The sequence below is a fragment of the Labrys miyagiensis genome, from assembly GCF_030160835.1.
Taxonomy (GTDB): domain Bacteria; phylum Pseudomonadota; class Alphaproteobacteria; order Rhizobiales; family Labraceae; genus Labrys; species Labrys miyagiensis.
Genome location: NZ_BSPC01000026.1, coordinates 1 through 57,671 on the forward strand (window position 1 = coordinate 1; position 57,671 = coordinate 57,671).

Genomic DNA, 57,671 nt, shown 5'->3' on the forward strand with positions numbered 1-57,671 from the left:
CCATCGCCGACAGCAGCCGAAATCCGAAATCTCCATAGCCATCGACCTGTGGCCCGCGGGTTCCTTCCTCGGGGACTTTCGTACGCCTGCCGGCGCCCGAAACTCTTCACGAAAGCTGCAGGTCTGCTTCCCCGCAGTGATGGCGGAAAAGCCGCCATTCTGTCTATGAACCGTGTCAGAGGTTGGACCAGCTGGACAAATATCCAAAAGCTGTCTTCTGTTCATCTCCTAAACTGAGGCTCAAGCTTGCTATGATGGGTCAAGTGGCAATGCTTCGGCAAGAGAAGGCCGTGAGTGACGTTCAGGCGCCGGATCGGCGCCGGAGGTATGGAGGGGCTGGTGAGTAGAAGTAATCGTCGAGGTCCGAAGCCTAGGGAGATTGCAGACCTTGTGCGTGATACCCTTGGACGACGAAACGATGCTGGCCGATCTCATCGCCAACGACGGCGAGCTGCTGCCCGAGATGCGGCTGTCCGATTGCTTGCGGCAACAGCTGAACCTGTCCCAGGCTGCTCAGAACTCAGAGAAGCTGCGCCGGATCCTGAAGGCGGTGAGGCGGTTCGAGTATCTCGACTTCGCGGTCCGTAGGACGCGGGGAGGGCACATGGCGATGCAGGCCGCCGTCGTCCTGAACGAGCATATTCCTACCGGCTGGCACCAGGATCTGCTGCAGGCCCTGAAAGCTGTGAAGGAGGCGATTGCGAAATGGCAAGCGGCTTGATTTCGATAACGGAAGCTGATACTTCCGTTATCCCAGGGTGAAGACGAATGCCCGGGGCGAGAGCTGCCGGGCTTTTTGATGCCCAGTGCATTTGGTGCCGCCGGATGTCACCGACCTTCCTGCCGCTTGGCCTTGACGATTGCAAAGTTCCGCAGGCTGGTCAGATTGTAATCGCTGCCGGTTTCTCGGCAATAGACGATGTATTCCGCGCTGAAGACGGGTTGCTCTTTCACGATATGGAGCATGCCCTCGTGCCGGACCTTTTCGGACCAGTGCAGGTATTCCCAGTGTTTGAATTCCTCGGGTAGCTGCTTAGGCATCAGTTGATAAAAGCTGGGATAGTCGTGCTGAGAAAGCACAGGAAGCGGTTCGGTCTGCATCGGGGTAATCCTGGTTGGCGATATGCAGCAAAGCTACCGATCGCTGAGAGATTCCCTGAGTGACATTTGCTTCATGTTTATCGCGAGTTCGTGAGCAGCAGCTCGGCTTTGTATCGGGACCTAGGCCTGATCGGGTTCTTTGAAGGACGCAGTTACCATTTCGGCGAGAGTAAGCCCTTCGGGATTGCTGCCGGCGATCTTTGACAAGTGAGCTTCGATTTTCTCCGCTGCCCTAGCAATGATCCCGAGCTGCGCCGCAGTGTATTCGGCTGCATGAGCCATTCTGAGAGCGGCATCAATTTCGATCCCTGCTCCGCTGGTGCTCGCCGGGATTGGCACAAACGGGGCGCCATAGTAGGCCGTAAGTTTCTCGTCTGACATTCCTGACTCCCGTCGTTGGTGATCGCGGGAGGAAGCTAGCACATGCGCCCTGCGCCCGCTGGGATCAGCGAAACATAAGGCGCCGAAACAGTAATCGGGCCCCATGCACTAAGGCGGCGCCAATTCCGGCGCCAGCGAGTAGCGCCAAGGTACCCTCGATAGGATGCTCGCGGTTCCAAGGGCCGCCGTTAAACCTCAATATGAGGTACCCCACGGCAAACATGAGCACCCCTGTAACGCTCAATCGCAAGACCTTCGACCAGGTCATCGCCGCACCGCTCACTGAGTTGCCCAGACCAAATCATACCCACAATTTCGATAGCCGGGGAAGTCCTGACGGCCACGCCGATCGGCCGAACAACGAAAAGATGAGATGCGGTCCCCGGCGAGGGCGGTGAGACTCACTTCATACCGGTTCAATCTCGTCGAGATCGGCAAATTGCTTCGCGAGTGGCGAAATTCTCAGCGGCGAAACACTCTTCGAGCTACCTTTAGCAGGCCGAAGGCAACTGCCCCGCCAGCGAGTATTGTCAACGTGCCCAAGAGGGGATGCTCGCGGTTCCAACCGCTCTCGCCAAACCTCAATATCAGGTACATCGCGACCAGCCCCGTCACCCAACCGGCGAACAATCGCAAGAACCTCGACCAGTACATCGCCGCTCCTTGGGCCCCAGATTGCATCATACCGATATTTCCACCTAACCAGCAGGCGCCCCATCAACCGGGTGAACTTCGATGACTCCAGACGAGATCAAACGCAAGGCAGGCGCTCGGGTGATTGCCGATGGGGTGGCGCGCGGGCGATGAGATGTGCGGTTGGTTCGCCGACCATATCCCACAGAGCAGATCGGCTTCCCTCGCCCGGTTTCTCCAGGAGGCTCGGTCCCTCCCGCGGCAGGCCAATTTTGCCCTGAGACAATCCGTGAACAATGTTATCCAGTACGGCCTTTGCACCAGAAACTCGTTCGCGATATGTCTTGTCGCACCTTGTTTGAAATCAAAGGGTTGAAGTGTCGGAGTCCGAACTCACACCCAATGAAATAAAACTGATGCTCTAGGGTCCCCAGCGGTCCGGTTTAAGGCTGGTGAACGCCGGGGGTGTGGCCATACTTTTAAATAATCTGAAGTGTTGCAGATTTGTAACAGCAAAAAATGACTTTTCGTGGGAGTAATCTTCCTTAGAGGGGAAGGTGGGGTGTCAATTCCATGATTCGTTCGGCGATTTATGCTCTTGTCTTGTTGGCAAGCACCTCCGCGGTCGCTGCGGATTTGGCAATGCAGCCGACCGAACCGGTTTCTCCAAGTATATCTGCGTTTTCGTGGACCGGCTTTTATGCTGGTGCCAACATAGGCGGAACATGGGCCGACTATAAGAATAGGCTTTATACTCCTGGAGGAGGATTTCCTTTCTTTATTACTCGGGATGCGCGGGCTATCTCTGCGGCCGGAACTGGAAGTTCTAATAGTTCTGGCGTAATTGGTGGATTGCAAGCTGGTTATAACTACCAATGGAACAGCTGGGTATTCGGTGTGGAAGCCGATATCAGCGCAACGAGCCTTGATACAAGTCGGCGAAACCGTTTCACGACGCCTGGGGCCGGTGCAGGTACCCACTCTATTAGCGAGCAAACGCCGTGGCTCGCAACGGTCCGTCCGCGCGTTGGTTATTCATTCGGTCAAATCATGCTCTACGCGACCGGTGGTTTAGCAATAGTGCAGGCGAAAGTTAAAGAAACGACCAGTATTCCAGTCGGAATATCTCAATCCGGACCTGATCTCTTTTCTCAGAGCGATGTTATTGCTGGATGGACTGCTGGAGGTGGAGTCGAGTATGCTTTTGACAACCATTGGTCAATCAAGGCGGAATACCTCTACGTAGGCCTCAATTACTCGGACATTTCTCAGGCGAAGTCACCATTCTTTGGGAACAACACGTTGATCCCTTATCGGCATAGCTTTGATGATCATATCAATATTGCTCGTGTCGGAGTGAATTATCGGTTCTGATGGTTCGTGCGGCACCAACGGGCATCGAGATGTCCGCAGCAGGTTTCGAGTCCTGTCCGCTTGATCAACACTCAGCCCAGTAAAGACCAAGGCGGCAAGCGATCGTCCGAATTCCAATCGACAGCCGGGGAAGTCCTGCCGGCCACGCCGATGGGTCGAACAGCGGAAGGTGAGATGCCGACCTTGCAGGGATGATCGCCCTTAACGTCGCTTCAATCTCACCAGGATCGGCAAATCGCTCAGCTCAAGTTTGAGCAGTCCAATTAGATCAACAGGTTGCTCTCGGGATCATTGTTTGGGTGCTGCTGGCACTGTAATCGGCGCCGAGGTAATGGAAATCGCGCCCTTGATGTTATCTATCGCCTTTTGGTAGGCCATGGCTTCTGGCTTGTCGTTGGTGGGGTTTTTCAGATCCGCATCGGCAGGACACGGAAGCGCCGAAACATAGCCTGTCCATTTATTCAGTGATGCGACAGTTCCGCTCAAGTTCGCGTTGACCTTTTCCCTATCAGAGGTGAGAGCTGCGACTTGATCCTGCAGCTTGGTGTTCCCTGTACCGAGCGCCACGACTCGATCTCGGAGGCTGGCGTTAGTTGATTGAATAGTGGTCGTTTCTTTCTGGGACAGAATACCTAAAAGCATTATAAGAAGAGAAAACACCATAAAGACATATACTGGCATGGTGTTGCGGCGATCTTGCCTAAGCAAATAATAAGACAAGATAGCCGAAATGCCGCCTAAGCCGGTGACGCCGTAATTCAACGCCGGTAATAAGTCCATTGTGTCCCCCCTTGGCTTATATCGGCCCCCGCGCCCAATCGTAGATCATCTCAAATACATTGTGACGTTGCCGTGATCCTTGGAGGCAACGACAGGTTGGATTCTCATATCCAGAAGGCGCCCCATCAACCGGGCGGTCCCCAATGGCTGACGACAGTAACGAAGCGCCGGAGAGCGGCGCCAAGCACCCGGGCGGCCGCCCGACGAAGTACGATCCGGCCTTCGCCAAGCAGGCCGCCAAGCTCTGCAAGTTGGGCGCAACGGACGCTGAGCTGGCGGATTTCTTCGAGGTCAGCATTCGCACTGTGGAGCGGTGGCGTGGCGAGCATCCCGAGTTTTGCCGGGCTGTAAAGGTCGCCAAGGCCGTTGCTGATCAACGAGTCGAGCGCAGCCTCTACCAGCGAGCCATCGGCTACAGCCACGACGCTGTGAAGATCACGCAGAACGGCGGCGACGTCATCACGAAGGAATATCGGGAGATCTACCCGCCCGACACCGCGGCTTGCATCTTTTGGCTGAAGAATCGCGACAAGGACCGCTGGCGCGACAAGCAGGAGGTCGAACACGGCGTCACCGGCGAAGTAGCGGAATCACGGTGACAGTGCATTTAATTTGACACCGAATTACATGCACTTTCACCGTAATTTCGTAATGAGTACTGCTCATCGCGGCAATACATTCGGCAACATCCGACGAATCATGTGATCCACGCTAAATTTCCTCGGCGGATACTCAATAGGGCGCTACTCCGGTACCCGTTTCCGCTTGAACCGGGCAAGCCATGTCCTTGCAATATGAAGAGATCAAAGCACCACGTTTCCGTACTGAAACCGTCGATGGTTACGACCAGATCATAGTTCCGCCTCAACGCAACGCCTTTGTCATGCTGTTCTTGCTGGTCTGGCTTTGTGGCTGGACAATCGGTGGCGCCACGGCGATGCACAATCTCTTGTCGCGCCCATTCCAGCCTTTCCTGGCTTTCTGGCTCTGCGGATGGCTGCTTGGCGAAGGTTTTGTCCTCGTCAGCCTGGGCTGGATGTCGACGGGGGCGGAAATCCTCCGCTCGGTCGGCTCCGATTTGGAGGTCAGCTACTGCATGCTGGGTTTCACGCGAAGCAAGCTCTATCGCGGCACGGCGATCAGCGACCTGTCAGCCAGTGCTTCTCCGGTTTTCAGCCTTAATGGCCGCTACGGCCAGATGTCGCTCCCCTTTCTGGGTGGCAACAAGACCGGAAGCGTGAAGTTCACCTATGGTGCGCGAGCCATCTATTTGGCAGTGGGGTTGGATGAGGCTGAAGGGCAACTCATCGTCGAGCGTCTGAGCAAGAAGCTGCCCGCGACGGTGCGGACAGCGAGTTCGGCGGAGGTTGCGAGAGGGTCGGGATTTTAGGCGCGCTGCGCGAGGTAGTGTGGAAGGAGCCATTGCCGCGTATTCAATACGCGGAAGGCGCCTCTCGAAAAAAGCCGCCCCCGTCCTACCCCCAGAACGCCGGCCCGTCCTGCGACAGCCTTCCACCAATCCGCACCGGCGCGATCTGCACCGCCAGAATTACGGTGACAGTGCACCATGTGACGTATCCGATCGGCAAGTTGCGCGCCTCGATAAGCTACTTTAATCCGATCACCATCGAATCCGGGCCAACAAGTGGTTCGACCCACGTTTTTGAAAATCCGACTTCGCGCATCCAAGCCTGACAGTCCTCCCCTGTATAGTCGAATCCACCGCTAGTTTCGATCAGCATATTCAAGCTCATCATGAGACCGAAAGCATTTTCACGACGATTATCATCGATGATAGCGTCATAAACGACGACTGCGCCGCCTTTCGAAAGAGCATCAAATGCCTTGCCGAGGAGCATCTTTTTCTGGGCAAGGTCCCAATCATGGAGGATGTGACCCATGACGATGACATCGACTTTCGGCAGAGGGTCCTCGAAGAAGTTTCCTCCTTGAAACCGCACGCGATCTTCCACCCCGCGCTGAGCAATAAATTCCTCAAAGACTGGCTTCACCGGGGGAAGGTCGAAGCCGATGCCGGTAAGGTGGGGATGGGCGCGGGCGAGAGTGGCGGGTACCATGCCCTGAGCTGCCCCAAGATCCATGAAGGTCTTGTAGTCTCTCCAAGGAAAGTTGCTGGCAATGGCGTGGGCCGCACCCGCACTTACTCCGCTCATCGCGCGCAGAAACCCACGCAACTGATTCGGATCGGCATACAACGCCTCAAAGATGTTCTCTCCTCCACCCTTACTCTCGTTCTGCAATTCACCGGTGCGCACGGCCTCTGTGAGCGATCCCCAGAAGCCATAGAGCCGGGCATTCGCCATCTCCAGGATACCGCCGATATAGGTTGGCTTGGCTCGATCGAGAAACAGGTCCGTGTCCGCAGTGTTACTGTAAATACCGTTCTCGCGCTCCAGCAACTTGAGTGCCACCAGCGCGTCGAGGAAGTCGCGGGCTGATCGCTGATGCAGCGCAAGTTTTTTTTGAAGTGTCGGCAAGTCGGCGGGTGCATCGGCCAAAGTACTAAACACGCCTAGTTCAACAGCACTTAAGAGCGTTTTGGATGCCCAAAAGCCCATACCAACGTGCATAATATATTCTGGTGTCGCTGTGCTCACGAATTGATCCCCGAATTGACTGGCACTGCTCATGCAGCCGAGTGAACATTTCGCCCTTGGTTTCGGCGGGATACGCTGAGATGGTCGCAGGGGCTCGCTACGGTGTCATTTCAAATAACCGCAAAACGATTGCGATCATAGTACTCAGCTCGGTAGACGCCATTGGCGCAGATGAAGGGTCTTGGGGTCCGCTCCTGGCGCGAAGCTGCCGTCAGTGCCCTGTGGAGCGTGCGCTGCGTCTAACGCCCCTATGCATCTATTCCCAATGCCCCGCCCCGTCCTACCCCCAAAAACCCGGCCCATCCTGCGACAGCCTTCCACCAATCCGCACCGGGGCGATCCTCACAGCCAGCCCCGTCCGGTCGTCCGTCTCCACCGCCAGCCCCGACAGCGTCGCCTCGCCCGTCGCGGGCTCGAAGCGGTTGCCGGGCGTCTTCTGGATGAAGCGGCGGATCGGCTCTTCCTTGTCCATGCCGAGCACGCTGTCATAGTCGCCGCACATGCCGGCGTCGGACATATAGGCGGTGCCATGGCTGAGGATCTGGTGGTCGGCGGTGGGCACATGCGTGTGCGTGCCGACGACGAGGCTGGCGCGCCCGTCGGCGAAATGGCCGAGGGCCTGCTTCTCGCTGGTGGCCTCGGCGTGCACATCGACCACCACCGCATCGGCGCCGAGGCCCAGCGGACAGGCGGCGAGCTCGCGTTCCAGCGCGGCGAAGGGATCGTCCAGCGCGTCCATATAGATGCGGCCCATCACCTGGATGACGAGCAGGTGCGCGCCGGCCTTGGTCTCGACCAAAGTGGCGCCGCGTCCCGGTGTGCCCTTGGGATAATTGGCGGGCCGGATCAGGCGGGGCGCCCGCTCGATGAAGACGAGGGCTTCGCGCTGGTCGAAGGAATGGTTGCCGAGCGTCACCACATCGGCGCCGGCATTCACCACATCGTCGAAGATCGCTTCGGTGAGGCCGAAGCCGCCGGCGGCGTTCTCGCCATTGATGATGACGGCGTCGAGCTTCCAGTCCTCGCGCAGGCCCGGCAGGCGCTCGATCACGGCGTTGCGGCCGGTGCGTCCGACGATGTCGCCCAAAAACAGGATGCGCATCTCAACGCCCCGACACGGTTATGATTTCATTTTCGGTGGCGATGGCGTCGAGCGGCACGTCATGGTGCTCGGCCTGCAGAAACTCGACTTCCTGGCAGGCGAAGGCATAACCAAGCGTGAAAACGGGATGGATCGCCCGCAACTGGGGAATGGTGCGGTCGTAAAAGCCCGCGCCATAACCGATGCGGTAGCCGCGCCGGTCGAAAGCGACGGGCGGCACCAGCAGCACCTGGGGATGCACTTCCTCGGCCTCGGGCGAGGGCTCGGGGATGTTGTGGCGTCCCACCACCAAGGGATCGCCGGGGGCCCAGGCGCGGAAGGTGAGGGGCTGGCCATATTTCGGCGTTGTCGGCAAAGCGAGCTTGCGGCCGGCATGGTGCAGGCGCTCGGCGATTTCGCCGGGATGGATCTCGTCGCGAAAGGCTTCGTAAAGACCGACGACGCCGCTGGTGTATTTCAGGCGGCTCAAGGCGTGATGCGCGGCTCTCGCCGTCGCTGCCTGGCGCTGATGGCCGCGGATCTCGGCACGCGCCGCCATCGCCTTCTGGCGCAGATGGGTCTTGTGATCGCTGGAAGTCATTAGACGCACGAAAAAGGAAGGAGCGGGCCACCTCGGCCGTTGGACGGTTCGATCCCGGGCGCCTACTAATGTAGGTGGGCGCCGTAATGCCCAAGCCCACGGGCAAGGACAGTGACAGCTCCCTTGGGAGTCGTATGGCCCCGGGGATACAGTTGTCCTGACGAACCAGGCAGCACCGCGGAGAGATAATAAGGATGGGGAGGGGGTTGCGCTAGTGGGGGACGAGAAGAATCCTGGGAGCGCGGACATCCTGTCCGCGCTCCCAGTCACACCCCCGTCTTCGACAGGGAGTCGACGAGCTTCTCCACCCGCTGGGCCGCATCCTGGAGGGCCTGGGTGACGCGCATCTGGGTCTGCTGCTCGCGCTGCAGGGCGCCGTCGCGGGTCTGGCGCAGATCCTCGAGGTCCTGCTGGAGGGCGGCGGCGCGGCGCTGCATCTCGGCCAGTTCGTCGGCGACCATGATGCCGGCCATCACGGCAAGCCGCATGTCGCCGATTTCGCCGAAGGAAGAGCGCAAGGCATCGATCTTGGCATCGAGCTGCCGGCCGAGGCCCAGCAAATGCTCTTCCTGCCCTTCGTCGCAAGCCATGCGATAGGCGCGTCCCGCAATGGTGACGGATACATGGGCCATAACTTAGCGGTCCTGCGGCTCAAGCACGTGACGAATTGAGTCCATCGCCTGGTCAAGCCGACGCGACACATCGCGATTGGCCGTCTCCAGGGTGGAGAAACGAGCGTAGCTCGCGTCAAGTTCCATGGCGAGACGGCTGCGATCTTCCGAGAGGGCCTGCACTTCGATACGGTGCCCGGCGATAGTACGATCAAGTTCTGCACGATGCTCGGCTACTTCTTCAAGCTGGGCTAAAGCAGTATTGAGACGGTGCAAGGCAGTATCCACAGACAAGGGCGTACTCACTCTTTTTCGCTATGACAGCCCGGGTTCGAATCATCAAAAGGCTGACTTTGGCTCCAAAGTATAAAGCTAACGCAGAACGATCCGGCAGCCAAGGCCGGGCGCGCTCCCCTGATTCTCACAATAGCACCATTCTGTGGCGCTGACGGTAGGGCTTCCGACGAATTTCGTGCAAAAACCCGGCAATCATTGACAGTCGGGGATGAGGTGCTAAGAACCCGACGCCCTTTTCGCCAATTTCCGGCGGATTTCACCAGGAAACTTTCCATGGCACTCAGCGAAATGCAGAACCGCTTGGCCAACGCCATCCGTGGCCTGGCGATCGACGGCGTGGAGGCGGCCAAATCGGGCCATCCCGGCATGCCGCTCGGTATGGCTGACGTCGCCACTGTTCTGTTCACGCGCTTCATGAAATTTGATGCCGCCGAGCCCCATTGGGCGGACCGCGATCGTTTCATCCTGTCGGCCGGCCATGGCTCGATGCTGTTGTATTCGCTGCTTTATTTGACCGGCGTCCCCGGCATGACGGTCGAGGAGCTGAAGCATTTCCGCCAGCTTGGCCACAAGACCCCCGGGCATCCCGAGAATTTCCACACCGTCGGCATCGAGACCACCACCGGCCCGCTCGGCCAGGGCATCTCCACCGCCGTCGGTTTCGCTTTCGCCGAGAAGATGCTGGCCGCCCAGTTCGGCAAGAAGGTCGTCGACCACTATACTTACGTCATCGCCTCCGACGGTGACCTGATGGAGGGCGTGAGCCAGGAAGCCATCGCGCTGGCCGGCCACTACAAGCTCAACAAGATGATCGTGATGTGGGACAACAACGGCATCTCCATCGACGGCCCGCTGACGCTTTCGGACTCGGTCGACCAGGTCAAGCGCTTCCAGGCCGCCGGCTGGCGCGCCGTGCATGTCGACGGCCATGACCAGGATGCCATCACTGCCGCCATCGAGGCGGCGCAGAAGTCCTCCAAGCCCACTTTGATCGCCTGCAAGACCACCATCGGCTTCGGCTCCCCGCATCGCGCCGGCACCTCCAAGGCCCATGGCGAGCCGCTCGGTCCGGAAGAAGCCAAGCTCACCAAGGAAAATCTCGGCATCACAGGCGCTCCTTTCGAGGTGCCCGCCGACATCCTCAAGGCCTGGCGCGAAGCCGGTTCCAGGGGTGTTGCCGTCCGCGCGGCATGGGAAGAGCGCTTCGCCACCCTGTCCGAGCGCAAGCAGGCCGAGTTCAAGCGCCGCATGGGCCATGAGCGCCCGGCCAAGCTCGGCAAGGCCATCCTCGCCCACAAGAAGGCCCTGGCCGCCACCCCCACCGCCATGGCCACGCGCAAATCCTCCGAGGCAGCGCTCAACGCCATCGTCGAGGTGATGCCCGAACTCGTGCTCGGCTCGGCCGACCTGACGCCCTCCAACAACACCAAGGCCAAGGGCCTGGTCGAGATCACGCCGAAGGATTTCAAGGGCCGCTATATCCATTGGGGCATCCGCGAGCACGGCATGGCCGCGGCGATGAACGGCCTCTATCTGCATGGCGGTTTCGTGCCGGCCGGCGGCACCTTCTTCATCTTCACCGACTATGCCCGCCCCGCCATCCGCCTCGCCGCGCTGATGGGCACCTCGCCGGTCTATGTGATGACGCATGACTCGATCGGCCTCGGCGAAGACGGCCCGACCCACCAGCCTGTCGAGCATCTGGCCGCCTGCCGCGCCATCCCGAACATGCGCGTGTTCCGTCCCTGCGACGCCATCGAGACGGCCGAGTGCTGGCAACTCGCGCTCGAGCGCACCAACGGTCCGACCATCCTGGCGCTGACCCGCCAGAACCTGCCGCTGCTGCGCGAGGCCACGCCGGCGAACCTCTGCGCCCAGGGCGCCTATGAACTGGCCGGCACCGGCGGCGGCAAGGCCGCGGTGACGCTGTTCGCCTCGGGCTCGGAAGTCGAGATCGCCATGAACGCCCGCGCCATCCTCAACCAGCGCGGCGTACCCACCCGCGTGGTTTCGGTGCCCTCGCTCGAACTGCTCCTGGCCCAGCCCGACGATGTGAAGGCCAGGATCATCGGCGACACGCCGGTGAAGGTCGCGGTGGAAGCCGCGGTGCGCTTCGGCTGGGATGCGGTGATCGGACCCAGTGGCGGCTTTGTCGGCATGACCGGCTTCGGCGCTTCCGGCCCGATCAAGGATCTGTACAACCACTTCGGCATCACGGCCGAGGCCGTGGCCGAGACCGCCCTGCGCCGCCATAACGGTTGACGCAGGTCCACGGGCACTTCCCGGTCGTACCGATCTGGAAAGTGCTTCTCTTTTTGCTTGATGCATTTCCCATGCGAGAACGGGTAATCAGGCTGCTGGGAAATGCCGGGACGCCAAATTCGAAGGTAGAGAAAAAAGGAAAAGTCGGATGACAGTTCGTGTCGCCATCAACGGCTTCGGCCGCATCGGCCGCAACATCCTGCGCGCCGTGGTCGAAGGCAAGCGCAAGGATATCGAGATCGTTGCGATCAACGATCTCGGGCCGGTGGAAACCAATGCCCATCTGCTGCGCTATGACTCCATCCACGGCAGGTTCCCGGCTGAGGTGAAGATCGAAGGCGATTCGATCATCGTCCAGGGCCAGAAGATCAAGGTCACCGCGATCAAGGATCCCTCCCAGCTGCCGCATGGCCAGCTCGGCGTCGACATTGCCATGGAATGCACGGGCATCTTCACCGCCCGCGACAAGGCCGCCGCCCACCTGACCGCCGGCGCAAAGCGCGTCATGGTCTCCGCCCCCGCGGATGGCGCCGATCTGACGGTCGTCTACGGCGTCAACCACGACCAGCTCACCAAGGATCACATGGTGATCTCGAACGCCTCCTGCACCACCAACTGCCTGGCGCCGGTCGCCAAGGTGCTGCACGAGGCCTTCGGCATCGAGCGTGGCTTCATGACCACGATCCATTCCTACACCAACGACCAGCCCTCGCTCGATCAGATGCACAAGGACCTCTACCGCGCCCGCGCGGCCTCCCTGTCGATGATCCCGACCTCGACCGGCGCCGCCAAGGCCGTCGGCCTGGTGCTGCCCGACCTCAAGGGCAAGCTCGACGGCACCTCGATCCGCGTGCCGACGCCCAACGTCTCGGTGGTCGATCTCAAGATCAACACCCGCAAGCGCACCAGCGTCGAGAAGGTCAACGAAGCCATCATCAAGGCCACCAAGCGTGGTTCGCTGAAGGGCGTGCTGGCCTATACGGACGAGCCGCTGGTCAGCCGCGACTTCAACCACAACCCATACTCCTCGATCTTCGCGCTCGACCAGACCAAGGTCATCGACGAGAAGTTCGTGCGCGTGCTGAGCTGGTACGACAATGAATGGGGCTTCTCGAACCGCATGGCCGACACGGCGGTGCATTTCGCCAGCCTGATCTGAGCTTAACGCTTGAACTGAATTGGAAACGGCGCCTTGGGAAACCGGGGCGCCGTTTTCGTCTGATTATGTCGTCATGCCAGAATTCAGAACGTCGGTATCGGTGGTCATCGCGGCCCTTGATCTGCCCTAGCAGATCATTTGTTCATCCGCTAACTGCCAGGACTTTAGCAAAAATCCGCCAACCAAAATCACCTTCCGCGCTGGCACCGCGACCGCGCTTGGTCTATTGCTCGCCCGTTGATGAACGAAGCGGGCGCTGTTCAAACTGCGCCGAAAAATGGATGGACAAGGACAGGCATGAGCGCTTTTCGCACCCTTGATGGTCTCAACGTCGAGAACAAGCGCGTTCTGGTGCGCGTCGATCTCAATGTCCCGATGGACAACGGCGCCGTCACCGATGCCACCCGCATCGAGCGCGTGATCCCCACCATCCTCGAACTCTCGCGCGCCAGGGCGAAGGTGATCCTGCTGGCGCATTTCGGCCGTCCCAAGGGCGTCGACCCGAAAGAAAGCCTGAAGCCCGTGGCGGCCAAGCTCGCCGAGATCGCCAAGCGCCCTGTCGCCTTTGCCGATGACTGCATCGGCGAGGTGGCGGAGAAAGCCGTGGCCGCGATGCAACCCGGCGACATCCTCTGCCTGGAGAACACCCGCTTTCACAAGGGCGAGGAGAAGAACGATCCCGACTTCGTCAAGGCGCTGGCCGCCAATGGCGATATCTGGGTGAACGATGCCTTCTCGGCCGCCCATCGCGCCCACGCCTCCACCGAAGGCCTCGGCCATCTCCTGCCGGCCTATGCCGGCCGCGCTATGCAGGCCGAGATCGAGGCGCTCTCGCACGCGCTCGATCAGCCCAGGCGCCCAGTCGTTGCCGTGGTCGGGGGCGCCAAGGTCTCGACCAAGCTCGAACTCCTCGGCAATCTCGTGGCCAAGGTCGATGCCCTGATCATCGGCGGCGGCATGGCCAACACTTTCCTCTACGCCCAGGGCGTCGGCATCGGCAAATCGCTGGCCGAGCGCGACCTCGCCGATACCGCCCGCTCCATCCTGGAGAAGGCGGAGAAGGCCAATTGCGCCATCATCCTGCCCGTCGACGCCGTGGTGGCCTATCACTTCGCCGCCGATACGCCGAGCCATGCCTATGGCCTGGAATCGATCCCGCATGACGGCATGATCCTCGATGCCGGCCCGCAGTCGATCGAGCGCATCAAGGGCGCCATCGACGAGGCGGAGACGCTGGTATGGAACGGCCCGCTCGGCGCCTTCGAGCTGCGTCCCTTCGACCATGGCACGGTGGAAGCCGCCAAGCATGTCGCCAAGCGCACCAAGGCGGGCAAGCTGCTCTCCGTTGCCGGTGGCGGCGACACGGTGGCCGCACTCAACCATGCCAAGGTCGCCGAGCAGTTCTCCTATGTCTCGACTGCCGGCGGTGCCTTCCTCGAATGGATGGAAGGCAAGCCTCTGCCGGGCGTCGAGATCCTGCGCGCCTGAGCGCCGCTTGCCGCATCTTTGCCGGAAATGCCGGTGACCTTGACCGGCATGCCGATTTCGCGCCGGCTTGTGATGAAGAGACCAATGAGTGTTTACTTGTAAACGCGCTTTGCTCTAGGAAGCAGCATGGCCGATAGTCCGCCTCGCCCGCCCGTCCAGATCTATCTGGTCACCCCCGCCGTCGACGACGTGGCGGGGTTCCTGCCTGCGCTCAAGGCGGCGCTGGGGGCAGGGGAGGTCGCCTGCGTGCTGTTCACGCCCGTGGCCGGCGACGACCAGAGCGCCAAGAAGCTGATCAAGGAGATCGCGCCGACGGTACAGGGCGCCGGCGCTGCCCTGCTGGTCAGTGGCTGGACGGCCGTGGTGGCGCGCGCCGGCGCCGATGGCGTGCATCTCAGCGACGGGCGCAAGGGCCTCGCTGACGCGCTGGAGAGCTTCAAGCCCGAACGCATTGTCGGGGCCGGGGGCATCCGTTCCAAGGACGACGCCATGACGGTCGCCGAGTCGGGTGTCGATTATGTGATGTTCGGCGAGCCCAATCGCGATGGCCGCCTGCCGCCGCTCGAAGGCGTGGTGGAGCGCACGAGCTGGTGGGCCGAGCTGTTCGAGGTGCCCTGCGTCGCCTTCGCGCCGGATCTTGCCGCCGTGCCGGTGCTCGCCGATGCCGGCGCCGATTTCATCGCCTTGGGCAATGCCGTCTGGGACCACGACAAGGGCCCGGCCGAGGCTGTCGCCCTGGTCGACCGGGTGCTGAAACAAAGGGACCACGCATGAAGGGGCGCGTTGCCGCTGCTGTCCTCGCGCTGGCGCTGCCGGCTGTCCTCGCCTGTGTGCACGAGGCCGCGTTCGCGCAGCAGGCGCCAGCGCCGCCGGCGGATCAGGCAAAGCCTGCCGACATGGCCAAGCCAGCTGCCGACAGCGCCAAGCCTGTCGACGCTTCAAAGCCCGCCGACACGGCCAAGCCAACAGACGCTGCGCCCGCCGATGCAGCCAAACCCGCCGATGCAGCCAAGCCGGCTGACGCTCCAGCACCCGCGGATGCTCCCAAGCCCGTGGACGCCGCCACGCCAGCCCAGGCGCCGGCTGTCGACGGTTCCAAGCCGGTCGACGCCTCCAAGCCAGCCGGTGCCGCCAATCCGGCCGCGACGACACAGCCCGCGGACACCGCCTCGCCCGCCGGTGGGCCGACGCCGCTCGACTTGCTGCCCAGGACCGGGACGCTCCCGACCAACGTCGTCCCTTCGCCTGATGATGCCAAGCCTGCGGAGACCCTGCTCCGGTCGGCTGTATCACTCCCGGACGGCGACGATCTCAAGCCTGTCGAAGGGGCGCCCCCGCCGGATCTGGCCTATGGCGCCTTCCAGCGCGGCTTCTACTTCAAGGCCTTCGACGAGGCGACCAAGCGCGTGAGCGCCGCGCAGGACCCGGCGGCGATGACGCTGATCGCCCAGCTCTATGCCGGCGGTCTCGGTGTGCCGCAGGACAAGCTCAAGGCGGCGCAATGGTATTCGGAAGCCGCCGAGCGCGGCGACCGCAACGCCATCTTCTCCTATGGCATGATCAAGCTCCTGGGCGACGGCGTGCCGAAGGACGAGGCGGGCGGCATGCTGCTGCTCAACCGCGCGGCCGGGATGATGGTGCCGGAGGCCTCGTACAATCTCGGCATCATCGCGCTCAAGCCCAGCAACGGGCCGCCGGACTATGCCACCGCCTATAAGCGCTTCAGCGAGGCGGCCATCGCCAACAACGGCGATGCGCTCTATTCCCTCGGCATCCTGACCAAGGAAGGCAAGGGCGTGCCGGCCGATCCCAAGAAGGCCGCGGACTTCTTCCAGGCCGCCGCCAATGCCGGCGATCTCGATGGCATGGTGGAATATGGCATCGCCCTCTTCAATGGCGACGGCGTGCAGGAGGACCAGGAACTCGCCGGCGACTGGTTCGAGCGCGCCGCCGAGCGCGGGTCCCCGATCGCCCGCAACCGCCTGGCGCGCATGTATGCGGCCGGTGTCGGCCTCGCGCCCAATCCGATCCTGGCGTGCATGTGGAACATCCTCGCCAAGGCGGCCGGACTGGAGGACAAGCAGCTCGACGAGTTCATGAACCGCCAGACGCCGGAGGTGCAGGCGGCGGCCATGGAGGGCGCGCGCTATCACGGCCTGTGAGGGTGGGCGCTGACGTCCTCCCGCAACTGGACTTCTGGCCTATAGGGGCGGCCACACTACCGTCATTGCGAGCGCAGCGAAGCAATCCAGGGGCAACGGACACGGCCCCTCGGCCCCTGGATTGCTTCGCTGCGCTCGCAATGACGGCCTCTTCCCACACCCTGTCCGCGCGCCGCGCCTTTTTCGCGGCTGGCCTCACTTTCCCGTTCAATCCCCCGCCGTTTTCCATTAGACAGGCCTCCTCCAATTCATGCCCTCCCGCGTGCTTTGTCGCGCGCCCGTTATTTGAAAGTTCCGTGATGCTGCGTTCACCGTTGATGAATGTGATGGTTGCTGCCGTGCTCAAGGCCGGCAAGGGTCTCAAGCGCGATTTCGGCGAGCTCGAGAACCTGCAGGTTTCCACCAAGGGGCCCGGCGACTTCGTTTCCATTGCCGACAAGAAGGCGGAGCGCACCCTGCACCAGGAACTGGAGAAGGCCCGTCCCGGCTATGGCTTCGTGATGGAGGAATCGGGCGTCATCGAAGGGGCCGACAAGACGCATCGCTGGCATATCGATCCGCTCGACGGCACCACCAACTTCCTGCACGGCCTGCCCTTCTTCGCCACGTCAGTAGCGTTGGAGCGCGAGGGCGTGCTGGTAGCCGGCGTCGTCTACAATCCGGCCACCGAGGATTTGTTCGTCGCCGAGCGCGGCAAGGGCGCCTTCCACAATGACCGCCGCATGCGCGTCTCCGGCCGCCGCCTGATGGAGGATTCGCTCGTGGGCATGGGGCTGATGCATCTCGGCCATGGCCACCAGGGCGCCAATATCGCCGATCTCGGTGCCGTGCTCGGCCATGTCGCCGGCGGCCGCAATCTCGGTTCGATCGCCATGGAGCTTGCTTATGTCGCCTCCGGCCGCCTCGACGGCCTCGCCTCGCGCTGGCTGAAATCCTGGGACCTCGCCGCCGGCATCGTGCTGGTGCGGGAAGCCGGCGGCTTCGTCTCCGACTTCCGGGGCGGCGATACCATGCTGGAGACCGGCGACATCGTTGCCGGCAACGAGGCCATCCACAAGGGCCTGCTCGGCGCCCTCGCCAAGGCCTGACGAAGCGGTTGTCCACAAAGCGGGGCGGGGAAAAGATTTCCGGCCCCAAACGCTTGACAGTCCCGGCCCGGCGTTTCATAACCCGCGCCATTCCGGTTCATCCGGGCCCTGTGGCGGGGTAGCTCAGCTGGTTAGAGCAGCGGAATCATAATCCGCGTGTCGGTGGTTCGAGTCCACTCCTCGCTACCATTTCTTTATTCGCCGGACTTCGTCGGCCTTCGGAATCTCCAAGAACGCCCGTGATAGCGGCTCTTCGAGCTTCGCCATGCTTCGCGTGCATTCACTTGCACCCGCAAAAATTGGCGGCTTGAACGTTCACAACAGACAGGTAGCCGCGCTGCCGTGGAGAGCCCCGTTTTCCGAACCAATGCCGCAGGCTCGCTCCTTTCATCGGACCACCATCCGCGCTAGAGCCGTTACCCCTGTAACCGGTCGTCTCCCGCTGTCAGAGGTCTGGACCGCTCCGCGGATATTTCTGCCTTGAGAGCCCCTTCAATAGGATGGAGCGAAGATGGCAGGACTGAACCTGATCGGCTTAATCGTCATCTGCTTGTTCACTGTCGCGGGTCGGGCTCTCTGGCGTGCCCACAAACGAGATTGAACATGGGTAGGCCCAACCCCATGCCGCACCATCGCAGTCACTGCGACCTTAGGCTGGCGTGGCGCCGCCATACCCTCCGGGCTATTGCGGCGCTACCCGCTGGGACCAGCCAGGATGTCTGCACCCAACCGCGGCTGCCTGTTGGAGCGTTTTACTTTCAGATCGAATCGCGAAGAATCGCAAAATGCTTTTGATAACAGTAAGTTAATTTAGAAATCAGCTCCTGCCTGAACGCATTTTGCTCTAGAGCTCGCCGAGAGATTATCACGATAATCCTGCCGGTCGCCTAATCGCTGAGCTTGGATGCCCTAGTGTTATGAAGCTTGGAAAACCAAGCTGCGCTTTTTGCGAACGTAAACATTACCTTGCACAGGAACATTCCCGCTGAGCGTATAGACCCTGGCGTTTCCGGTGAATTCGCCAGCTTGAAGGACTACTCCCTTGTCATAACGGGGGCCACCTGAAGAACACTGGCACATATCAATATCGACCTTGGATATGCCGTTTTGCACATTGACGGAGTTGACGCGGTCGACAATCGCAACATGGCTGTTGTCTGCCCATTCAAGAACGTTGAGTACGGCGATTTCATCTGGCTTGTTGACTGGAATCTCGAACTCTCTGCTCCACTGCCCGTTCGCAATGCCCATGTAGAATTCCCAAACGCCGGTCCACCTTAGATAATTGGAGACAAAACCGATGCACTCATTGCCAAAATAATTTCCATGCATCATGCGCTGGATGGCATTTTCCAACCGCCACAGCGACAGCACTGGCAGACCGAGTTGCCGATAGGGCAGATCGAGATCATTCCACGGTGCAAAGTAGAAAGAATAGATCGCCTTCAGCGAAACATTGTTGCTATCGCGCAGCTGCTCCTGGTTGTCCCACAGCCAATTCCAGAGTCGGACGTAGCATTCGTAAAAGCCCTGGCCCTTGCGCATTATTCTCCATTCTTCTTGAGAATATTTCATGCCCTCGCAGGACGCCTCGAATGCTGTTTTCCCGTTATCGGTGTCTTTAATACCTGTAGCCGTCAGTGCGTCGAACAGGATCGGACCTTTGCACTCGGGCCTGTGAATTCCCATATAGGTGTCTAGGGCAACCATGCCGGCATTGGTTCGGAAACCTGGATTTCTGAGGAAATCGACGAATTCGTTCGGACGCTTGCTCACTGTGACCATTGAAACACCTGCTCCAAGACCATCCTGTATCATTGGCAAGACGTTGCCCTTTCCCAATGTATCGCGGTCTCCCAGCGACTGCATCATTCATCGAGGGGCGGCTGTGACGGGCTCAAATGTTGGGGCAAAAGTTAAGGCGAAAGCTGTCATCGCCGGCCGACACATTAAATTTTCATATTTTTCAAGACGCGTATGGCGGAGTGCGACCCCGCCATACTGGCACAATGAGGCTTCTCGGCGCATTCGCTGCAATGGCTGCAGACGGAACCGATCCTGAGCAAACCTTACCTCGTCCAGGCGCCGGTACGGCTCTCCATAAACGAAAAGACCCGACATGAGCCGGGTCTCCTCGATGCGTGGCACAGCGCCCCCTAGGGCTGTCCGTATCAGATTACATCTTGTGGGGAGGCGCCACGTAATGATGCACCACATGATGATGATGATGCACCACGTGATGATAGTGATGATGGTAATGGTGAACCGGCTTTTTGGGAGTCGCCGTCGCTGCCTGCGGGGCGCTGACGGTGGCCATCAAGCCAAACGTGGCGAGCGCCATTGCGATAATGAAGTTCCTCACGGGTGTTTCCTTTTTGTTACGAGACGAAGACGAGTCGAGTAACGGGGCTATCGACACAACAAGTCCGGCAGCGAATTTACTCGCCGCACACGCATAGTAGCACTGGCTTCTTAGCCAAGAAAGAGCACATCGGTGTTCCGCGGGCCTCGAAAGCGAGAAATTAGAAACTCCATCCAGAGCTTTGCTTGGTAGCAGTCGGAGGATGCATTAGGGGCCATGAGGCTTCGGCTCAGAACAGCACGGGCCGCCTCCAACCTGGATACTTTGGCGAGACGTATTACTGCTCGGCTTGGCAGTGGCAGCTGTCCTGTCCTCACCAGCCGGACCGCTCGCAATGCCGCGAGGCAAAGGAAGAAGGAACGGTCGCCAGCCTGTACCACCCTATCACCCCCGCATTGCTCCGAATGTCGTTCTTCGCTCTGCCGGCCGGGCCATCGCCGAGGCGTCGGACAGGATCATGCCCGGCACGGCGCTGGCCGTCGCTGCGACCGGCGCCGATCTAATCTCCATCGGCTGTTGACACCCAACGCTCCGATCATCGATATCGGTCTCTTCTCGACGCGATCCATCAGGCTCAAGGGCGTCTACGTCGACACAACGCAAGGGGAACAGCATAGAAATGCACGTAGCGATTTCGCAAAGGACCCCGCCTGAAGTTCAACCCCCCCGCGATGGCCGGGTATGGACCCTGGAAGAAGCTCAGGCTCTGCACGACGCGCCCTTCAATGACCTGCTGTTTCAGGCGCAGACAGTTCATCGTCAGAATTTCGATCCCAACAAGGTCCAGCTCAGCCGCCTTCTCAGCATCAAGACAGGCGGATGTCCGGAGGATTGCGGCTATTGCAGCCAGTCGGCCCATCACGAAAGCGGGTTGAAGGCGTCAAAGCTGATGGAGGTCGAGCGCGTCATCGCCGAGGCGACCAAGGCGCGCGATTCCGGTGCCACACGCTACTGCATGGGTGCTGCATGGCGAAACCCCAAGGCGCGCGATATGGATGCGGTCGTCGCCATGGTCGAGGGCGTGAAAGCGCTCGGCATGGAGACCTGCATGACGCTCGGCATGCTCGATCTTGAGCAGTCCGCTCGTCTGAAACAGGCTGGCCTCGACTATTACAACCACAACATCGATACGTCCGAACGCTACTACGGCCAGATCATCGGTACGCGGAGCTTTGCGGATCGGCTCGATACACTCGCGCATGTTCGTCAATCCGGCATCAAAGTCTGCTGCGGCGGCATTGTCGGCATGGGCGAAGAGCCGGTGGACCGGATCGACATGCTGGTGACGCTGGCCAATCTGCCGGAGCATCCCGAAAGCGTTCCGATCAACATGCTGATTCCGATCGCCGGCACCCCGCTTGCCGACGCCAAGCCCATCGAGCCGATCGAATTCGTACGCGTGATCGCGCTGGCGCGCATCATGATGCCGAAATCGCACGTCCGTCTTTCCGCTGGTCGCACCGCCATGACCGACGAGATGCAGGCTCTTTGCTTCTTTGCGGGTGCCAACTCGATCTTCGTCGGGGACACGCTGCTGACCGCGGGCAATCCCGGCGAAGACAAGGATGGTCTGCTGTTCCGGCGCCTCGGTATCGAGCCGATGGAATTCGAGGCGCAATGAACGGGGAGCTCCTTGCCCGCTATGACGCGACTTTGCAGGGACTGGCGCGCAAGGACCGGCTGCGGACGCTTTCGCCGCGCGCCGGGCTCGATTTCTCGTCGAACGACTATCTTGGACTGGCCGCCTCCAGGAGACTGGGCGAAGCGGTTGCGGCGGCGATTGCGCGAGGCACGCCGGTTGGCGCCACCGGGTCGCGGCTGTTGCGCGGCAACGCGCCGGAACACGAGGCACTGGAGGCGGACGCAGCAGCGTTCTTCGGAGCCGACCGCGCGCTGTTCTTCGGCAGTGGGTACATCGCCAACTTCTCTCTCCTGACCGCCCTGCCGCAGAAGGGCGACCTGCTGGTCCTGGACGAACTCGCCCATGCCAGCATGCATGAGGGCGCGCAGGCCGGGCGTGCCCGGTTCATGCTGGCTGCGCACAACGACGTCGATGCCGCCGAAGATGCAATTGCGCGCTGGCGCGCCGAAGGCGGCATGGGCCGCATCTGGATCGCGGTCGAAAGCCTCTACAGCATGGATGGCGATTACGCGCCGCTGGAGAGCTTCGTCGCCCTTGCCGATCGGCACGAAGCATTCATTGTTGTCGACGAAGCGCATGCCACTGGCGTCTGGGGACCGGACGGTCGCGGCCTTGCCGCCGCGTTCGAGGGCCGCGACAACATTGTCGCGCTCCATACATGCGGCAAGGCGCTGGGCGCGTCCGGCGCACTCGTCACCGGGCCACGAACGCTGTGCGACTATCTCGTCAACCGTTGCCGGCCCTTCATCTACGCCACCGCGCCATCGCCGCTGATGGCGGTCGCGGCGCGCGAAGCGCTCGCCATGCTGTCCGACGAGCCCATGCGACGTGTTCGGCTGCATGAAAATGTCGCCTTCGCCGGCCGCCAATTGGCCGAGCGCTGCGGTGTGACGCCCAGCGGCTCGCAGATTCAGCCATTTATCATCGGCGACGTCAGGCGCACGATGACCGTGGCGGCGGCACTGCAGGCCCGCGGCTTCGACATACGCGGCATTCGTCCGCCGACAGTGCCCGAAGGCACTTCGCGCCTGCGCATTTCGCTGACGCTCAACGTCGACGATGCCGACATTTCCGCCATGATGGAGGCGCTCGTCGAGGTGTTGGCTTCGCCATGACCAAGCGCATCGTCGTCACCGGAACAGATACCGGAATTGGCAAGACGGTATTCTCGGCCGGGCTCGCCGGTCTGCTGGACGGCTTCTACTGGAAACCGGTGCAGTCGGGCCTCGACGACGAGACCGACAGCGAGGTGGTTGCGCGGCTTGCCGGCCTGCCGTCAGGGCGCGTGCTGCCGGAAGCCTACCGCTTGCAAAGTCCGCTTTCGCCGCATCGCTCGGCCGAGATCGATGGCGTCTCGATCGAGGCGGCCGCTCTTTCGCCTCCGGCCGTGCCAGGACCGCTCGTCATCGAGGGTGCGGGCGGGCTGATGGTACCGCTCAATCGGCGGACAAAGTTCATCGACATCTTCGCGCAGTGGCGTGTGCCGGTCATTCTGTGCGCCCGCACCACGCTCGGCACAATCAACCACACGCTGCTGTCGATCGAGGCGCTGCGAGCTCGCTCCATCCCGCTCATCGGGATCGCCTTCATCGGCGAAGAGGTGGCCGATACGCAAAGGACAATCGCGGAATTCGGCGAGGTGCGGCAGCTTGGCAGGCTGCCGCACCTCGATCCGTTGACAGGCGAAACGCTCAGAGACGCGATGGTTGCTGCCTTCGATCTCGGCTCGATGGCCGGAGGCGAATGATGTCGCAGTCTCAAGTCTGGCATCCGTTCACCCAACACGCGCTCGAGCCCGCCATCCCTGAAATCGTCTTGACGGAAGGGGCCTATCTCCACAAGGCCGACGGCACACGCATCCTGGACGCCATTTCCTCCTGGTGGGTGATTACCCATGGCCACCGCCATCCCCGCATCATGAAGGCCATCGAGACGACCGCGTCGACTCTCGACCAGATCATCTTCGCGGGCTTTACCCACGAGCCGGCCGAACGCCTGGCCAAGGCGCTTGTCGGCCTTGCTCCACCCGGCCTCGACCGGGTGTTCTATTCCGACAGCGGCTCGACCTGCGTCGAGGTCGCGCTGAAGATGGCGCTCGGTTATTTCCGCAACATCGGTGCGCCGCGTTCGCGCATCGTCGTCATGGAACACAGCTATCATGGCGACACGATCGGCACGATGAGCGTGGGTGCCCGCGGCGTGTTCAACGCCGCCTACGAACCCCTGCTGTTCGAGGTCGACACCATTCCCTTCCCGGCCGCCGGGCGCGAGCAGGAAACGCTGGACCGGTTCGAGGCAGTGTCCCGCAACCAGCACGCAGCCGCGCTGATCGTCGAGCCGCTCGTGCTTGGAGCCGGTGGCATGCTGATGTATCCGGCCTGGGTTCTGACCGAATTGAAGAAGATCGCCGAAGCCTCCGGCACGCTGCTGATCGCCGACGAGGTAATGACCGGCTGGGGGCGCACCGGAACCCTGTTCGCTTGCGAGCAGGCATCCATCTCTCCCGATATCCTGTGCACCTCCAAAGGCCTGACCGGCGGGGCGATCCCGCTGGCGGCCACGCTTGCCACCGACGTGATCTTCCAGGCCCACTATTCCACGGACCGGAAGAAAACGTTTTTCCACTCGAGTTCCTACACCGCCAATCCGATTGCTTGCGCGGCAGCACTCGCCAATGTCGAGATCTGGCGCGACGAGCCGGTGGCCGAACGGATCGCGGTCCTGAGCGAGAAGCAGGCTGCCGGGCTTCAACGCTTTCGCGACAATCCCTTTTTTACCGATAGCCGGAAGACGGGCACGATCGCGGCCCTCGATCTGCGCACCGGCTCCAGCGGCTATCTGGCCGAGATCGGGCCGAAGCTGCGCGCTTTCTTCCTCGAGCGCGGCCTGCTCGTGCGTCCGCTCGGCAACGTCCTCTACCTTCTGCCGCCCTATTGCATCACCGGCGACGAGCTGGACCGGCTTCATGATGCCATTGAGGAGGCCGGCGAACGCTTCGGCTCGAAGCCATGAGCAGGTCGTCGCGCATTCTCGGGTTCGGTCATCATGTGCCCGCGCGAAAGGTGGAGAACCCGGAAATCGAAAATCGCCTCGGGCTCGAAGCTGGTTGGATCGAGCGGCGGACCGGGATACGGTCGCGCTTCTGGGCAACGGACGAAGACACCTTGTCGGGCCTGGCCGCGCATGCCGGTGACATGGCGTTGGCGCATGCCGGCATCGATCGCGGCGACATCGGGCTGCTCTTGCTTGCCACCTCGACGCCCGATCACCTCCTGCCGCCCAGTGCGCCGCTGGTCGCCCATCGGCTAGGACTGAGCCGCGCCGGCGCGATCGATCTAACCGGCGCCTGCGCCGGCTTCATCTATGCGCTGATGTTCGCGGACGGATTTACCCGCCTGCACGGCAAAGCGGCCATTGTCATCGCCGCCAACATCCTGAGCCGCCGTATCAATCCGGCCGAGCGCGCCAGCGCGGTGTTGTTCGCCGACGCCGCCGGCGCGATGGTGATCGGTCCGTGCGACAACGCCGATCGGGGCATTCTCGGCGCTTCGGTGGATTCGGACGGCTCGCGCTACGGCCTGATCCAGATTCCCGCCGGAGGTAGCAACACGCCATTTCATGGCGGCCTCGACCTCGAGCAGACCCGGATGACGATCACCGACGGCCGTGAAGTGTTCAGCAAGGCCGTGGAGATGATGACTGCCTGCTCGCAGGACGCACTCGCAGCGGCCCGAATGCAGCCGCAGGACATCGATCGGTTCGTTCCGCATCAGGCCAACGCCCGCATTTTCGACGCCGTCGGGCGAAACCTCGGCATTGCGGATGAAGCAATCGTCAAGACGATCGTCGAATACGGCAACTCTTCCGCCGCGACGATCCCGCTCTCGCTCTCGCTCGCCCATCGCATGGAGCCGTTCAGGCCGGGCGAGAAAATTCTTCTGGCGGCGGCGGGTGCCGGTCTCAGCGGAGGCGCTCTCGTCGTCGGAATGTAGCCGGACCGAGGGAACTGTCATGCCTGGATACGGACCTCGCCCGAGTGCAAGCGGTTTGTCAGGTTGAGGCTTACAGGTCACAACGGCGGACAATCGGGCTGACAACGCACACCAACCCTTCGACGTCGAGAGGCGGCGATGCTTAAATTCCGTCGGACGAAGGCGCTCCAGAAATTCATCGCCGTCCACATCCAGATCCACAGTCACTTGAATTCGGGGCGCCCCCTCGTCAGCCGAGAAGTCTGCAAGCAGAGACGTTCGTCCCAGCGCACACTTGTGTGCGCGACTTCCCCACAGTCGGGGAAGGAGTCGTCGCGCATTTGGGCCTTGAGTTAGCGCCTATGGAGGCTCTCGTCTGCCTTGGCCAAGTAGAAGGCTCCCGCAGCCTAAGCTAAGGTTCGGTTTGGCCTTCTTGCACTTGCCGGACCCAGCCTGGAGTTGGTTTGACAGCGCCGTCACGCCGGGGTCACGCCGAGAGTCCCGAATATTATCCGTTGGGCGTCTTGAAACCGGCGGCTCGCATTCCGCCCGACAATTGTTGCCATCGGGTGAATCTCGCAGAGGTCCCGATGAGTGTATAATGAGAAGACAGCGAATTTAGATGTCCTCATCATGAGGCTAGCCACGACCTATAGTATCTTCGACTATGGACGGTTTAGTGTATGCTGCCTGGGCACTTCGAGGACGGAGGCCGATCCTAACTGTTGGCGGCATGGAAAAGGTGCCGAACGGGGGGCGCGGGTTTTGCGAGGCTTGAGATCCATTTCTTGATGAGCGTGCTTGAGTTGGCAAAACCTTCTCAAGCCCAAGGTCTTTGGGGGAGCCTGATGAAAGCGCATATCGTCGGTGGCGGGTTCGGAGGACTCGCGGCAGCAGCATATCTTATCCGCAACGCAGGAGTGTCCGGAAAGGACATCATCATCTACGAAGCGGAACGGCAGATGGGCGGCGGGTTCTTCCTCGGCGGCACGGCAGAGACCGGCTACAACCTGCCCGGCTCTGTCTTCGATGATAAATTCGTCTGCGCATTCGACCTGCTTCAGGGAATTCCTTCTACTCTCAATCCCGATATTTCAGTGAAGGATGAATTCTTCACATTCAACGACCGCGAAATGTTCCAGGACCGGGTGCACATCATCGATCGCAACGGCGCTGTCCTTCGCCGCCCGCATTTCGGCCTCAACATGCGCGATGCCTTCGACCTGGTGAAACTGGCCCTGACGCCCGAGTCACATCTCGACGGGCGGCTCATCAAGGAGTTCTTTCGCGAAGAGTTTTTCGATACCGAATTCTGGTGGCTTTGGTCGACGATTATGGGCTCGTTGCCGGAGCATAGCGCAGCAGAATTCCGGCGTTACATGAACCGCGCCCTGGGTTTGTTCCCGGATCTTTCGGATATGAAGCACATTCTGCGAACGCCCGTGTGCCAGTACCAGACATTCATCGAACCATTGGTCGCCTGGCTGCGTCCTCGCGGTGTGAACTTTCTGGCTGGCGCCTTTGTACGGGACTTCGGCCTCGATCCGGCGCCCGACCGTATAACCGTCAATCGGATCGATTTCGAACAGGACGGTGCGGCACAATCGGCCGTCATCGGACCCGAGGATATCGTGCTCGCCACGCTCGGATCACAGGTCGAGAACATGTCAGTGGGTTCAATGAAGGAGCCGCCAATCCCGCAGACCGCCGGACGATCATCGGCACTCTGGCGCCGGCTGGCGGAGAAACGTCCGGGTTTCGGCAATCCCGAACTATATTTCGGGCCTCAGAAGCCCACTTCCCGCTGGGTGTCATTCACGGTCACTACGACTGAGACTTCATTCGTCGATCAACTTTCGAAATTGACCCTCAGCAAGCCGGGGCTTGGCGGACTCCTAACCATGAAGGACTCGGGATGGGTGCTGTCGGTGACGATCTTTCACCAGCCTGAAGTGATCGGTCAGCCCCCTGGCACGCATGTCTGGTGGGGCTATGGCTTGTATCCGGAACGCAACGGCGATTTCGTGAAGAAGCGGATGGATGCCTGCACCGGGGAGGAAATCTTGTCGGAGGTGCTGCAGCAGTTGCGGTTCGACCAGAAGGAAGAGATCATGGCCTCGTCCATCTGCATTCCCTGCGACATGCCCTTTGTGAACAACATCTGGCTGCCGCGCGGCCGGGCTGACAGGCCCGCAGTGGTTCCCGAGGGGGCAACCAACCTTGGGCTTATCGGCCAATACATCGAGGTTCCGAAAGATATCGCATTTACCATCGAGTATTCTGCCCGGACGGCGTGGGAAGCGGTCCATCAGTTGCTAAAGCGCGGTCCCGCACCACCGAAGGTATTTCAAGGCCAGTTCGATCCGAAGGCTCTCTGGGGTGCCCTTAGGGTGTTTCTTTTTAAGTGACGGGTTTGGCTAAATCGCGAAACCCCGCGCTGCTCCAAGCATCGTAGAAGGAAAATCACTATGAGGATCGCTCGCTTTTTCGCCTATGTGCTGGCGATCGTTGCCGGCCTCTACCTCGTAGTCGCTGTCCTATACGCGATCCCGGTCGCCCTCGGAGCGTTTGACGACACGTTGGAGGTCAAATTCGACCGTCCTGATCCTGCAATTGTCGCCGATTACGACAACGGACTGACCCAGGCTCAGAAGGAGAGTTTCTATCACCTCTCGCAAGGCTCCGAGATTTTGCCTTGGACCTTTCTGACCGCCGTTGACGTTGCCGATTCAGGTTCTACCAAGCCGTTCGTCGAGGATCTCGGGCGTTTTGGCCTGTTACCCGATCCCGCAAACAAAGACGGCTTGCCAGTAGGCCTCACCTTGTCCTCCAACAGTTTCACCTTCGGCATGGAATTTGCGGGGATCACCTGCGCGGCCTGCCATGTGGGCGAGTTGCGCCACAACGGCAAGACAGTTCGCGTCGACGGCGCGCCAAATATGTTCAACATGCAGTTGTTCTATTCTCAGGCAGTCGACGCGTTCACGGCCACGCTGAACGATCGAGGCAAGCTGTGGCGGGCGCTCAAGCGCCTTGGACGGCAGGATTACGAACGTTATGGCATTGCCGCACCTTTGGTGCGACCGGCAACTCTGGTCTACTACGGTGTGAATGTTTTGATGCGCCGTGATGTTTTGGATGCGCGGAGGGAACTGATCGACGTCATCGGCATCGCCAAGGCGCAGCGGGACCCGGAACATGCGACGTCCGGCTTCGGCCGGCTGGATGCGTTTGATGGCACGCGCAATTTCATCCTGACGCGGCTGCGCAAAGAAGATTCGCAGGGTGGCTTCAAGGTCAACACAGCGAACCTGGTCAAGCTCGACGCCGCCGTAAAATTCCCGCCGCTGTGGTCCCAAAAGGCGCAACCGCCTCAAGCGGTGGAGTACTATCGCGACCAACCTGAGAAATTCCCGCAGGTTTGGGGCTTCAAGGACTATGATTGGGTCGAATGGACGATCGACACCAATACGGTGATGGAACGCAACGTCACGGAGACGCTCGGCGCGGGTGCCACCGTGATTCTCGATCCCGCGAAATCGAGTTCACTGTTCGAGAGTTCCATCCCCTTAAGCAATATGCACGAGCTGGAGTGGCTCGCCTATTACATCGATCCTCCGCGCTGGCCTGCGGCAGCCTTTGGCGCAGTCAAGCCCGACCTTTCGGCTTCTGGCGAGCAGATATTCAAGACTCGTTGCGCCAGCTGCCATGAATATGGGAGTGATCAACGCACCTCAGCCGGCCTGATCAAGCTGCGCGGCATGCGACCGGAGGCAGTTGGGACGGATGCGACCGCGGCGCTGCGAATCTCCTGTCCAGTTCCCGATATCGGCGCTCTTGCGGTCGAGCCAAAATCTTATACAGCTGCAGACGCCGAGCTTCTCAAAGACTGTGCTGGAGTGAAAGCTGGCGCGGCGTTCACTGGTAATTCCTTTGCCAGAACCGTGCAAACCGCAGTGGATGGCATCAAGCAAAAGGCCTATGCAACTGGCGGAATTGATGCGGCGCGGCAGCGGATGATGGAGGACCTCGCCCGGCGCGGCAGCGTTGCCTGGCGAGACACCCTGCTCGATACGCAATCACCCTACGGCCCCTATGCCGCGAGGCCCCTCTATGGAGCTTGGGCAGCGGCGCCCTATCTTCACAACGGATCGGTCCCGACATTGTACGACCTGTTGCTTCCGCCCGATCAGCGGCCCAAAACGTTTGCGCTCGGCGCACGCAACTATGACCCGGTCAAGCTCGGCTTCGTCGTGACCAGATCCTGCGACAGGCAGGATTGTCTCGTCGACACCTCGCGCACCGGCGATGGCAATGGCGGGCATATCTGGGGCACGGACTTGACCGAGTCAGACCGCATGGCCCTGTTGGAATTCCTCAAGACCTATTGAGCGCCTCAGGAACCTGCCACGAGCTTGAACGAGTCCGGGAACGCGCCGTCATAGGCCGGTGGCCCCGCTGGGCGCAGATTCGCGCGCTTTAGCAGGGGCTTTATGATCTGTGGGATCTGAATCTGACTGATGTATCGACCGAAGCAGGCGTGCATGCCAGTAGCGAAGTGCAGATAATTGTTAGCCGGCCGATCGAGCCGGAACTCTTGCGGCGCCGCCACGACATGCGGGTCGAACATGGCAGACCAAGACAGCGCGAAAACCATCGTACCTTTGGGAATGAGCGTCTGATGGGGCTCGCCCGCAGCAAGAAGATAGTCTTCCTGGGTGACCCGAACGATCATGGGATTGATCGGGGCGAAACGGAGCGCCTCGAAGACCAGGCGCGCGAGCCCCTCGTCGTCATTGGCTTTGGCAGCGGAAACGGCGCTGGCGAGGGCATCGGGTTTGGAGAAAAGTATCGCTAGAGATTGCACGACGGCCTGGGATGTCGTCTCAACCATGCCGATGAAGAGGCCCATCAAGGCGCGGTATATGCCTTCATCGTCGAGACCAGCGACCTCGCCCGCTGATTGCAGCTGCAACAGGCGGCCAAATACATCGTCCTTAGCCACTGCGCCCGGTGCGCGGCGCTCTGCCAGAAGGGTGTTGAAACGCTCGCGCATCTCAGCACCGGCCGACACGGCAGGCGCGCGAACTGCAGGATCGTCCAGAAGATTGATGAAGAACTCCCGGAAGCAGGCCCGAGCCCAAACCATCATTTGTGAGTCAACGGCGGCTGAAAACCCATAATATTCGTCCGCCAGCCGAACCGGGACCTTGCGGGTGAGGGTCTGGACGATGTCTACGGGCTCGCCCGTTTGAAACAGATTGCTGACAATCTCGTCAGCGACCGCCGCAACGATATTCTTCACGCGCAGCAGGTCTTCGCGCCGCACGACAAGATGCATGACAGAGACATCATGATCGTAACGAGGCGTAATATCCTGTGATAGAACGAATGGGCCGATCACGCCCGTCATTCGCGGCAGATAACGGCTGACGGTAAAGATCGTCTCACGATGGAGAATCTCCTCGACATCGCGGAAGCGTGAGACCAGCGTGGCCATGGGGGTTCGAAATATTGGCCGGAAGTCGCGCAGCTCCTCAAAGAAGGGGAGCCCATCGCCTCGAATATGGCTCATGATGAACTGGAATTGCTTGACAGCGACTTCCTTGAGATCGCCGCCCTTTGCCGCGATCGCGTCGAACGCCTGCAGGATGGGACCGGCCGAATTTTGTGCGCTCACGTCATTTGCGGCGGTTATATTCAGGGAATTCTCGATTGTAGCCATAGCAAGACCCCGATTGACTGCACACACAACGATACACCGTCACGGCATACTTTGGCAGAAATTTTCGGAGAAGCTCCAAACGCGTGGGAGTGGATTCAGGCGCCGGCAGGTTGCGGACGTTACCCGCCCGCGGTGGTCAGATGCTGCAAAGGTTTGACCGGGTTCGCCAATGACTGCAGAAATTGCTCTCCATTCGTGATATTCATAGTTTGAAGAGAGCAGAATATTGAAGGGGAGGGGGAGACCTTTTCGGGCCATCAACCGTCTGTTCACCGCGCCAAGATCTAACCGCCATCGGCACTTCAAGATACAGCCTTGGAAGTCTTATGTGGGATAACTGCGTGAAACTTCAGCGGAACATGGCAGTAAGAGGCCATAGGTGTGTTAGAATCACGGTCTCGTCACGCGATCGTCGTATCCTTTTAAAGGTCCATAATTAAAAGTCCGATTGCCGTTTCTCCAAGGAGGGTTTGCCGTTCAGTCTTGTGATAAAATTTCAAGCGACACTCTAGACGTTAATACTGAATAATAATGAATTATTACTTTGAGTGCACTGAGGTTTATTAGTTAATAGTGATATTTCAGGTATCTTGATCGTGTTCGATTTTCTGGAGAAACGGATTTCTATCTTCGAGATCGTCGAGAGAGAGGCCTTGAAAGATGAGCACAATCGTTCTGACGACCTACACCATACGGCGATTTGTCATCCTTGCTATCGGCATTGCAGCACGGCCTCCTAGCGGCCGAGCTGCTTATGCTCGAGTGGAAGGTCAATGAAATGTGATGAGAGGGGACGGTTCGATGCTGAAAGCGATTGTTTCGGCTGTGTTATTCTTATGCGTGGCGTCGGTAGCCCATGCTCAGACAGTAACGGATCCAAATGAAATTGCCTCGCGTCTCCGCTTTTGGGCGCAGGACGCTGGTGATCCGGTTTACTATGGGGAAGTCAAAAACGTCAACCGGCGGGGCATGCGGCCCGCGGGGCACTACCAGTGCTTGGCCCTGGCATTCATCAAATATGAGAATGGCGCATTTTCTTACGCTCACAAGATGTGGTCAAAGTCTCGGGATGGATCCTGCCATTATGACGACGTGACTTCGCGCAAGGTCGGCAATCATGGTACTTGTGTGCGAGATACGAACGCGGGTTTCGGTAACGCTGTCGGTACAGCACTGATGACCAAGGCTAATATCGATTACCAGCACAGCACTTTTAGAACGATCGATACGAAAACCCGCCGAGTTGGTGAGACGGCGGCATGCGTCCCCCCCAGGGGAGCGTCGGCAGGACTTTACTCCCTCAAGATTGAGGACGGCCGCTTGAAGGTTATGACAACCAGGCCTTTGGACTACGAGGTGAATATCAATCCTCAGGATCCACAACACCCTCCGACTCAGCCAGTCTTCTAGTCATGCCTGATAAGGGAACATGAGCTGTCTTGTATCTTTCGGCAGCGCAACAAGTCCTGGCGTCGGAATGGAGTTCTTATTGAAAGTGTTGCGCACGGACAGCGCTCTCTCCTTGCTGAGCCGTGCGTACACTGGCTGTTTGAATTCCAAAGGGGATCACGACGGTAAGGAGACAGTCACAATGGCCGTTGGCCGCGTTCTGGCATAATATTTCTTGTAATGTCGACAGAGTTGGATAAGCTCACGTAGTTCATAGCTACAGTGTAAGCTGCGTCATTGCAAATGACGCTGATCGCATGGAAGGTTTATCAAGCTTTGTAATCACTAAAACGCGGATGTAGTACATTACACTACATAGGGACATCGATGCCAAAGCGGAAGAGAGAGATGATTGTGATGCCAGTTTACGATGGCGTCGATCTCCTGGACGTGACGGGTCCCTACGAAATGTTCCACTGGGCGCAGTTGGACGTGCTCTTGGTCGCCGAACGGGCAGGGCCTGTCACCAGTAATAGTGGCTTGGCTCTGCACGTGGACAAGGCGTTCAGCGATGCTCCAACTGGCGATGTCCTCTGGACACCGGGTGGTGAACCCGCCGTCCTCAGTCGTTTGATGCGAGATCCCAGCCGCGCTTACCTCAACTTCCTGATCGCTCAAAGTAAGACCGCACGCTACATCGCTTCGGTATGTGAAGGGGCCCTTCTCCTCGCCGCGGCAGGGCTACTCGACGGGTACAAGGTGACAACGCATTGGGCGGTTATCCCATGCTTGCTTCAGCGATTTCCAAACGTAGTGGTTGCGGACGGTTACCCTCGCTTTCATCTCGATCGCAATCGTCTCACTGGTGGCGGTATCTCATCGGGCCTTGATGAAGCGCTTGAGCTTATTCGACTGCTTAAGGGCGAAGAGGCGGCTCGCTTAGTGCAGCAAACGACCCAGTATTATCCTAAACCTCCTGTGCATAGTGAAATTCCAGCAACAGTAACTTGCCCTCTCGATGAGATAATTGCCTGATAAATACGAGAGGTGGATTAAGGCATTTTGCACACAAGGTAGGATGAACTTAAGGGTATAATAGTGGCACCATTCCTTTCGCATGCTCAATGCTAGCATCAATACGGACTACCGGTGGGCTGATCAGACCTTAGAGCGTGGTGGATGACTTTGCCTAGGGTGGATCGAATGTGACAAATTCTCCAAGGGAGCTAGTTCAAATGGCAGCAACATTCACACGAAATAACGCTTGGGATAATGGCGGCACCCTTGAAGGTAATTCTGATCTTCTCTGGTACGCGATCGGTGTCGGCAAGATGATGCAGCGCAGCATCACTGACCCGAAGAGCTGGTGGTACTTCGGCGCGATTCATGGCGATGGCCCTGAGTGGGGTGGCATTACCGCCCCGCCGCAGGTGCCGCCGCTGCCTTCTCCCGACTTGAGGGGTTGGAGCCAATGCCAGCACGCAACTTGGTACTTCCCGCCCTGGCACCGCGGTTACCTCATCGCCCTGGAGAATCAAGTCCGCGAAGACATCATTTCGCTAGGCGGACCATCAAGTTGGGCATTGCCGTATTGGAACTATTTCGGACAGCAGAATCCCCCGGATCAGTTCAATATCCCGCCAGCGTTTTTGGAGCAGAACTTCCCGCAGGCGGCCCAACTGCCACCTAATGTGCCGCCAAACATACCGGGATCTCCGAATCCGCTGTTTGTAAATGCTCGTTACGGCCCGAACGGCGACGGCGTCATCTTTGTTCCGACACAGGCCGGCGTTAACGCTCACCCGCAGGATCCCAACTCGGATTTCGATTTCGGCGTCGTTACTGCGGATTGTCTGTCGGACACCGCCTATACCAACTCCTTCGGCGGTGGCCAGACTGGATTTGAACATTTCGATTCCGCCACCGGAGACCTCGAGAATAATCCGCATAACCTGGTGCACTCCTATATTGGTGGTTTCCAGGGGAACGATCAGAATAATGAGCAGGGGCTGATGGGCGATCCGCTCATGGCCGGTCTCGACCCGGTTTTCTACTTGCATCACGCCAACATCGATCGCCTCTGGGCGATCTGGAACGTTACCTTGAAGAAGGACAACCCAAACAGCGTTAACTGGCTTTTCGGCCCGACTACCAACGGGCAGCCGGATTTCCAAATGCCCAAGGATGGCTCATGGTGGCGTTTCACACCGAGCGACGTTACCGACATCGGTAAACTCAACTATACTTATGAGGAGCTGAGCGCTCCGACGGGTGTGGTCACCGCGGCGCAAGCGTTCTCCGCGCGCCTGACGGCCCTGCGCAAGGCTCCCGCCGCTGGCGCAATCGGGGGAATCGAGAACGTGGAACCCGGAAACAAAGTTGAACTGATGGGCGCCACGCAACGCTCAGTCGTGGTGAATGGGGCAGGCGCCCGCGCGCCTGTCAGGCTCGATACCGGGGTTCGCAACAAGGTGGTCGCGAGCCTGCAGGGCGCCTCGCAGGCCGCGCCTCCCGACCGGGTGCTCCTTCGGCTGGACAACGTGGTCGGTAAGATCGGCGGCGTTATCAGCGTTTACATCAACATGCCGGAAGGCGGGAAGCCCGCTCAATTCCGGCATCTCAGCGCCGGCTCGATCGGACTGTTCGGCCTGCGCGAGGCCAGCGAACCAGCCGGGAAGCACGGGGGCAAGGGTATGAGCTTTACGCTCGACATCACCAAAGTGATCGATCAGTTGCACCTCGGCCAAGCGTTCGATCTCGACACACTGTATGTGAGTCTGGTGCCCTCCAGAGCCATCCCTGAAAGCACTCCGATTACGGTGGGGCGCATCAGCATTTACCGACAGGCCCACTAGGCGGATCAGGGGGAAGGATGATTGACATCGCCCGTGAAGTGGCACGTGTCCGTTATCCGGTAATGGCGCTCAGCGCACTCGCATGGAGCGCGCTGGCGGTCGGGCCGGGCATGCACGTTCAAGGTCTGGGCGTCTATTGTTCGGCAACCGGCAGCGGCGGCGCGACCATAGCTGCATCGCCTTCATTGCTGCTGGCGCTGAACCCGCCGTCGGCGCTCGCCGTGGGGTGGGCGCTGATGCTGGTTGCTATGATGTCTCCGCTGATAGTCCCGGAGATCCATCACATCCGTTTCACCAGTCTCAGATGCCGCCGAACGAGATCGATCGCGCTTTTCGTGGCCGGCTACTCTGGCATATGGATGATATTTGGGGTGGCGCTGGCAAGCGCTACGTTTGCGTATCTGGCATTGGCACCTGAATCATATATTCCGACGATTGTGGCTGGCCTGGTGGCATTCGTCTGGCAGGCATCTCCATTCAAGCAACGGTGCCTGAATAGGTGCCACGACAAGCCTCCTCTTCAAGTGTTCGGACTGAAGGCCGATCTCGACGCGTTTCGCTTTGGCTGGTCGCGCGGCGTCTGGTGTGTCGGATCGTGCGGCGGGCTGATGCTGTTCTCCGTGTCGCTGCCGGCAGGTCATTTGATGGCGATGGCCGCTGTAGCCATTCTGATCTTTTGCGAACGGCTAGAAGATCCCGAGCCGCCGAGATGGAAGATGCGTGGCTTGGGAAAGGCAGGGCGAATGATCGCCGCACGGCTTCGTATCCGTTGGCGGATGTTGCGACGCAAGCTCGATCTCCTTTTAGAACAGTAGCACGGACTATCGGGAGATGCCCTCCGACCCGCGCGCCGGCACGGAGCATATAGGCGCCAGTTCATCGCCTCATGACGGTTGTCAAATGCGCGGTCCCCGCAATTGGCGAGCGCCCCGCATATTGCCGTTCCAGGACAGTGAATGCCCACGCATAAGGCTTCGGCAAAGCGGCGGTTTGCTCTGAAGCCGCCAAAGTCACGCCTGGCAATCCGGCGTTCGATGGTGACTTGGGCCCCTGGAGGCCCTGGGCTGAGTCTTCGGGCTCGCCCGTCTTGACGGATCTAATTTCCGTGGATCCGTCGGAAGGAATGATAGCAAAATAATCCTCTTTGGTGAACTCTTGAGTACCGCGAGAGCGTTTTGCCTTCAGAGCGAATTACCAAGAATCGCAAAATGCATTTGCTACCAGCGAGTTAAGCTGGAACGCCGCTCCTGCCCGAATGCATTTTGCTCTCGCGGCGAGGGAGAGGGGGACCTTGCCGATGCCGCCTGTTCGTGGCCTGCTCGACAGGGGTTTTCGCTGCCATCTCGATCGCCGGGAGCCGTCCGGTTCGTGCCCTCCTTGTCGACCGCGGGGGGAGGGTGCCGCCGATCCGGGGAGCGCGGCTTCTACCTTGCGCTGCTGTCCGCTACCGGGAAAACTGACCGGGCAGGGCGGCCGGTAACAGATCGCTCGCCGCGCCCCTCTCGGATCCGCATCAGAACAGCCCTGCCTGTCGTCCTTTGCCAATCTGGTCAATCTGGGTTGCACGCAATAGAGGACGTTTATTCTCCCGGGCCAAACGGCGGACGGGATGGGTAGCGAGCGGTCTAGTCAGTCCGAGCGTCAGAATATGGCGACAAGGTATAGGGTGACCATAAGCCCTACTACGATCATCGAGCCAATAAAATCAGTCCATGGTCCCATCGTCCTGTTCCCATTGCATAATGTTGGCTTATAGCGGTTCGGTGTTTCGCCAATGTTGCTTGTTTATTGCTGAAATGTCCCACCGCCTGTCGGATTTCATGCGCCGACGTGGAGGGATGCGCGATGAGCGATCAGCGCCATGGCCGTACTGGGGCAGAGGAAGACGGACGCCGGGGAGAGGCACGGCGATTGGTTCGGTGGCCGACGCCACGCTGGGCGTGCTTGATCGCGGCAGGTTGCCACAGGGGAAATGCCGGGAAATGCCTTAAGGTTCGTGGCGATCGAGGCGGGACGGAGAAGGGAATGCGCACGCGATATCGATGGTCAGCACGAGCGGCATCGGCTGCGCTGCTGGTGGTGACGGCGTGCACGCTGGCACAGGCTGGCTATGATGAAGGGAAGGCCGCCTATAACAAGGGTGATTTCGACGCCGCGCTTCGCGAATGGCGCCCCCTGGCGGAACGGGGCGATGCCAAGGCCCAGAAAAAGCTGGGCGACATGTATGCCGGAGCGGAGGGCGTCGACGAGAACGATGGCATCGCGATCCAATGGTATCGCAAGGCCGCCGAGCAGGGGGTGGTGGAGGCGCAGACCAGTCTCGGCCTGATGTATGAGAGCGGGCAGGGCGTGCATCAGAACCATGCCTTGGCGATGGATTGGTACCGCAAGGCCGCCGCCCTGAAGGACCCCGTCGGCCAGTCCTCGCTGGCTGCGATGTATGATTACGGTCTCAGCGTGCCCAGGAACCGCGTTGTCGCCTACGCGCTCTACAATCTGTCGCCGCTCAACCGTTTCTATGCCCAGGCGCTGCAACACAAGATGACCAGGGCCCAAACGAAGGCAGGCGAGGAGCTGACCGACAGGCTGGCGCACGCCACCGATTTCCTCAAGGCTCTGGATCAGGCCACGAGGCGGTAGGAGGCAAGAGCGCTATTGGGCGCAAGAAACCGAGTTCGCCATCGCGGCGTGACTCAAACGAAAATGCCTCCGGCAGACCCAGCGCGGTTCACTGGACTTCCTCGGGTTCCCTCACCACCGGTTCACGCGGTTCGACCCCGTTCAAGGCATGCCGGCGGTCGCTGATGGCCAGATAGACCTTTTTCCGGACGCGATTGATGAGCCCCAGGGGCTTATGGGCCGGAAGCGAGTGCCAGGGGCTGAAGGACAGGTCTTCGCAATCCTCGCCGCGTTCCTTGGACATGATGTCCTGTCGAGGGATGACGATCCGCGCCACGCGATGGATCGGTGCAACGTCTTCTCTCCATTCGACGCTGGTGTCCTCGATGGGCGTGCTGTGCGAGTCGACGAAGTGCTGAATGTAGAAATTGAACCGTACGTCCTCGTTGCGGCTGAGCATTGCCTGCATGGCGCGCTGGGGTGTGAAACCGGCGGCCAGGACGTTGCGGATCCTCTGGAGGAGACCAGGTATCGGCAGTTCGGGAATGGCGGTGTACTTCACGGCATAGGGCGGGCTGCCGTCGCCGAATTTGTAAGGCGTCATGGACCAGTAGCGCCTGGCCAGGGGACTGGACGCGATTGTCAGGTTGACGCGAAGGGCAATCCAGATCAGCCGGAGCGATCGCAGGCGCAGGGGCGCCAGGACCCATTGCTTCCAGAAGCCTCCCTCAAGGTATTTCCTCAGTACCTCGATGTAATCTTTCAGATCATTCACAAAGAAATTCGGGTGATTGATCAGAATGAAATCCTGGGTGAATTGCTCATCGTGCAATATTTTCTGCCCCTCGACACCCATGAGCTTGATCGCCATGCCTCTGGCATCGGGGGAGCGGGGGCTGGTGGGGAAGAAATTTCCGTTGGAGAAACGGATCCAGGCCTCGTAGCTCTTCCCGGGCCTGGAAAAAACGCCGTGCTGCAATTCGGCGGGAAGATCGCTCTCCACGACAAAGGATGCCCGCACGCATCCCATATCGAAGGCATGGGCATCCCTTCGGGCCGGCCGCTCGCCACGATCGAAGTGCTGGCCGATCACCTGGGAAATCATGACGATGAATTCGTCGATGCTTTCCATCTCGAGCTGCGGGTCGTCCTTGTAATAGCGCTCCTCGAAATCCAGCTCTTCAAGGCCTTTCATTGACATGGGATCGCTCCTCAGAACGGGGCTTTGGCATCAAGCGAAGCGAGCAGCGCCGTGCTTCTCTGCCTTTCGGAGCTCGAGACCTGCCCTTCCAGGCCGTGGCGGAAGGCCAGAAGCCTGTCGCGCGCCTCGGCCTGCCGCCCATGCGCTCGCCAGAACGAGGCAAGCGCGTTCAGGGCGCGCAGGTGCCAGATCAGCACCCCCTGTTCGGCCGCTATGGCGATTGCGGTCTCGTAGTCTGCCTCGACATCCGGCGGCGGCGCCTCTGCGGCGGCCAGCAGGTCGGCCCTGAGGCGCCGGACCTCGGCTGCGTACCAGCGGCCTTCGGAATTGCCGATCTGCTCGACGATGTCCTCGATCAGTTCCATGGCCGCGGCATGCTGGCCGGTTTCTGCAAGGCCCCGGGCGAGAAGCAAGTGCGCAAACTGGCTCCAGACAAGTCGGCCGGTTTGCTCCAGTCCGCGAATGCTGTTTCGAATATCCTCGACCGCGCCTTCGAGCCTGCCCAGCTCGAGCCGCGCCCACCCACGCACCATGAAGCCGCCGGCCACCCATTGTGGGAATTCGCTATCGGTCGCCAATGCAATGGTCTGTTCGGCGATCGGAAAGGCCAACGCGGCCTTTCCGGCCACCAGATAGCAGCCGGCCACAAATGCCAGGACGTAGCATCGCGTATGGGAATGGTTTAGCTTTTCGGCATAATCCAGCGCTTCGTGGCAATGACCAAGGCCATTGTCAATGTCACCAAGTAAAACGAGAATTAGACCAAGATAAACCTGCGACGTTGCCTTGAAATCGTGAGGATAGATCAGTACCAATGGTGCGTGTATATCCGGATCGTAGAGGGAGATCGCCTTCTCGAGATCCAATTTTGCTTCTCTCAACTCGCCCATCGCAAAGCGAGACATGCCGAGAATGCGATACCCCATCAGCATTGCAGTTGCATTCTGCTGGTCTTGGGCGCGCTGCAGAAGATCTTGCGCCACGGAGCGCGCCTGTTCGAATTCTCCCCGCATGTAGTGAATGCCGACGAGGCCGTTCAGAACGGCGAGGATCGTGGAGCCATTCGGATCCCTCTCGCACAGTTGCCGTGCCCGTTTGAAAGCCTGGATGGTTTCACCAGCCCCATAGCCCTTGGCGGCGATGAGGGCGTTGGCGAGGGAATTCTGGATCTTCAGTTCGAGCGCGTCCCGATCGGCATTTTCGGGCAGATGGTGGAAGACGCCCAGCGCGCTCTGCAAATGCGCGATTGCTTCGATGAAGGCCGAGCGTTTGCTCGCCTGCGTGCCTGCCTTCAGCCAGTAATTGGCCGCCTGCCAGTATTCCTCGCCTTGGGCGTAGTGATGGGCGATGAGTTCGGGGGTTGTCTCGGCCAGGTTTGCAAAATCCTGGCGTAACGACTCCGCGATGCGGACATGAAGCTTGAAGCGCTCGACATGGAGCAGGCTTGCATAGGCCGCATCCCGCAAAAGGGCATGCTTGAACGCAAAGGTTTCCCCCGCCTCTTGTCCAGTCTCGAACAGGAGGCCTACCCGCGACAGGCCGGCGATGGCTTCTTTCACGGCCTGGGCCGACAGGGGAGCGACGGCCTTCAGCAGGCTGGCCGTGAATTCGCGGCCGATGACGGCGGCAATCTGGGCAACCGCCTTGATCGGCGCGACCTGATCCAGGCGGGCCATTAGGGAATCGTGCAGGGTTTCGGGGACCGAGCGAACCCGCCTCGCCGGAATGGTAGCGACATCCTGGCTGGTGTCCGCGTCCTGCAGTACTACCTTGGTGACCTCTTCCACGAAAAGCGGAATTCCGTCCGTCTTGCGGACGATCCGTTCGATCATCGTGGAGGGAAGCGAATTGTCCGGCGTCAGCGACTGTACCAGCTGGATCGCTTCGTCTTTCTCCAGGGGATTGAGGACGAAGGAAGCAAAACTCTGCCTGGAGCCGAAGGGGAAGACGAATTGCGGCCGATAGGTGAGAATGGTCAGGACCCGCAGGTCTCTGAGGTCATGCGCCAGCAGGGTCAGAAGCTCCAGGGAACTGGGATCGATCCATTGAAGGTCCTCCACGATGAGGACGACCGGCTGCCGCGCCGAGTCCTTGCGGAGCAGATCCAGCAGCGACAGGAGCGCCTGCGTCTTCTGCGGCTTTTGCGCAAGATCCAAGGCCGGGTAACGCTCCGGATTGGGAAGCGACATCGACGCGGCGAGGAAGGGAACGCATTCGCGCCAGGCGCCGCCACAGGTTCCCTTCAGCCACGCCTCCAATTTCGGCAATTTGCGGTCGTTGGAGACCGTGCGGTCCAGTTTCGCCGCAATCTCGATGAACCGGCTGACGGGATACCAGGGGCTGCTCCTGTGATAGGGCGAGCACTGAAAGAGCAGGATTCGATGAGGATCGCCTTTGAGCCGATCGGAGAAATGGGCGACCAGCCGCGATTTGCCGATGCCCGGTTCACCGCAGATACCCAGAATCTGCCCGTCGCCCGATCTTGCGCGCTCGTAGCGCTCCATCAAGGTCGCGAGCTCGCGCTCGCGCCCGACAAATGGCGACAATTGCGCGGCACGATAGGCGGCGAAGCGGCTTCCGACGACATTGGGCCGGATGACGCGCCAGGCGCGAACCGGCTTGTCGTAGCCATGCACCGATCGATCGCCGAGATCGGTCAGTTCGAAGGATTCGCCGATCAGGCTGCGCGTCTGTTCCGCCAGCAGAATCTGGTTCGGGCCCGCATGCTCCTGCAGCCGTGCTGCAAGATTGGGGGCCTCGCCGACGAGTGCGAACTCGGAATTCGGGCCTTCGCCGATCAAGTCGCCGACAATGACGAGGCCGGTCGCAATGCCGCAGCGGATCTGCACATGCGTGTTGTGGGCAAACGACAGGCTGGAAACCGAAGCAAGGACGCAGAGCGCGGCGTTGACGGCCCTCTCGGGATCGTCTTCGTGCGCAACTGGAAAGCCGAAATAGGAGAGCAGGCCATCGCCGACATAGCGCGCGATGTAGCCGTCATATTTCTCGATCGCCTCGCGGCAGCAGCGCTGGAAGCTGCGCAGGATCTCGCGCAGATCTTCCGGATCCATTCGCGTCGCCAAGGCCGTGGAGCCGACGATATCGACGAACAGCACGGTAAGGTTGCGCCGCTCTGCCGCGACACCGACTATAGCCGCCGGTCGGCGAGCCGGGTTGTCTGGGCGCGGCATGACGTCCTCCACGAGATCGTCTTGGCTTACCGTGACCAGTGCACTGCTCGACCGGTCGCGAAAGTCGTTCAGGCAGAACTCGATACTGTTTGCTGCGGGCGCCGACGCAATGTGATTTGACGGAACCCCCCAATCCGAAAGGTTTCACGAATACCGAGTGCTCTCAACCAAATAATTGAATTGCGGACAATGAGGAGCCCCAGGAGTCACGCTGCGTTAACGCTTCCCCCAATTGGAGAGCTGTTCCAAAGGAGACCCCGTGCCCATTATCGGCGGAAGACCCTGTTCGAGAGTCCTCCGCCGATCTATATTTCCGTATCTCTCTTCCTGTCCCAGCAGGATCGCTCCACCTGCCAGCCATAGTCTGTGGCATGGGTCCAGATGACCGGAGCGTGGTCCCGCTCCGGACCAAGTCCGCAGCGTTCCAGATCGAACGTGGTCAATTGAGAGATATGCCGGCCAGGCAGCGTCGCCTGGCTCCTCTCGGCGAATCCGAAATGTCTGAGGAACTTCCACTGTTTCATGGCACTGCCCCCCGATTGCTGGAGCATTGCTCAAAAGCCGTTGGTTGGCTGTATCCAATGGAACACCGATTGGTAAGGTATTCGACGACGGCAGTGCCGGTCACCCCGTATCATCGCCGGCCAACATCTCAATGGCTCGCTCGCCCCGAGCCGGCAAAGCCGGGCCGGGCGGGCGGACCTTCGCGTCAGGGCTTCACCGGCAGCCATTTCTTGGCGATGCGGCACACCATCGTATAGGCGGGATCGAAGACATTGCCGACATCGTAACGCACGACCTGTCCCATCAGGTGGCTGGCGGCGGTGAGGGAGAGGCCGTAGTCGGTGGTCAGCCAGGTCAGCATTTCGGTGGTGGCGTGCTGCAGCGCCTGGTCGAGGGGGCGGGCGTTGCCGGCGGTGAAGATGTCGGTGGCGGTTTCCCCGCGCGGCCAGGTGATGCTGCGCTTCCTCTCGACATGCAGGCGAATTTCGACTTCGAAGGTGGTCTCGATGCCGGTGCCCACGATCTCGCCATCGCCCTGCACGGCGTGGCAGTCACCCAGGGCGAACAGGGCGCCGGGCACGGCCACGGGGAACCAGACGGTCGTGCCGGGCCCGAAACCGCGATAGTCCATGTTGCCGCCATTCTCGGCGCTGGTGGCGTTCGAGATGGCGCCGCCATGGCGCGGCGCCACGCCGAAGCAGCCGATCATCGGCGCGAGCGGCAGCACGAAATTCTCGAGGCCCTCGGGCGGGGCCTCCAGCCGCGCCGTCAGCGCTTCACGGTCGATCAGCCAGGTGACACGCTCGGGCTGCGGCAGTCTGCGCACGGCATCGGGGTCGACGACATTGCTGGCCAGCACCGAATTGGTCCAGCCGGTGCCACGCGTCGGCGTCATCCTGATGATCTCGACGCGCAACGAATCGCCGGGCTCGGCGCCTTCGATGAAGATCGGCCCGTTCACCGGATTGGGAGGCGAGGCCCGTCGCACCCCGTCCTTGTCGTAGCCGATGGCGTCGATGGTGCCGGTGACGACGGTGTCGCCATCGGCGCAGCGCAGCACGGGCGCATGGGAGCCGAGCGTGTTGTGCCAGGAGGTCGCGTCGAGTCGATGGGTCGCCATGAATGCCTCGGAAGGAGGGAAGATCCTATGTGGGACTGCGCTAGACCAAAGCGCGTTTTGGCGCAAACGCCGCTTTGCTCTAACTCTTTGTTTCGACGCGTCTTTGCGATTCTTGCCGATTCCGCCAAATCGCAAAACGTTTTGGAGAAAGAGGCCTTGGGCCGTCGTGCCGAAGAGTGGATAGCGCGCCTTTGCGAAGAGAATGCGGCGCTACCGGCCCCGCCCGCCGTCGCCCAGCATTGAGCGGATGAAGATATTCACGAAATAGCCGGCCTGGGCCAGCACGCCTGCGGCGATCACCATCAGGATGCTCTGGGATGTCGAGAGATCGCCAGGCAGCAGCCAGACGGCGTAGACGATCATGCCCACCAGCCAGACGATTGCGAAAGCGAGGAAGGAGAAGAAGCGGCCCAGGAGAAGCGGCAGGACAAAAGCAGCTATGAGCGCATTCATGGCACCAATTCCCTGGCCTGGCGTCCTTCTGTCAGGAGATCCGAATAGCGCCAACAAAGCAGGGATAGGGACCTGATAAAGCGGAGTCAAATGGAGCGCGCCTCTTGCTTTCAAAACTTTGTAAAACTCTGCCGGCCTGCGGAAATTGCTACGCCAGCAGGTCTTCTCGATAACCCGGGAAGTCCTGGTCCGAACCTACCGGACAGGCATCGGTGATACCCGGGGGCACGGATCCCTGCTTCTATTTGGCGGGGCCCATTGAGGCGGGCCTCGCAAGAGAGGTTTACTCAGCGGTCCGTAATGTTTGCAAAAATGCATTTTTATTGCAACTTTGATGCTCTCGATTGCAATTGTGGAGTCGCGACATTTCGCCACATGGTGAAGCTCATTCCTTAATCAGTTCTTCGCAAGATTAATCTTATTTCATGTTGCGTTGCACAATCGTTAAGCGAAAAAGGGGTATGACGATCGTTGAAATAGCACTCCTTTTGCGCAGATTTATACCCAAAAGGCGTATATCAGAAATCCGAACGGGTGGACACGAGAGACCAACCCAGCTAGGGTTCGCTTGAAAGTTGAAATGAGGGCATCCGAGATCTCCCCTATTCCAGGGTGGGATTTTGGACGCGGGGGCGCTCATTTCACGCAACTGTACGACGCCAGAGGTAATTATGTTCCAGCAGAAATCCCTCGCGACGGCTGCCGAACTTGCTGAATTTGGATCATCACGACCATTTCGTTTTTCAGAGAATGGCCTTCGTGTCACAATGGCAGGCATAGATCTGATACTAATCTTGGCTGCTATCACCTTTACTCCGGTTATATACCTATATTTCTCTACCGGCGCGAACCCGGGAATCTCTTCGTTTCTCAAGGCTGCGGTCGAATCGGGTACTGTGGCCGTACTCTTTCTGATTGTGCGTCGCAGCTACGAGTTTCAGAACCTGATATCGCTCCGGAGCCAGTTTTCGACCTATCTACAGGCTTGGATGCTGGGCTTCCTGGTCGTCATGATTGAGGCTTTCATGACGCAGACAAGCGCGGATTACTCTCGCGGCGGGATGCTCTTTGCATTTGTGCCAGGATTGGCCTTGGCCTGCGGCGCCCGGTTCGCGATATTCGATGCCTTGCGCCAGCGTCTGCGACGCCACGAGATCGTGGTCTCCTCGGCGTTTCTCATCCTGCTGGGCGAACGGCGCGACGCCGACACCATGGTCTCCCGCATGCGCTCCCGGGGCATCATGGTATCCGGCCTCTATTCCATCCCCGCCAGCAGCCTCACCGGCTCGGAAGAGATGCGGGAGGGGGTCCTTGCCAAGGCCGTGCAGAATGCGCGGTTGGCGGTGTCCGCCTCGCGCTGCGACGTGATCTATGTCATGGCGCCCTGGCAGATGGAGAATGCGCTCACCCGCTTGCAGAGCCTGCTTCGCCGCGTGCCGGTTCCGGTCACCCTGCTGCCCGACACCTTCGGCTTTGACGCCCACAATGCCCGGCCCGTCGATCTTGCCGGCTTGTCCGGGCTCGAGATCCAGCGCGCCCCGCTGACCTGGAGCGAGCGCGCCGCCAAGCGTGCGGTCGATATCGCCATCGCCGGCATCGCCCTGCCGCTGCTGGCGCCCTTTCTCGGCATGGTGGCGCTCGGTGTCCTGGTCACCTCGGGCCGGCCGATCCTGTTCCGCCAGCATCGGCGCGGCTTTGCGGGCAGGACCTTCGAGATCCTGAAGTTCCGGACCATGCGCGTCATGGAAAACGGGGCCGTCGTCCGGCAGGCAGAGCGCCACGATCCCCGGGTGACGAAGTTCGGCGCCTTCCTGCGAAAGCACAGCCTCGACGAGCTGCCGCAGATCTGGAACGTGCTGGCGGGCGACATGTCGCTCATTGGTCCGCGTCCGCATGCCCAGGCTCACGACGACCAGTATGATCCGCTGATCGAAACCTATGCCATGCGCCACCATGTCAAGCCGGGCATCACCGGCTGGGCACAGATCAACGGCCACCGGGGCGAGACGCCGACCGTCCAGCATATGGAAGCACGTGTCGCCCACGACCTCTGGTACATCGACCATTTCTCCCTGCGGCTCGACCTCTACATCGTTGCGAAGACCGCCTTGCTGGCCTTCCACGACAGGGCCGCCTATTGACCGAACCGTCCAACAAGCACGCCCAACGGCCGACCGCAAAGCGGCCTCCGGCCCGAGATATCGGCATCACCCCGAAATGAGGCGACCCCGATGAATGCTGAACTGGACATGCGCTGGTTCGCCGCGACCACACTGCCTCGGCAGGAACTGGTCGCGGCCGAGAACCTCAAGGCCCAGTCCTTCGAATTCCTGCTGCCGCGCCTGCGTGTCACCAAGCGCCACGCCAGGCGTGTGGTCGAGGCTATCGATCCGCTGTTCCCGGGCTACATCTTCATCCGCATGGACCCGGCGGTGACAGCATGGCGGTCCATCAACGGAACGCGCGGCGTCGGCCATCTCGTGATGAGCGGGGACCGCCCCGTGCCGGCGCGCCCGGGCATCGTCGAGACCATCCTCGAATCGATCGGTCCTGACGGAACGGTCAAGTTCACCGATCCGATCCAGCCGGGCGCCAGGGTGCGTCTGCTGGCCGGTCCCTTCGCGGATGTCCTCGGCGAGGTCGTCTCGCTGGACGCCCGCGGCCGGGTCAACCTTCTGCTCAGCCTGTTCGGCATGTCCGTCTACGCCGAGGTCAAGCGCAGCAATCTCGTCGCGGCCTGAAGCTGCGGCGTTTGGACTTTCTATTTTATCCGGGTGAAACCTGTTTTCACCCGGACTGCGGTAGCTTGGGGGCAGCGTCCCCGAGTATCGCCAACAGAAGGCGGAGCACTGTCATCCGCCCGTTGGGGGGCAATGCAATCTTCGGCAGGGACAGGGAACTCGATGAGTAGGCGTACCACGTCGCCGTGCAGGCAAGCATGAGCGGCTGGGCTTTGTGAGAGGCAGTACATTGAACGCAAAAGAGTACATCGTCCGCGCTCTGGCGGTTTGTTTGGCGGCTGGTCTGGCTGGATGCTCGATGGTCTCCAAGGACGGACCCACCGGTGCGGCGGTGCGCCAGGACGCTGCGGTCACGGCATCCAATGTCCCCAAGGCCATCCCCTATGTGCTTGTCGCCCTCAACCCGGCCTCTCTCGGCGCAGCCAATCGCGGCACCTTGTCGGCCACGCCCCGCTTCACGTCGATGGCACGCGGCACCGGTCCGGACGTCAGCATCGGCGTTGGTGACATCCTGAGCGTCACCATCTTCGAGGCGGAGTCGGGCGGCCTGTTCATCCCCAAGGAGGCGGGATCGCGTTCCGGCAATTTCGTCGAGATCCCCAACCAGCAGGTGGACCGTTCCGGCGTGATCACCATCCCCTATGTCGACGGTCCCGTGCATGTGGCTGGGCGCACGACGCGGTCGATCTCCGCCGAGATTTCCAGCCGCCTCAAGTCGCGCGCCATCGAGCCGCAGGTCGTCGTCTCGGTGGTCGAGCATCGCGGCAATGACATCAGCGTTCTCGGCGAGGTCAACCAGGCCCAGCATTTCTCGATGGATCCCGGCGGCATCAAGCTGCTCGATGCCATCGCCCGGGCCGGTGGCCCGCGCAATCCGCCCTATGAGACCACGGTGACCATCCAGCGCAACGGGGTGACGCGGCGTGCTTCCATGTCCACCATCATCCGCGACCCCAGCCAGAATGTGGCCTTGCGCCCCGGCGACGTGATCTACCTCACCCGGGACCAGAAGGTGTTCATGGTGTTGGGCGCCACCCCGAGCCCCGGCTCGATCGGCGGTACCAACAACCGGCGCTTCTCCTTCGACGACGATACGATGAGCCTGTCCGAGGCCATCGCCAAGGCGGGCGGCCTCGACACCACCAGGGCCGATCCGAAGGAGGTCTTCCTCTTCCGGGTCGAGCGCCGCAGCACCCTCATGGCGGCGGGCGTCGATGTCTCCCAATACAAGGGCGATCTCGTGCCGACCGTCTACACGGTGGACCTCAGGAAGGGTGATAACTTCTTCATGGCCAACAGTTTCAACATCAGGGACAAGGACCTGATCTTCGTGTCCGAGTCGCCATCGACGGATCTGATCAAGTTCCTCAACATTCTGAGCCCCATTACCTCGAACGCCTATTCGATTTCGGAAAGCGCCGCCGTCAGTCACAACACTTACTGAGCCGGACGAGCCAAACACTGAGTGGCAGTCTCCACCACCACATCGGCTCTTGCCGATGTGGTGAGGCCATCCTCCTCGCCGGCAAAAGACTCGCATCCCAGGCATGGCGGTCCCGCCCCTTCGGCCGGCCGAAGGGGCTGAAGACCGCCACCCCAATTCCAGGAAACATTCCGATGGAAAGCCTCAACACCGTCCTGGTGGGCGGCGTCGCGACCGCGCGCTTGTCACGCGAGGACATGGCAAATCTGATGCTGCGCGATTGCCTGGCCGCCCGCTCCGGCGCCTCGACGCCGAAGCTGGTCTTCGACGTTAACGGCCATGCCCTGGCGCTGGCCTTCTGGAACCGGGATTTTCGCAGGGATCTCGCTGCCGGCGATCTCGTCCATGCCGACGGGCAAGCCATCGTTGCGGCCTCGCGCTTCCTGACCAGCGCGCCTATTCCCGAGCGCAGCGCCACCACGGACTTCTTTCACGACGCCGCCGCACTCGCCAGCCGCGCGGGGCTGCGCTTCTTCCTGCTGGGGGCGACGGAGGAGGTGAACGCGCTTTGCGAAGCACGGATGCGGGCGCTCTATCCCGACCTCCAGATCGTCGGGCGGCGGAACGGCTATTTTGCTCAGGGCGAGGAAGCCGCCATCTGCGAGGCGATCAATGCTTCGGGCGCCGATATCGTCTGGATCGGCCTCGGCAAGCCGAACGAGCAGGCCTTTTGTGTGCGCAACCGCGGCCGGCTGAAGGCCGGATGGCTCGTCACCTGCGGTGGCTGTTTCAACTATGTTGCCGGCAACTATCCGCGCGCGCCTCGATGGATGCAGAGTGCCGGGCTCGAATGGCTGCACCGCCTCCTCACCAATCCGCGCAAGCTGTTCTGGCGCTACGTGACCACCAATCCGGTGGCGATCTATCTCTTACTGACGCAGACGAGTTCGCGTCCCCGCGGGGCCGGCGCGTGAACCCCAAGGCCTCAGGCCTCATCCGTTACGGGCTCGCCGCCTCGGCGCCGGGCACGGCGGCGGCTGCGCAGTTCCTGCTGCAGCTCGCACTCCTGCGCTTCGTCGACACGGCCGCCTTCGGCCAGTTCGCCTTCGTGCTCGGCCTTGTCCAGTTCGGCTATGGCCTCTCCAACGCCCTGATCTCGACGCCCTACACGGTCAACCTCAATGGCGCCGTCCTTCAGCCCGCGCAGGCTCTGTCCTTCTTCACCGTCAACCTGCTGTTCTCGGTCGGATGGGGCGCCATCTGCGGCGGGGCGGCCGCGATCCTCGGCGCCACGCATGAGGCCTGGCTTTTCGCCCTGCTCGGCTTCCTGGCCATGATCCGCTGGTTCGGTCGCGCCCATCTCTATGCCCTGCACCGGCCGATCCAGGCGGCGGCATCCGATCTCGTCTATTCCCTTGCCCTGGTCGCCATCCTCGGCGCAGCCTGCCTGATGGGTCTGTCGCTGGCGATGGGGGCGCTCACAATCAGCCTGGCGACCATCGCCGGTCTGGCCGCGCTCGGAAGCGGCTTCCTGATGGAGCAGTTCCGCCGCGCCTGGTCCGGATCGCTGTGGCCTTATGGCGGCGTATGGCGGGAACAGTCGCGCTGGACGCTGCTCGGCGTCGTCTCCTCCGAGGCCACTGCCAACGCCCATGCCTATGCCGTCACGCTCTGCGCCGGGCCCGCCGCCTTCGCGCCGATCGCGGCCACCTCGCTCTTCGTCAAGCCGATCGCCCTTGCCCTCACCTCGCTCACCCAGTTGGAACGCCCCGCCATGGCCCGCTATCTGACGGATGGGAATCTCGCCGAGGCCCTGCGCGCCGTGCTGCGTTTCCGCGTGGCGGTGCTGTGCGTCTGGTCCGTTACGGTCGCCGCGGGCGTTGCCGTGCTGGCCTGGTACCCGCATCTGCTGTTCAAGAGTTCCTATGATCTCGGGTCGCTATCGATCGCCTTCAGCCTGTGGGCGGTGATCTCGCTGCTGCAATGCTGGTCGATGCCCTCGAGCATCCTGCTGCAGGCCGCGCAATGGTTCAGGCCGCTGGCGATCTGGGGCGTCGTCTGCGCCGCGCTGGCAATCGTGGCGGTTGTCGGCCTGGTCCTGGCGGCCGCGCCGATCTACTCGCTGCTCGGCATCGTCCTCGGCCAGGCCGCCGCGAACCTTTCGATGATGTTGCTTGAACATCGGCTGAAGCGCAGCCAGCCGGGCGCCGCCATGGGCGCCGCCTCCTTCAAGACGAGCCCCGTTCTGTGATGCGTCGCGGCCTGATCCTCATCCCGACCTTCCGCCGGCCCCAGGGCCTGGCGAAGGCGCTCGCCCGTCTCGGCGAGCTTCGCACCGAGGCCGAGATCTCAATCCTCGTGGCGGAGAACGATCCCGCTGGTGGGCAGGGCAGGGAGGTCGTTCGCCTTCTCGCACCGGGGCACCGCTTCGAGATCAGGAGCATCGATGTCGGCGAGCGCGGGGTTTCCCAGGTGCGCAATGCTCTCTTTGCCGCTGCCTTGGCCGCGCCCGATATCGAATTCGTGGCGCTGCTCGACGATGACGAATGGCCGGAGCCGCAATGGCTGGAGGAATTGCTTACCATGCAGCAGCGCAGCGGGGCCGATATCGTCGGCGGCACGCTCCTGCCGGATTTCGCGGTCGAACCGCCGGCCTGGGCCAGGACGTTCAAGCTCTATCGCCAGGAGCAGGCGGACGGTCCATCCGAGATGGTCTGGGGTACCTGCAACGTGCTGCTGACCCGCACCATCCTGGAGCGGACGGGCCCCGGTTGGTTCGATCTGCGCCTCGGCCTGACCGGTGGCGAGGACATGGAATTCTTCGCCCGCGCCAAAACGATGGGTGCCCGTTTCGCCTGGGCCGCCGCTGCTGTCATGCATGAGGACGTGCCGGCGAGCCGGTTGCAGCCTCGCTGGATCTTCCGCCGGTCCTTCCGGATCGGCAGCACCAACGCCCTGGTGCAGTTGCGCTGGCGCTACGGACGTTTCGGCCGTCCCATCGTGCTGGCCAAGGCGCTTGGAAGGCTGGGTCTCGCCGCTCTGACGGTCCTGCCAGGACTCGCCCGGGCCGGACGGCGCATGGAGGCCTTGTCGCTGGTGGCCCGTTCCCTCGGCGAAATCACCGGGCTGTTCGGCCTGCGCTACCGTGAGTATGGCGCGGTATCAGCCGCTTCGGGGCAGGGCAGGGAGAGCGATCTTTCACCGGGGCGCAGCACTCCGCTCGCCTCCAAGGCCGGCCTGTAGGGATCGATGGCATTGCGTAAAATGTTCGAGGCGGCCAAGCAGGCCCTCCGGGACATCGTGTCCGAGGCAACGGCGCTCCGGGTGGCGTTGCGCTGGCGCAGGCGTGGCGGGCAGCAGGGCAGGACGAGCGGCCTTCCTCATCCGCTCGTGCTCTCGCTCACCTCCTATCCGCCCCGGTTCCCGACCCTGGCGGCGACACTGAAGAGCCTGTTGATGCAAAGCGTCAGGCCAGATCATGTCGAGCTCTGGATCGCCGAAAAGGACATGGCGGCCCTGCCTCCGGCGGTGCTGGAGCTGCGCGCCCACGGCCTGTCGATCCGCGCCTGCAGCGACCTGCGCTCCTATAAGAAGATCATTCCAGCGCTCTCGGCCCATCCCGATGCGGTGATCGTGACGGCCGATGACGATGCCTATTACTGGCCGACCTGGCTCGAGGATCTCATCGCGGCCTATGATCCCGGCCGCCGGGAAGTGCTCTGCCATCGCGGCCATCGCATCGCCTTGCGCGGCGACGGTCTGCCGGCGCCCTACCGTACCTGGGAATTCGACACGCCCGATCGTTCGTCCTCGCTGTCGACCTTCCCGACCGGCCTCGGCGGGGTGCTCTACCGCCCCGGCATTCTTCCCGCCGAGGCGATGCGCGAGGACCTCTTCCGCCGCTATTGCCCGACGGGCGACGACATCTGGCTCTTCTGGATGGCGGCCCTCAACGGCGCCCGCTTCCGCAAGGTGGGCCCTATCAGGCGCTTTATCCTCTGGCGCGGCGGCCAGGACGTTGCCCTCTACAACCAGAATGTCGTCGGCGAGGACGGCAACGATATCCAGATCGCCGCGATGATCGAGGCCTATGGCTTTCCGCCTGCCGTGGGCAGCCAGGACGAGGCCGCCATCCCATCGCCGCGCGTCGCAGCTTACCCGGACTGACCGATGACAGCTTCTGCTTCCTTCCATCGCAACGATATCGACGGCCTGCGTGCCGTCGCCGTGGTCTCGGTGGTGCTCTACCACTGCGGTTTTGCGCGCTATTTCCCGGGCGGCTTCGTCGGCGTCGACATCTTCTTCGTGATCTCCGGCTTCCTGATCACGGGGATCGTCGCCTCCGACATCGAGCGGGGCCGCTTCAGCCTGGTCGAGTTCTACAACAGACGCGTGCGCCGCATCTTTCCGGCGCTGTTCACCGTCTATGCCTTCGTGCTGGCGGCCTCCTTCCTGATCCTGATGCCCTCGGAAGTCTCCGCCGTCATCCGCAACACCATTTCCTCGCTGCTCTTCGTCTCGAATGTGAATTTCTATGCCCAGGCTGGTTATTTCGACACCAGCAGCGATTTCAACGCGCTGCTCCACACCTGGTCCCTGTCGGTCGAGGAGCAGTTCTATGTCTTTTTCCCGCTGGCGCTCTATTTCATGCGCCATCTGTCGCGAAGGACGGTGCTGACGATCCTTGCCGTTGTAGCCGCCCTGAGCTTTGCCGCCTCCGTTTTCATGGTGCAGCAGGACGCCTCGGCCGCCTTCTATCTCGTGCAGTACCGTACCTGGGAATTGCTGGCTGGCGGGCTCCTCTCGCTCGGGGTGGTGCCGCGCCTGTCCTCGCCGAGGACTGCCAACGCGCTCGCCGTGCTCGGGCTAATCCTGGTGGCGGGCAGCATCTTCCTCCTCAACAACACCTTGCCTTTCCCGGGGCTGGGCGCCCTGCCGGTCTGCCTCGGCACCTGCCTCCTCATCCACTCCGGCTCTTCCCTGCAGACCTCCGGCTCTTCCCTGCAGACCATGGTCGGCCGGCTGCTCAGCCTGCCGCCGGTGCGTTTCGTCGGCCTGATCTCGTATTCGCTCTATCTCTGGCACTGGCCGGTCTGGGTCTTCGGCAACCAGGTCCATGAGGCGCACAACCTCACCACCCGCGTAAGCTATATCGGGCTGAGCTTTGGCCTGGCGGCGCTGTCCTGGAAATTCATCGAGGCGCCGTTCCGGGTGAGGCCCTATCGCACCGCGCCTGTCCGCACCCTCGGCTATGCCAGTCTCGGCATGGTGACGGTGCTCATCGCCTCGCTGCTCGTGCCGCCGGCCGCTTCGGCCTATTGGCGCGTTCCGCCGCAGGTCGAGGAAGTGGCGGCCTTTGCCAATTACGACGCCAACAAGAGCTACCGCACAGGCGAATGCTTCCTGACGTCGGAGTTCAACAAGTTCTCGATGTACCGCCAGGATTCCTGCCTGGCCCTGTCCGACAAGAAGCCGAACTATCTGCTGGTCGGCGACAGCCATGCCGCGCATATGTATCCGGGCATGCTCGCCGAGGGGAAGGACGTCAACATCCTCCAGGTCAGTGCCTCGGGCTGCAAGCCGATTTTCGACACCTATGGCGACAAGCGCTGCACCGATCTCGTCAAGTTCGTCTTCAACGATTTCCTGCCGCGCCACCCTGTCGACACGGTGGTGCTGTCGGCCTTGTGGGTCGACTCCGACCTGCCCGGCCTGCTGCGCGAGATCGCCGAGCTGAAGCGCTATTCCAAGCGCGTGGTCGTGCTCGGTCCCATCGTCCTCTACGATGTGGCGCTGCCCCGGGTGCTGGCGAAAAGCCTCTACGAGAAGGACGAGGCCCTTGTGGCCACCCATCGCGTTTCCGCCGTGAAGGAGACCGACCGGCTGTTCGCGCAGGCCGTGCCCAAGACCGGCGCCGACTATGTCTCGGTCTATGACGCCATCTGCCCGGCCGGTACCTGCACGCTGTGGACCGATGACAACAAGCCGATCCAGTTCGACTACGGCCATCTGACCCCGGAAGGCTCCGAGCTGATCGTTTCCCGCATCGCGCCCGCTCTGTTCAGCACCGGCCATGCCGGCACGCAGAAGACGGCCCAGAACTGACGGTCGGCCCCCGGCCCGCGCCGGGACGACCTTTCGATTGCAAGGAGTATCATGACGATCCGCCACGCCGCTTTCTCGGCGATCCGATGGACGAGCATGGCCATGCTGGGCCGGGCCGCGATTGCCTTCGCGCAGATCGTGACGCTGTCGCGCATTCTCGATCCCGCCGATTTCCGCCAGGTCGCCATCGCCGTCACCATTGTCGGCATCGGCATCGTGTTCACCGACATGGGCATCTCCAGCGCGCTCATCCGCTTTCGCGATGTCACGAAGGAAGAGCTCAACAGCCTGTTCTGGCTCAATGTCTTCATGGGCGGTGTCGTCACGCTGGTGGTGGCCGCCGGCAGCCCGCTGATCGCGATGTTCTATGGCGACATGCGCCTCGTTCCGCTTGTGCTCGTGGCTTCCACCGTGTTTTTCGTCACAGCGCTCGGGCAGCAGCAGAGGGCAATGGCCGAAAAGAACCTGCGCTTCGACGTGCTGTTCAAGATCGATATGGCATCGGCGATTGCGGGCTTTTCCATCGCCGTGATCTCGGCGCTGGCAGGCTTCGGCGCCATGTCCATCGTGGTCGGCAACCTCGTCAATGTCGCCGGCGTTACCGTCCTGTCCTGGCTGCTGCTCGCCGATGGCTGGCGCCCATCCTTCTCCTTCAGCTGGAAGGCGGCCAAGCGCTTCGTCGCCTTTGGGTCCAATGTCGTCGCCATCTCGATGTTCAACGCCGTGGCGCTCAACGGCGACATCGTGCTGGGCGGGCGCCTGATCACCGGTTCGGCGCTCGGCTACTACTTCCAGCCCCGCGATCTGTGCCTGCGCATCATGTTGGTGGTGAACCCGATCGTTACGCGCGTCAGCTTTCCCCTACTGTCCTCCGTGGCGCATGACAAGGAGAGGGTGAAGTCGGTCTATCTCAAGGCGATGAGGATGACCGCTTCGGTCAACTTCCCGATCTATGCCTTTCTCGCCGTCTTCGGCCCAGAGGTCGTGGCGATTGCGCTGGGCCCCAAATGGGCGGCGTCGGGGCCGATCATGCGCGTCCTCGCCGCCTGGGGAGCCGTCAGGTCCGTCGGCAACCCCGTTGGCAGCCTGCTTTTCGCCACCGGCGAGACCAAGCGAGCAACCTATTCGGCTCTCAGCGTCGCCATTGCCGTTTTCGTTTTCGTCTATCTCGGCGCGCCTTTCGGTATCCTCGGCATCCCGACGGCGCTCACCATCCTTTATGTGATCCTAATTCCGGTGTTCTGGATTGCGCTCGTCCGGCCATCCTGCGGCGCGAGCTTTGCCGAATATCATACCGTTCTGCTGCTGCCGGCGATCGCCACCCTGTGTGCGGCACTGGTGGGCGCCTTGGTTCTCCAACTCGTCGACGGCGCATTGCCGCGCCTGGTGATCGGTGGCGCGGCTGGCACGCTCGTCTATCTGGCGAGCAGCTGGCTGATCAATCGCGAGTGGCTGCTGTCGATGGCGGAACTGCTCATGATCAAGCGCCTGCTGCGCGGTAGGCCGCAACCCACCTGACACCGCTTCCCGGTCTCCGAAGCCAATCGCGTGCAGTCGACAGAAAGGCCCCTGAGCATGAAAAATCATGCCTATTTGATCTTGGCGCATGAAGACCCGAGGCACCTCCGGCGCCTCATCGGCGCCCTGGACGGGGAGTGGGCCCGCTTTTATGTCCATATCGATGCGAAATCGGATATCGTCGCGTTCGCGGATCTTGCGTCACACCCGCGCGTTGCCTTCGTGCAGGACCGGGTCGCGGTGTATTGGGGCGGCTGGAGCCAGGTCCAGGCGACGCTGAATACGCTTGAGAGCGCTGCAACGTCGGACGTCGCATTCAGCTATTACACGCTGCTGAGCGGCAGCCATTTTCCCTTGCGCAGTGCGCGCGACATCCATGACGGCCTCGAGCAGGGGCAGGCGCAGCACATCAACCTCGTCAAAGTGCCTCACCCTGGCCTGAACAAGAGGATGGACCGCTTCACCTGCTATTTCTTCGAGGGGTGGCACCGTCCCAAGACGCTCTACCGCAAGGCTTTCGGCCCTCTCATGCGCCTGATCGGCCGCCTGCCGGTACGCAATCCCGGCAAGCATTTGAACGGCGTCGAGCTTTATGCCGGGAGCCAATGGTGGAGCCTTTCGGCCGATGCGATCGAACACATTCGCAAGACCGTGAAAGCCAATCCGGGGCTGGCGAACTTCTTTCGGCATGTCCGGATACCGGATGAAAGCTTCTTTCAAACCATTCTCGGCAATTCGCCCTTCCTCGACCGCTGCAAGCGCGGCAATGTCTACACTGACTGGTCCGATCCCAACGATGCTCCGTGCTTCATTCGGGACCGCCACCTGCCGCAACTCCTGCATCCCTCCTTCGGTCTAATCGACGACTACGGTGCCGGACCGGCCGTCTATGCCCGCAAATTCGGCTCTAGAAACGCCGATGTCGTCGAGGAGATCAGCCGTTTCATCAAACACGGCCAGGAAACAGCGCGCCTGGAAAAGGCGGGATAGGCAGCTTTCATGGACCGGAATTCATCATCTCAGGCCGCGTACCCGGGAGGGTTCAAGTGAAGCCCGTCGTTCAATCGCAGCGGTTCCATATCCTCGATGTGATGCGTGGCCTTGCCGCCATCGTCGTGGCGGAGCGCCATACCAACCTGCTTTTTGGCGGCCCTACGCTTGCGGGCGGCTATCTGGCTGTCGATTTTTTCTTTGTCCTCAGCGGTTTCGTCATCGC

The 57,671-nt window shown here is 61.1% G+C and carries 48 protein-coding genes, 1 tRNA gene and 1 other RNA gene (1 of these 50 running past the window's edge); 34 read left to right on the plus strand and 16 right to left on the minus strand.

Annotated elements, in window-relative coordinates:
* Positions 1-403 precede the first annotated feature (403 nt).
* The gene (locus QQL24_RS14580; protein ID WP_284312936.1) at positions 404-721 is read left to right on the plus strand and encodes a hypothetical protein; all 318 of its coding nucleotides are present in this window, start codon (positions 404-406) and stop codon (positions 719-721) included.
* Positions 722-828: 107 nt separating this feature from the next.
* Here the strand turns inward: QQL24_RS14580 and QQL24_RS14585 are convergent, their stop codons facing one another.
* On the minus strand, positions 829-1,101 hold the full coding sequence (locus tag QQL24_RS14585) for a hypothetical protein (RefSeq protein WP_284312937.1): 273 nt from the start codon (positions 1,099-1,101) through the stop codon (positions 829-831).
* A 120-nt stretch (positions 1,102-1,221) separates the two neighbouring features.
* Positions 1,222-1,482, minus strand: coding sequence for a hypothetical protein (locus tag QQL24_RS14590; protein ID WP_284312938.1), 261 nt, complete (start codon positions 1,480-1,482; stop codon positions 1,222-1,224).
* Between the two features lie 1,206 nt (positions 1,483-2,688).
* Here QQL24_RS14590 and QQL24_RS14595 point away from each other — a divergent pair.
* Complete coding sequence (locus tag QQL24_RS14595) at positions 2,689-3,489, plus strand: outer membrane protein (protein ID WP_284312939.1); 801 nt, start codon at positions 2,689-2,691, stop codon at positions 3,487-3,489.
* A 288-nt stretch (positions 3,490-3,777) separates the two neighbouring features.
* Here the strand turns inward: QQL24_RS14595 and QQL24_RS14600 are convergent, their stop codons facing one another.
* A complete protein-coding gene (locus QQL24_RS14600; RefSeq protein WP_284312940.1) occupies positions 3,778-4,269 on the minus strand; it encodes a hypothetical protein in 492 nt (163 codons plus the stop codon).
* 143 nt (positions 4,270-4,412) lie between these two features.
* Between QQL24_RS14600 and QQL24_RS14605 the strand changes: the two genes are divergently transcribed.
* The gene (locus tag QQL24_RS14605; protein ID WP_284312941.1) at positions 4,413-4,868 is read left to right on the plus strand and encodes a helix-turn-helix domain-containing protein; all 456 of its coding nucleotides are present in this window, start codon (positions 4,413-4,415) and stop codon (positions 4,866-4,868) included.
* Between the two features lie 182 nt (positions 4,869-5,050).
* Entirely contained in the window at positions 5,051-5,659 is a 609-nt protein-coding gene (locus tag QQL24_RS14610; protein WP_284312942.1) for a hypothetical protein, read from the plus strand.
* Between the two features lie 217 nt (positions 5,660-5,876).
* On the opposite strand, the gene QQL24_RS14615 is transcribed toward QQL24_RS14610, so the two are convergent.
* From QQL24_RS14615 to QQL24_RS14640, 6 genes are all read right to left on the minus strand, one after another.
* Positions 5,877-6,860, minus strand: a complete 984-nt coding sequence (locus QQL24_RS14615; protein WP_488803361.1) for a methyltransferase — start codon at positions 6,858-6,860, stop codon at positions 5,877-5,879.
* Positions 6,861-7,167: 307 nt separating this feature from the next.
* Positions 7,168-7,989, minus strand: a complete 822-nt coding sequence (locus tag QQL24_RS14620; protein WP_284312945.1) for a TIGR00282 family metallophosphoesterase — start codon at positions 7,987-7,989, stop codon at positions 7,168-7,170.
* A 1-nt stretch (position 7,990) separates the two neighbouring features.
* On the minus strand, positions 7,991-8,569 hold the full coding sequence (locus tag QQL24_RS14625; RefSeq protein ID WP_284312946.1) for a 5-formyltetrahydrofolate cyclo-ligase: 579 nt from the start codon (positions 8,567-8,569) through the stop codon (positions 7,991-7,993).
* A 21-nt stretch (positions 8,570-8,590) separates the two neighbouring features.
* Positions 8,591-8,748: non-coding RNA, 6S RNA (ssrS, locus tag QQL24_RS14630), on the minus strand.
* 87 nt (positions 8,749-8,835) lie between these two features.
* Entirely contained in the window at positions 8,836-9,201 is a 366-nt protein-coding gene (locus tag QQL24_RS14635; protein ID WP_284312947.1) for a cell division protein ZapA, read from the minus strand.
* A gap of 3 nt (positions 9,202-9,204) precedes the next feature.
* Positions 9,205-9,456: a DUF4164 family protein gene (locus QQL24_RS14640; RefSeq protein WP_413989375.1), complete on the minus strand. Its 252-nt coding sequence runs from the start codon at positions 9,454-9,456 to the stop codon at positions 9,205-9,207.
* A 294-nt stretch (positions 9,457-9,750) separates the two neighbouring features.
* Here QQL24_RS14640 and tkt point away from each other — a divergent pair, with 294 nt between their 5' ends.
* The 7 genes from tkt to QQL24_RS14675 all read left to right on the plus strand — a co-directional run bounded on the left by tkt (position 9,751) and on the right by QQL24_RS14675 (position 17,825).
* Positions 9,751-11,739, plus strand: a complete 1,989-nt coding sequence (gene tkt, locus QQL24_RS14645; RefSeq protein ID WP_284312951.1) for a transketolase — start codon at positions 9,751-9,753, stop codon at positions 11,737-11,739.
* Positions 11,740-11,887: 148 nt separating this feature from the next.
* A complete protein-coding gene (gene gap, locus QQL24_RS14650; RefSeq protein WP_284312953.1) occupies positions 11,888-12,898 on the plus strand; it encodes a type I glyceraldehyde-3-phosphate dehydrogenase in 1,011 nt (336 codons plus the stop codon).
* A 297-nt stretch (positions 12,899-13,195) separates the two neighbouring features.
* Positions 13,196-14,386, plus strand: a complete 1,191-nt coding sequence (locus tag QQL24_RS14655; RefSeq protein ID WP_284312954.1) for a phosphoglycerate kinase — start codon at positions 13,196-13,198, stop codon at positions 14,384-14,386.
* 126 nt (positions 14,387-14,512) lie between these two features.
* Positions 14,513-15,160, plus strand: a complete 648-nt coding sequence (locus tag QQL24_RS14660; RefSeq protein ID WP_284312955.1) for a thiamine phosphate synthase — start codon at positions 14,513-14,515, stop codon at positions 15,158-15,160.
* Positions 15,157-16,548: a sel1 repeat family protein gene (locus QQL24_RS14665; protein ID WP_284312956.1), complete on the plus strand. Its 1,392-nt coding sequence runs from the start codon at positions 15,157-15,159 to the stop codon at positions 16,546-16,548. Before QQL24_RS14660 ends, QQL24_RS14665 begins: the two co-directional genes overlap by 4 nt.
* Before the next feature lie 299 nt (positions 16,549-16,847).
* Complete coding sequence (locus tag QQL24_RS14670) at positions 16,848-17,636, plus strand: inositol monophosphatase family protein (RefSeq protein ID WP_284312957.1); 789 nt, start codon at positions 16,848-16,850, stop codon at positions 17,634-17,636.
* Between the two features lie 112 nt (positions 17,637-17,748).
* Positions 17,749-17,825, plus strand: a tRNA-Met gene (locus QQL24_RS14675).
* A 726-nt stretch (positions 17,826-18,551) separates the two neighbouring features.
* On the opposite strand, the gene QQL24_RS14680 is transcribed toward QQL24_RS14675, so the two are convergent.
* Together QQL24_RS14680 and QQL24_RS14685 are read right to left on the minus strand one after the other, a co-directional pair.
* A complete protein-coding gene (locus tag QQL24_RS14680) occupies positions 18,552-19,508 on the minus strand; it encodes a hypothetical protein (protein ID WP_284312958.1) in 957 nt (318 codons plus the stop codon).
* 304 nt (positions 19,509-19,812) lie between these two features.
* A complete protein-coding gene (locus QQL24_RS14685) occupies positions 19,813-19,998 on the minus strand; it encodes a hypothetical protein (RefSeq protein WP_284312959.1) in 186 nt (61 codons plus the stop codon).
* Positions 19,999-20,617: 619 nt separating this feature from the next.
* Here QQL24_RS14685 and bioB point away from each other — a divergent pair.
* From bioB to QQL24_RS14720, 7 genes are all read left to right on the plus strand, one after another.
* A complete protein-coding gene (gene bioB, locus QQL24_RS14690; protein WP_284312960.1) occupies positions 20,618-21,619 on the plus strand; it encodes a biotin synthase BioB in 1,002 nt (333 codons plus the stop codon).
* Complete coding sequence (locus QQL24_RS14695; RefSeq protein WP_284312962.1) at positions 21,616-22,755, plus strand: 8-amino-7-oxononanoate synthase; 1,140 nt, start codon at positions 21,616-21,618, stop codon at positions 22,753-22,755. The genes bioB and QQL24_RS14695 overlap by 4 nt, the downstream gene beginning before the upstream one ends.
* Positions 22,752-23,387 carry a dethiobiotin synthase gene (bioD, locus tag QQL24_RS14700; protein WP_284312964.1) on the plus strand — a complete coding sequence of 212 codons (636 nt, stop codon included), beginning with the start codon at positions 22,752-22,754 and terminating at the stop codon, positions 23,385-23,387. The genes QQL24_RS14695 and bioD overlap by 4 nt, the downstream gene beginning before the upstream one ends.
* Positions 23,387-24,652 (plus strand): adenosylmethionine--8-amino-7-oxononanoate transaminase, encoded by a 1,266-nt coding sequence (locus QQL24_RS14705; RefSeq protein ID WP_284312965.1) that lies wholly within the window; start codon positions 23,387-23,389, stop codon positions 24,650-24,652. The genes bioD and QQL24_RS14705 overlap by 1 nt, the downstream gene beginning before the upstream one ends.
* On the plus strand, positions 24,649-25,632 hold the full coding sequence (locus QQL24_RS14710; protein WP_284312967.1) for a beta-ketoacyl-ACP synthase III: 984 nt from the start codon (positions 24,649-24,651) through the stop codon (positions 25,630-25,632). Before QQL24_RS14705 ends, QQL24_RS14710 begins: the two co-directional genes overlap by 4 nt.
* A gap of 827 nt (positions 25,633-26,459) precedes the next feature.
* The gene (locus tag QQL24_RS14715; protein WP_284312968.1) at positions 26,460-28,019 is read left to right on the plus strand and encodes an oleate hydratase; all 1,560 of its coding nucleotides are present in this window, start codon (positions 26,460-26,462) and stop codon (positions 28,017-28,019) included.
* Positions 28,020-28,079: 60 nt separating this feature from the next.
* On the plus strand, positions 28,080-30,002 hold the full coding sequence (locus QQL24_RS14720) for a di-heme-cytochrome C peroxidase (RefSeq protein ID WP_284312970.1): 1,923 nt from the start codon (positions 28,080-28,082) through the stop codon (positions 30,000-30,002).
* A gap of 5 nt (positions 30,003-30,007) precedes the next feature.
* Here the strand turns inward: QQL24_RS14720 and QQL24_RS14725 are convergent, their stop codons facing one another.
* Positions 30,008-31,336 (minus strand): cytochrome P450, encoded by a 1,329-nt coding sequence (locus tag QQL24_RS14725; RefSeq protein ID WP_284312972.1) that lies wholly within the window; start codon positions 31,334-31,336, stop codon positions 30,008-30,010.
* A gap of 801 nt (positions 31,337-32,137) precedes the next feature.
* Here QQL24_RS14725 and QQL24_RS14730 point away from each other — a divergent pair.
* The 5 genes from QQL24_RS14730 to QQL24_RS14750 all read left to right on the plus strand — a co-directional run bounded on the left by QQL24_RS14730 (position 32,138) and on the right by QQL24_RS14750 (position 38,220).
* The gene (locus QQL24_RS14730) at positions 32,138-32,746 is read left to right on the plus strand and encodes a hypothetical protein (RefSeq protein WP_284312973.1); all 609 of its coding nucleotides are present in this window, start codon (positions 32,138-32,140) and stop codon (positions 32,744-32,746) included.
* A gap of 387 nt (positions 32,747-33,133) precedes the next feature.
* The gene (locus tag QQL24_RS14735; RefSeq protein WP_284312974.1) at positions 33,134-33,760 is read left to right on the plus strand and encodes a DJ-1/PfpI family protein; all 627 of its coding nucleotides are present in this window, start codon (positions 33,134-33,136) and stop codon (positions 33,758-33,760) included.
* A gap of 200 nt (positions 33,761-33,960) precedes the next feature.
* Positions 33,961-35,580 (plus strand): tyrosinase family protein, encoded by a 1,620-nt coding sequence (locus QQL24_RS14740; protein WP_284312976.1) that lies wholly within the window; start codon positions 33,961-33,963, stop codon positions 35,578-35,580.
* A 17-nt stretch (positions 35,581-35,597) separates the two neighbouring features.
* A complete protein-coding gene (locus tag QQL24_RS14745; protein WP_284312978.1) occupies positions 35,598-36,395 on the plus strand; it encodes a DUF2182 domain-containing protein in 798 nt (265 codons plus the stop codon).
* A 1,210-nt stretch (positions 36,396-37,605) separates the two neighbouring features.
* The gene (locus QQL24_RS14750; RefSeq protein WP_284312979.1) at positions 37,606-38,220 is read left to right on the plus strand and encodes a tetratricopeptide repeat protein; all 615 of its coding nucleotides are present in this window, start codon (positions 37,606-37,608) and stop codon (positions 38,218-38,220) included.
* 88 nt (positions 38,221-38,308) lie between these two features.
* On the opposite strand, the gene QQL24_RS14755 is transcribed toward QQL24_RS14750, so the two are convergent.
* The 4 genes from QQL24_RS14755 to QQL24_RS14770 all read right to left on the minus strand — a co-directional run bounded on the left by QQL24_RS14755 (position 38,309) and on the right by QQL24_RS14770 (position 44,668).
* Positions 38,309-39,331 (minus strand): catalase family protein, encoded by a 1,023-nt coding sequence (locus tag QQL24_RS14755; protein ID WP_284312980.1) that lies wholly within the window; start codon positions 39,329-39,331, stop codon positions 38,309-38,311.
* Positions 39,332-39,411: 80 nt separating this feature from the next.
* A complete protein-coding gene (locus QQL24_RS14760; protein WP_284312981.1) occupies positions 39,412-42,591 on the minus strand; it encodes an ATP-binding protein in 3,180 nt (1,059 codons plus the stop codon).
* 709 nt (positions 42,592-43,300) lie between these two features.
* On the minus strand, positions 43,301-44,215 hold the full coding sequence (locus QQL24_RS14765; RefSeq protein WP_284312982.1) for an acetamidase/formamidase family protein: 915 nt from the start codon (positions 44,213-44,215) through the stop codon (positions 43,301-43,303).
* A 210-nt stretch (positions 44,216-44,425) separates the two neighbouring features.
* Positions 44,426-44,668 (minus strand): hypothetical protein, encoded by a 243-nt coding sequence (locus tag QQL24_RS14770; RefSeq protein ID WP_284312983.1) that lies wholly within the window; start codon positions 44,666-44,668, stop codon positions 44,426-44,428.
* 767 nt (positions 44,669-45,435) lie between these two features.
* On the opposite strand from QQL24_RS14770, the gene QQL24_RS14775 reads away from it, so the two are divergent.
* The 11 genes from QQL24_RS14775 to QQL24_RS14825 all read left to right on the plus strand — a co-directional run.
* Entirely contained in the window at positions 45,436-46,809 is a 1,374-nt protein-coding gene (locus QQL24_RS14775) for an exopolysaccharide biosynthesis polyprenyl glycosylphosphotransferase (protein ID WP_284312985.1), read from the plus strand.
* A gap of 90 nt (positions 46,810-46,899) precedes the next feature.
* A complete protein-coding gene (nusG, locus tag QQL24_RS14780; RefSeq protein ID WP_284312987.1) occupies positions 46,900-47,409 on the plus strand; it encodes a transcription termination/antitermination protein NusG in 510 nt (169 codons plus the stop codon).
* A 298-nt stretch (positions 47,410-47,707) separates the two neighbouring features.
* Positions 47,708-48,853, plus strand: a complete 1,146-nt coding sequence (locus tag QQL24_RS14785; protein ID WP_284312989.1) for a polysaccharide biosynthesis/export family protein — start codon at positions 47,708-47,710, stop codon at positions 48,851-48,853.
* 173 nt (positions 48,854-49,026) lie between these two features.
* Positions 49,027-49,806 carry a WecB/TagA/CpsF family glycosyltransferase gene (locus QQL24_RS14790; RefSeq protein WP_284312991.1) on the plus strand — a complete coding sequence of 260 codons (780 nt, stop codon included), beginning with the start codon at positions 49,027-49,029 and terminating at the stop codon, positions 49,804-49,806.
* Positions 49,803-51,083 (plus strand): polysaccharide biosynthesis protein, encoded by a 1,281-nt coding sequence (locus QQL24_RS14795; RefSeq protein ID WP_284312993.1) that lies wholly within the window; start codon positions 49,803-49,805, stop codon positions 51,081-51,083. The genes QQL24_RS14790 and QQL24_RS14795 overlap by 4 nt, the downstream gene beginning before the upstream one ends.
* Positions 51,083-52,075: a glycosyltransferase family 2 protein gene (locus QQL24_RS14800; protein ID WP_284313192.1), complete on the plus strand. Its 993-nt coding sequence runs from the start codon at positions 51,083-51,085 to the stop codon at positions 52,073-52,075. Before QQL24_RS14795 ends, QQL24_RS14800 begins: the two co-directional genes overlap by 1 nt.
* Positions 52,076-52,081: 6 nt before the next feature.
* Entirely contained in the window at positions 52,082-52,999 is a 918-nt protein-coding gene (locus tag QQL24_RS14805) for a hypothetical protein (protein ID WP_284312995.1), read from the plus strand.
* A gap of 3 nt (positions 53,000-53,002) precedes the next feature.
* Positions 53,003-54,937: an acyltransferase family protein gene (locus QQL24_RS14810; RefSeq protein WP_284312996.1), complete on the plus strand. Its 1,935-nt coding sequence runs from the start codon at positions 53,003-53,005 to the stop codon at positions 54,935-54,937.
* A gap of 51 nt (positions 54,938-54,988) precedes the next feature.
* Complete coding sequence (locus QQL24_RS14815; protein WP_284312997.1) at positions 54,989-56,455, plus strand: MOP flippase family protein; 1,467 nt, start codon at positions 54,989-54,991, stop codon at positions 56,453-56,455.
* A gap of 57 nt (positions 56,456-56,512) precedes the next feature.
* A complete protein-coding gene (locus tag QQL24_RS14820) occupies positions 56,513-57,445 on the plus strand; it encodes a beta-1,6-N-acetylglucosaminyltransferase (protein WP_284312998.1) in 933 nt (310 codons plus the stop codon).
* Between the two features lie 56 nt (positions 57,446-57,501).
* A protein-coding gene (locus QQL24_RS14825; RefSeq protein ID WP_284313000.1) for an acyltransferase family protein crosses the window boundary here: on the plus strand, positions 57,502-57,671 show its start. 925 nt of this gene lie beyond the right edge of the window; only the first 170 of its 1,095 coding nucleotides appear in the window; the start codon lies at positions 57,502-57,504; its stop codon lies off the right edge, out of view.

What these genes read in the sequence shown, in the direction of transcription:
- QQL24_RS14585 (WP_284312937.1), bottom strand. Translation starts at nt 1,101, where the DNA reads ATGCAGACCGAACCGCTTCCTGTGCTTTCTCAGCACGACTATCCCAGC.
- QQL24_RS14590 (WP_284312938.1), bottom strand. Translation starts at nt 1,482, where the DNA reads ATGTCAGACGAGAAACTTACGGCCTACTATGGCGCCCCGTTTGTGCCA.
- QQL24_RS14595 (WP_284312939.1), top strand. Translation starts at nt 2,689, where the DNA reads ATGATTCGTTCGGCGATTTATGCTCTTGTCTTGTTGGCAAGCACCTCC.
- QQL24_RS14600 (WP_284312940.1), bottom strand. Translation starts at nt 4,269, where the DNA reads ATGGACTTATTACCGGCGTTGAATTACGGCGTCACCGGCTTAGGCGGC.
- QQL24_RS14605 (WP_284312941.1), top strand. Translation starts at nt 4,413, where the DNA reads ATGGCTGACGACAGTAACGAAGCGCCGGAGAGCGGCGCCAAGCACCCG.
- QQL24_RS14610 (WP_284312942.1), top strand. Translation starts at nt 5,051, where the DNA reads ATGTCCTTGCAATATGAAGAGATCAAAGCACCACGTTTCCGTACTGAA.
- QQL24_RS14615 (WP_488803361.1), bottom strand. Translation starts at nt 6,860, where the DNA reads ATGCACGTTGGTATGGGCTTTTGGGCATCCAAAACGCTCTTAAGTGCT.
- QQL24_RS14620 (WP_284312945.1), bottom strand. Translation starts at nt 7,989, where the DNA reads ATGCGCATCCTGTTTTTGGGCGACATCGTCGGACGCACCGGCCGCAAC.
- QQL24_RS14625 (WP_284312946.1), bottom strand. Translation starts at nt 8,569, where the DNA reads ATGACTTCCAGCGATCACAAGACCCATCTGCGCCAGAAGGCGATGGCG.
- QQL24_RS14635 (WP_284312947.1), bottom strand. Translation starts at nt 9,201, where the DNA reads ATGGCCCATGTATCCGTCACCATTGCGGGACGCGCCTATCGCATGGCT.
- tkt (WP_284312951.1), top strand. Translation starts at nt 9,751, where the DNA reads ATGGCACTCAGCGAAATGCAGAACCGCTTGGCCAACGCCATCCGTGGC.
- gap (WP_284312953.1), top strand. Translation starts at nt 11,888, where the DNA reads ATGACAGTTCGTGTCGCCATCAACGGCTTCGGCCGCATCGGCCGCAAC.
- QQL24_RS14655 (WP_284312954.1), top strand. Translation starts at nt 13,196, where the DNA reads ATGAGCGCTTTTCGCACCCTTGATGGTCTCAACGTCGAGAACAAGCGC.
- QQL24_RS14660 (WP_284312955.1), top strand. Translation starts at nt 14,513, where the DNA reads ATGGCCGATAGTCCGCCTCGCCCGCCCGTCCAGATCTATCTGGTCACC.
- QQL24_RS14665 (WP_284312956.1), top strand. Translation starts at nt 15,157, where the DNA reads ATGAAGGGGCGCGTTGCCGCTGCTGTCCTCGCGCTGGCGCTGCCGGCT.
- QQL24_RS14670 (WP_284312957.1), top strand. Translation starts at nt 16,848, where the DNA reads ATGCTGCGTTCACCGTTGATGAATGTGATGGTTGCTGCCGTGCTCAAG.
- QQL24_RS14680 (WP_284312958.1), bottom strand. Translation starts at nt 19,508, where the DNA reads ATGATGCAGTCGCTGGGAGACCGCGATACATTGGGAAAGGGCAACGTC.
- bioB (WP_284312960.1), top strand. Translation starts at nt 20,618, where the DNA reads ATGCACGTAGCGATTTCGCAAAGGACCCCGCCTGAAGTTCAACCCCCC.
- QQL24_RS14695 (WP_284312962.1), top strand. Translation starts at nt 21,616, where the DNA reads ATGAACGGGGAGCTCCTTGCCCGCTATGACGCGACTTTGCAGGGACTG.
- bioD (WP_284312964.1), top strand. Translation starts at nt 22,752, where the DNA reads ATGACCAAGCGCATCGTCGTCACCGGAACAGATACCGGAATTGGCAAG.
- QQL24_RS14705 (WP_284312965.1), top strand. Translation starts at nt 23,387, where the DNA reads ATGTCGCAGTCTCAAGTCTGGCATCCGTTCACCCAACACGCGCTCGAG.
- QQL24_RS14710 (WP_284312967.1), top strand. Translation starts at nt 24,649, where the DNA reads ATGAGCAGGTCGTCGCGCATTCTCGGGTTCGGTCATCATGTGCCCGCG.
- QQL24_RS14715 (WP_284312968.1), top strand. Translation starts at nt 26,460, where the DNA reads ATGAAAGCGCATATCGTCGGTGGCGGGTTCGGAGGACTCGCGGCAGCA.
- QQL24_RS14720 (WP_284312970.1), top strand. Translation starts at nt 28,080, where the DNA reads ATGAGGATCGCTCGCTTTTTCGCCTATGTGCTGGCGATCGTTGCCGGC.
- QQL24_RS14725 (WP_284312972.1), bottom strand. Translation starts at nt 31,336, where the DNA reads ATGGCTACAATCGAGAATTCCCTGAATATAACCGCCGCAAATGACGTG.
- QQL24_RS14730 (WP_284312973.1), top strand. Translation starts at nt 32,138, where the DNA reads ATGCTGAAAGCGATTGTTTCGGCTGTGTTATTCTTATGCGTGGCGTCG.
- QQL24_RS14735 (WP_284312974.1), top strand. Translation starts at nt 33,134, where the DNA reads ATGATTGTGATGCCAGTTTACGATGGCGTCGATCTCCTGGACGTGACG.
- QQL24_RS14740 (WP_284312976.1), top strand. Translation starts at nt 33,961, where the DNA reads ATGGCAGCAACATTCACACGAAATAACGCTTGGGATAATGGCGGCACC.
- QQL24_RS14745 (WP_284312978.1), top strand. Translation starts at nt 35,598, where the DNA reads ATGATTGACATCGCCCGTGAAGTGGCACGTGTCCGTTATCCGGTAATG.
- QQL24_RS14750 (WP_284312979.1), top strand. Translation starts at nt 37,606, where the DNA reads ATGCGCACGCGATATCGATGGTCAGCACGAGCGGCATCGGCTGCGCTG.
- QQL24_RS14755 (WP_284312980.1), bottom strand. Translation starts at nt 39,331, where the DNA reads ATGGAAAGCATCGACGAATTCATCGTCATGATTTCCCAGGTGATCGGC.
- QQL24_RS14760 (WP_284312981.1), bottom strand. Translation starts at nt 42,591, where the DNA reads ATGCCGCGCCCAGACAACCCGGCTCGCCGACCGGCGGCTATAGTCGGT.
- QQL24_RS14765 (WP_284312982.1), bottom strand. Translation starts at nt 44,215, where the DNA reads ATGGCGACCCATCGACTCGACGCGACCTCCTGGCACAACACGCTCGGC.
- QQL24_RS14770 (WP_284312983.1), bottom strand. Translation starts at nt 44,668, where the DNA reads ATGAATGCGCTCATAGCTGCTTTTGTCCTGCCGCTTCTCCTGGGCCGC.
- QQL24_RS14775 (WP_284312985.1), top strand. Translation starts at nt 45,436, where the DNA reads ATGGCAGGCATAGATCTGATACTAATCTTGGCTGCTATCACCTTTACT.
- nusG (WP_284312987.1), top strand. Translation starts at nt 46,900, where the DNA reads ATGAATGCTGAACTGGACATGCGCTGGTTCGCCGCGACCACACTGCCT.
- QQL24_RS14785 (WP_284312989.1), top strand. Translation starts at nt 47,708, where the DNA reads ATGGTCTCCAAGGACGGACCCACCGGTGCGGCGGTGCGCCAGGACGCT.
- QQL24_RS14790 (WP_284312991.1), top strand. Translation starts at nt 49,027, where the DNA reads ATGGAAAGCCTCAACACCGTCCTGGTGGGCGGCGTCGCGACCGCGCGC.
- QQL24_RS14800 (WP_284313192.1), top strand. Translation starts at nt 51,083, where the DNA reads ATGCGTCGCGGCCTGATCCTCATCCCGACCTTCCGCCGGCCCCAGGGC.
- QQL24_RS14805 (WP_284312995.1), top strand. Translation starts at nt 52,082, where the DNA reads ATGGCATTGCGTAAAATGTTCGAGGCGGCCAAGCAGGCCCTCCGGGAC.
- QQL24_RS14810 (WP_284312996.1), top strand. Translation starts at nt 53,003, where the DNA reads ATGACAGCTTCTGCTTCCTTCCATCGCAACGATATCGACGGCCTGCGT.
- QQL24_RS14815 (WP_284312997.1), top strand. Translation starts at nt 54,989, where the DNA reads ATGACGATCCGCCACGCCGCTTTCTCGGCGATCCGATGGACGAGCATG.
- QQL24_RS14820 (WP_284312998.1), top strand. Translation starts at nt 56,513, where the DNA reads ATGAAAAATCATGCCTATTTGATCTTGGCGCATGAAGACCCGAGGCAC.